The 42,970-nt window shown below is 72.3% G+C and carries 28 protein-coding genes; 14 read left to right on the forward strand and 14 right to left on the reverse strand.

Annotated features, from left to right (window positions below):
- The 3 genes from HG543_RS17170 to HG543_RS17180 all read left to right on the forward strand — a co-directional run.
- Window positions 1-2,915 (forward strand): AAA family ATPase (locus HG543_RS17170; RefSeq protein WP_169345866.1); only part of this gene is annotated, 2,915 nt, incomplete at its 5' end.
- 4 nt (window positions 2,916-2,919) lie between these two features.
- Window positions 2,920-6,312, forward strand: coding sequence for an AAA family ATPase (locus tag HG543_RS17175; protein ID WP_169345867.1), 3,393 nt, complete (start codon window positions 2,920-2,922; stop codon window positions 6,310-6,312).
- 1 nt (window position 6,313) lies between these two features.
- Window positions 6,314-8,614 carry an AAA family ATPase gene (locus tag HG543_RS17180; protein ID WP_169345868.1) on the forward strand — a complete coding sequence of 767 codons (2,301 nt, stop codon included), beginning with the start codon at window positions 6,314-6,316 and terminating at the stop codon, window positions 8,612-8,614.
- A 3-nt stretch (window positions 8,615-8,617) separates the two neighbouring features.
- On the opposite strand, the gene HG543_RS17185 is transcribed toward HG543_RS17180, so the two are convergent.
- Window positions 8,618-9,373 carry a hypothetical protein gene (locus HG543_RS17185; protein ID WP_169345869.1) on the reverse strand — a complete coding sequence of 252 codons (756 nt, stop codon included), beginning with the start codon at window positions 9,371-9,373 and terminating at the stop codon, window positions 8,618-8,620.
- A gap of 205 nt (window positions 9,374-9,578) precedes the next feature.
- Between HG543_RS17185 and HG543_RS54510 the strand changes: the two genes are divergently transcribed.
- On the forward strand, window positions 9,579-12,617 hold the full coding sequence (locus HG543_RS54510; RefSeq protein WP_246357095.1) for a tetratricopeptide repeat protein: 3,039 nt from the start codon (window positions 9,579-9,581) through the stop codon (window positions 12,615-12,617).
- Between the two features lie 24 nt (window positions 12,618-12,641).
- Here the strand turns inward: HG543_RS54510 and HG543_RS17205 are convergent, their stop codons facing one another.
- Window positions 12,642-14,171, reverse strand: a complete 1,530-nt coding sequence (locus tag HG543_RS17205) for a M28 family peptidase (RefSeq protein ID WP_171817849.1) — start codon at window positions 14,169-14,171, stop codon at window positions 12,642-12,644.
- Window positions 14,172-14,337: 166 nt separating this feature from the next.
- On the opposite strand from HG543_RS17205, the gene HG543_RS17210 reads away from it, so the two are divergent.
- Window positions 14,338-14,943, forward strand: coding sequence for a hypothetical protein (locus HG543_RS17210; protein ID WP_169345871.1), 606 nt, complete (start codon window positions 14,338-14,340; stop codon window positions 14,941-14,943).
- An 18-nt stretch (window positions 14,944-14,961) separates the two neighbouring features.
- Here the strand turns inward: HG543_RS17210 and HG543_RS17215 are convergent, their stop codons facing one another.
- A complete protein-coding gene (locus HG543_RS17215; protein ID WP_169345872.1) occupies window positions 14,962-16,014 on the reverse strand; it encodes a hypothetical protein in 1,053 nt (350 codons plus the stop codon).
- A gap of 379 nt (window positions 16,015-16,393) precedes the next feature.
- On the opposite strand from HG543_RS17215, the gene HG543_RS17220 reads away from it, so the two are divergent.
- A complete protein-coding gene (locus HG543_RS17220) occupies window positions 16,394-19,588 on the forward strand; it encodes a PAS domain-containing protein (protein ID WP_246357101.1) in 3,195 nt (1,064 codons plus the stop codon).
- A gap of 28 nt (window positions 19,589-19,616) precedes the next feature.
- Here the strand turns inward: HG543_RS17220 and HG543_RS17225 are convergent, their stop codons facing one another.
- The 3 genes from HG543_RS17225 to HG543_RS17235 are packed head-to-tail and all read right to left on the reverse strand — an operon-like array spanning window position 19,617 to window position 23,042.
- Window positions 19,617-21,920: a xanthine dehydrogenase family protein molybdopterin-binding subunit gene (locus HG543_RS17225; RefSeq protein WP_169345874.1), complete on the reverse strand. Its 2,304-nt coding sequence runs from the start codon at window positions 21,918-21,920 to the stop codon at window positions 19,617-19,619.
- A gap of 10 nt (window positions 21,921-21,930) precedes the next feature.
- Window positions 21,931-22,392, reverse strand: a complete 462-nt coding sequence (locus HG543_RS17230) for a (2Fe-2S)-binding protein (RefSeq protein ID WP_169345875.1) — start codon at window positions 22,390-22,392, stop codon at window positions 21,931-21,933.
- The gene (locus HG543_RS17235; RefSeq protein ID WP_169345876.1) at window positions 22,389-23,042 is read right to left on the reverse strand and encodes an Isoquinoline 1-oxidoreductase subunit; all 654 of its coding nucleotides are present in this window, start codon (window positions 23,040-23,042) and stop codon (window positions 22,389-22,391) included. The genes HG543_RS17230 and HG543_RS17235 overlap by 4 nt, the downstream gene beginning before the upstream one ends.
- A 126-nt stretch (window positions 23,043-23,168) precedes the next feature.
- On the opposite strand from HG543_RS17235, the gene HG543_RS17240 reads away from it, so the two are divergent.
- A complete protein-coding gene (locus tag HG543_RS17240) occupies window positions 23,169-23,819 on the forward strand; it encodes a cobalamin B12-binding domain-containing protein (protein WP_211193985.1) in 651 nt (216 codons plus the stop codon).
- On the opposite strand, the gene HG543_RS17245 is transcribed toward HG543_RS17240, so the two are convergent.
- The 3 genes from HG543_RS17245 to HG543_RS17255 all read right to left on the reverse strand — a co-directional run bounded on the left by HG543_RS17245 (window position 23,775) and on the right by HG543_RS17255 (window position 27,300).
- Window positions 23,775-25,043, reverse strand: coding sequence for a GAF domain-containing sensor histidine kinase (locus tag HG543_RS17245; protein ID WP_246357097.1), 1,269 nt, complete (start codon window positions 25,041-25,043; stop codon window positions 23,775-23,777). The genes HG543_RS17240 and HG543_RS17245 overlap by 45 nt on opposite strands.
- 217 nt (window positions 25,044-25,260) lie before the next feature.
- Window positions 25,261-25,542 (reverse strand): glutaredoxin 3, encoded by a 282-nt coding sequence (gene grxC, locus HG543_RS17250; RefSeq protein ID WP_169345878.1) that lies wholly within the window; start codon window positions 25,540-25,542, stop codon window positions 25,261-25,263.
- An 84-nt stretch (window positions 25,543-25,626) separates the two neighbouring features.
- Window positions 25,627-27,300 (reverse strand): amidase, encoded by a 1,674-nt coding sequence (locus HG543_RS17255; protein ID WP_169345879.1) that lies wholly within the window; start codon window positions 27,298-27,300, stop codon window positions 25,627-25,629.
- Window positions 27,301-27,472: 172 nt separating this feature from the next.
- Between HG543_RS17255 and HG543_RS17260 the strand changes: the two genes are divergently transcribed.
- From HG543_RS17260 to HG543_RS17270, 3 genes are all read left to right on the forward strand, one after another.
- Window positions 27,473-29,296, forward strand: a complete 1,824-nt coding sequence (locus HG543_RS17260) for an apiosidase-like domain-containing protein (protein ID WP_169345880.1) — start codon at window positions 27,473-27,475, stop codon at window positions 29,294-29,296.
- Between the two features lie 36 nt (window positions 29,297-29,332).
- The gene (locus tag HG543_RS17265) at window positions 29,333-30,061 is read left to right on the forward strand and encodes a laminin G domain-containing protein (protein WP_169345881.1); all 729 of its coding nucleotides are present in this window, start codon (window positions 29,333-29,335) and stop codon (window positions 30,059-30,061) included.
- A gap of 133 nt (window positions 30,062-30,194) precedes the next feature.
- Window positions 30,195-31,313: an aldo/keto reductase gene (locus HG543_RS17270; protein WP_169345882.1), complete on the forward strand. Its 1,119-nt coding sequence runs from the start codon at window positions 30,195-30,197 to the stop codon at window positions 31,311-31,313.
- An 8-nt stretch (window positions 31,314-31,321) separates the two neighbouring features.
- On the opposite strand, the gene HG543_RS17275 is transcribed toward HG543_RS17270, so the two are convergent.
- Window positions 31,322-32,569, reverse strand: coding sequence for a right-handed parallel beta-helix repeat-containing protein (locus tag HG543_RS17275; protein WP_169345883.1), 1,248 nt, complete (start codon window positions 32,567-32,569; stop codon window positions 31,322-31,324).
- 124 nt (window positions 32,570-32,693) lie between these two features.
- A complete protein-coding gene (locus HG543_RS17280; protein WP_169345884.1) occupies window positions 32,694-33,557 on the reverse strand; it encodes a hypothetical protein in 864 nt (287 codons plus the stop codon).
- A gap of 312 nt (window positions 33,558-33,869) precedes the next feature.
- Between HG543_RS17280 and HG543_RS17285 the strand changes: the two genes are divergently transcribed.
- Entirely contained in the window at window positions 33,870-35,750 is a 1,881-nt protein-coding gene (locus HG543_RS17285; protein WP_246357099.1) for a polysaccharide biosynthesis protein, read from the forward strand.
- Here HG543_RS17285 and HG543_RS17290 read toward each other — a convergent pair.
- On the reverse strand, window positions 35,741-36,712 hold the full coding sequence (locus HG543_RS17290; protein ID WP_169345886.1) for a GNAT family N-acetyltransferase: 972 nt from the start codon (window positions 36,710-36,712) through the stop codon (window positions 35,741-35,743). The genes HG543_RS17285 and HG543_RS17290 overlap by 10 nt on opposite strands.
- Window positions 36,713-36,918: 206 nt before the next feature.
- On the opposite strand from HG543_RS17290, the gene HG543_RS17295 reads away from it, so the two are divergent.
- From HG543_RS17295 to HG543_RS17305, 3 genes are all read left to right on the forward strand, one after another.
- Window positions 36,919-38,184 (forward strand): hypothetical protein, encoded by a 1,266-nt coding sequence (locus HG543_RS17295; protein ID WP_246357100.1) that lies wholly within the window; start codon window positions 36,919-36,921, stop codon window positions 38,182-38,184.
- Between the two features lie 99 nt (window positions 38,185-38,283).
- Window positions 38,284-39,495 carry a glycosyltransferase gene (locus HG543_RS17300; RefSeq protein ID WP_169345888.1) on the forward strand — a complete coding sequence of 404 codons (1,212 nt, stop codon included), beginning with the start codon at window positions 38,284-38,286 and terminating at the stop codon, window positions 39,493-39,495.
- A 120-nt stretch (window positions 39,496-39,615) separates the two neighbouring features.
- A complete protein-coding gene (locus HG543_RS17305) occupies window positions 39,616-40,749 on the forward strand; it encodes a DegT/DnrJ/EryC1/StrS family aminotransferase (RefSeq protein WP_169345889.1) in 1,134 nt (377 codons plus the stop codon).
- Here HG543_RS17305 and HG543_RS17310 read toward each other — a convergent pair.
- The gene (locus tag HG543_RS17310; protein ID WP_343073382.1) at window positions 40,737-41,354 is read right to left on the reverse strand and encodes a sugar transferase; all 618 of its coding nucleotides are present in this window, start codon (window positions 41,352-41,354) and stop codon (window positions 40,737-40,739) included. The genes HG543_RS17305 and HG543_RS17310 overlap by 13 nt on opposite strands.
- A gap of 216 nt (window positions 41,355-41,570) precedes the next feature.
- Entirely contained in the window at window positions 41,571-42,887 is a 1,317-nt protein-coding gene (locus tag HG543_RS17315; protein WP_169345891.1) for a lipopolysaccharide biosynthesis protein, read from the reverse strand.
- Window positions 42,888-42,970: the final 83 nt, after the last annotated feature.

Genomic DNA, 42,970 nt, shown 5'->3' on the forward strand with positions numbered 1-42,970 from the left:
GCCAGCTCTCCTCCCTCCCCCCGCGCCAGCTCCCCCTCGACATCCGCCCGCCGCCGCGTCCCCCCGACGCCCCCGCCGAGAAGGGCAACACCGGCCCGGACGATGACGACGAGGACGCGCCGGACCTCGACTCGTGGGAGCCGCGCCGCCGCCGCAACCGCCGCGATGCCGGCGCGAAGCCCGACAAGCCGCCACCCACGCCCACGCTGGACCGCGTCGCCGTGCCCTGGCACAAGCTCGCGCAGGACGACCAGCTCGACCCCGCCTACGAGCAGGACGCGCTGGTGACGCTGCTGCGCTCCCGCCTCGCCGCGAAGGACGCGGAGGCCATCGTGCTGGTGGGCCCCTCGGGCGTGGGCAAGACGGCCGTGCTCCACGCGCTCGCCCAGGCCCTGCGCGCCAAGAGCGCCACCGCCACCGAGCGTGTCCGCCCCTTCTTCTTCCTCGACGGCACCCGCCTCATCGCCGGCCAGGGCGGCTGGGGGGACTGGCAGCAGCAGGTGCTCACCTGCTTCCGCGAAGCCACCGATTCCCACGCCATCATCTGCCTCGGCCATGCCCTGGAGCTGCTCGACGCCGGCAAGAGCGCCCAGAGCGACCAGAACGTGGCCCAGCTCCTGCTCCCGCTGCTCGCCACCCGCGAGGTGTCCGTCGTCGCCGAGGCCACGCCCGAGGACTGGGCCGTGGTGGAGCGCCGCAACACCAGCTTCGCCCGCCTCTTCTCCGTGGTACGCGTGGAGGAACCCGCCCCGGACGCGCTCGCCCGCATCGTCGAGCGCGTGGCCGCCGATGAGTCGGGCGCCATGGATGTCCTTCCGGAGGCGCTGGAGGAGGTCCGCTTCCTCTGCCGCCGCTTCCTGCCCTACGGCGCCCAGGTGGGCAACGCGGTGACGTTCCTCCGCCGCCTGCTGGCCACCTGCACGCACGCCGCGCAGTCGCGCGTCACCCACCTGGACGCCATCCGCCAGTTCGCCTCCGAGTCCGGCATCCCCGAGGCCCTCCTGCGCGACGACATGCCCATGGAGGCAAGCCAGGTGCGCGCCTTCCTCTCCACGCGGGTGCTCGGGCAGGAGACCGCGGTGGAGCGCGCCGCCTCGGTGGTGTCCGTGCTCAAGGCGGGTCTGGCCGACACGCGCCGCCCGTTCGGCGTCCTCCTCTTCGTGGGCCCCACCGGCGTTGGCAAGACGGAGCTGTCCAAGGCGCTGGCGGAGCTGCTCTTCGGCGCGAAGGAGCGCATGGTGCGCCTCGACATGGGCGAGTACGCCGGCCCGGACGCGCTCCTGCGCCTGCTTGGCGACGGCGAGACGCCCGGGCACCTCTCCTCGGCCGTGCGCCGCCAGCCCTTCTGCGTGGTGCTGCTGGACGAGGTGGAGAAGGCCCACCCCGCCGTCCACGACGCGCTGCTCGGCGTCCTCGGCGAGGGCCGCCTCACCGACGCGTCCGGCCGCTTCACCGACTTCCGCAACGCCGTGCTCGTCCTCACCAGCAACCTGGGCGCGGACACCTGGCGCGCCCGCGTGGGCTTCGACTCGGCCGGCGCACTGCCCGACGCCGCCGTGCTGCGCGCCCACTACCTCGCCGAGGTGCAGCGCTTCTTCCGCCCGGAGCTGTTCAACCGGCTCGACGACGTCGTCGTCTTCTCGCCGCTCTCCGCGGACCTGCTGCGCCGGCTGGTGGTGCGCGAGGTGGAGGCCGTGTGCCGCCGGCCCGGACTGTCGCTCCATGACGCCCGGCTGGACGTCACTCCCGCCGCGCTGGACTGGCTCGCGGCCCGCGGCTTCGACCCGCGCTACGGCGCCCGTCCCCTCAAGCGCGCGCTGGAGCGCGAGCTCGTCGTGCCCGTGGCGGCGTGGCTCGCCGAGCATCCGCGGAACGGGCCGGTGAGCCTGTCCGTGGACGCCAACAGCGAGGGCCTCCAGCTGCGCGCGGAGTCGGTGGGCGGCGCCGCCGAGGGCGTGGGGCGACAGGCCATCGAGAAGGTGCTGGAGGAGGCGGCCAGCCTGCGCGCGGAGGTGCAGCGCTGGAGCCGCTCCAACCCCATGGTGGCGCTGCGGCGCGAGCTGGCCGTCTTCGACAAGGCGTCCCGCCAGCCCGCGTACTGGGAGGAGCGCGGACTGGCCGAGGAGTCCTCTCGCAAGTCGTCCGAGGCCCGCGAGCTGGAGAAGGCCTTCCGCGATGTCGCCCAGCAGGCGGAGGCCATCGAGGACCTCCTCTTCGAAGCGCACCTGTCCCGCGCGGTGGGTCAGGCCGAGTCGCTGGCACGCGAGGTGTCCGGACTGCGGCGGGCGTTCCTCCCCCTGCGCGAGCGGCTCTATGCCAGCCTCTTCCCCACCTCCCGGGGCTGCACCCTCATCCTCATCCCCGGGCGCGGCGCGTGGCCGCAGCTCGTCACCCTCGCGAAGGCCTACGAGTCCTGGGCCGCGGCGCAGTCGCTGTCCTTCCAGCGCGCCCTGCTGAAGCCCGAGGAGCCCAAGGACGGCGAGAAGAAGAAGCCGTCACGCAAGGACGCGCCGCTCTTCTGGGCCCAGGAGAAGAAGACGCCCCTGGACGAAATCAAGCCCGCGCCCGCGGGGTACGCCATCCAGGTGACGGGCCACATCCATCCCCTGCTGCTGGCGAGCGAGCACGGCGTGCACCGCTTCGTCGAGGGCAGCCAGGCCGCGGTGGTGCGCGTCCGCTTCGAGCCCTCCGCCCCGAACGTGTACTCGCTCCCCAGGATGGACGCGTTGGAGAAGCTGCTGCCGAAGCACGAGGTGCGCCGCATCCGCCCCACCGCGAACGGCCAGGGAGGCGGCTCGCTGGAGGACCTGCGCACCGGCGCGAAGCAGCGCTTCGGTCCGGAGGGTCCGAACATGGAAGCGCTCCTGGAAGCGTGGCTTCAGTGGCGCGTCTTCGGCACGCAGGAGGAGGACTGACGCCATGGACCTCAAGCTTCCCATCGTCATCTCCCCGCTCGGCGGGCGGCTCGTGGAGGCGTGGGTGCCCGCCTTCTGGCCCGCGCTCCACAAGGTGGGCCCCAGCTTCTCCGCGCTGCGCGACGAGCTGGCGCTCGCCGTCATGGAGCGCTTCGAGAAGGAGGCCGCCTCCGCCGTGGCGGCGTACCAGCTCCCGCCCCACATGGCCCTGCGCCACGTGAAGGTGAACATCGAGGAGCGCGACCGGGAGAAGAACCGGCGCGTGGTCCTCGAGGGCCGCATGGCGGTGCTGCTGGAGAAGTGGCCCCGTGACGACTTCTGGGTGGTGACGCCCACCCGGCTGCCCGAGGCCCGCTTCGCGCTCGCCCACCCGGACGCGCTGCCCCAGGCGCTCGCGCGCCGCATGGCCGCGTGGTGCCTGGAGCGGGACATCGAGACGCTCGACAAGGAGTGGACGGGCTGGGCCCAGGGCCGCGAGCGGCTGGAGCTGCTGGAGGTGGATGCGTACGCGCCCACCATCCTCCCGCGCACGCCGCCGAAGCCGCCCGCCCCGCCCCGCCGCCGCAAGTCGAGCGAGAAGAAGGAGGAGAAGGAGCCTCCCGAGACGCCCGAGCAGCGCGAGGCCCGCCGCAACCGCCGCCGCCTGTCCCTGGTGGAGCTGCGCGAGGTGGCGCGAAACCTGAGCCACGGCGCGCGCGACGACGCGCTGGAGCGCTGCTACGGCCGCGAGGCCCTGGTGCGCGAGGTGGTGGACGCGCTGGAGGGCCGCGAGGGCGCCGCGCTGGTGCTGGTGGGCCCGCCCGGCTCCGGCAAGACGGCGCTGGTGCACGAGGTGGTGCGCCGCCTCACCGCCCGGCAGGACGCCGCCGGTACCCGCCGCGACGTGTGGCGCGTGGACGGCAACCAGTTCATCGCCGGCATGATGTTCGTGGGCCAGTGGGAGGCCCGCGCGCGCGAGGTGGTGCAGGAGCTGAAGGAGGTGGGCGACCTGCTCTACGTGGACGACCTGGCCTCGCTCGTCTACGCGGGACGCACCAGCAACGAGCGCACCAACGTGGCGCAGTACATCGAGCCGCACCTGGCGCGCGGCGAGCTGACCGTGCTGGCAGAGTCCACGCCGGAGCGCTTCGAGCGCGTGCGCGAGTTGGCCCCCACCTTCGCCTCGCTCTTCCGCGTGGTGCACGTGCCCGCGCTGGACGCGCGCGGCACGCTGCCCGCGCTCCTGGGCACGCTGCGCGAGCTGGAGGCCGCGAGCGGCGCCGGCGCGGTGCGGCTGTCCCCGCTGGCGCTGGAGACGCTGCTGGACTTGCAGCAGCGCTTCGTGGCGCACGAGGCCTTTCCGGGCAAGGCCGTGCGGCTCTTGCGCCGGGTGGTGGCGCGGCCCGGCACGAAGGACGACGACGGCGTGCGCCGCTTCACGGCGGGGGACGTCACCGCCGCCATGCGCGAGCAGACGGGCCTGCCCGACTTCGTGCTGGGCAGCGCGCCCCCGAAGACGCGTGAGACGCTGGAGCGCGAGCTGGCCGCGCAGGTGGCGGGCCAGCCGGAGGCGGTGTCCTCGGTGGTGGATGCCATCCTCACGTTGCAGCGCTCGCTGCAGCCGCCGGACAAGCCGCTGGCCACGTACCTCTTCGTGGGCCCCACCGGCGTCGGGAAGACGGAGACGGCCAAGGCGCTCGCGCGCACCCTCTTCGGCAGCGAGGGCCGGCTGGTGCGCTTCGACATGTCCGAGTTCGTCTCCGCCGCCAGCATCACCCGGCTGCTCGGCCAGCCCGGCGCGCCGGACGGCGAGCTGACCACCGCGCTGCGCACCCAGCCCTTCTGCGTGGTGCTCTTCGACGAGGTGGAGAAGGCCCACCCGCGCATCTTCGACGCCCTCCTCCAGTTCCTCGGCGAGGGACGGCTGACGGACGGCGCCGGCCGCACCGTGGACGCGCGGCAGGCGGTGGTGGTGCTGACCTCCAACCTGGGTGTGCGCGAGGCCGCCGCCCGCACCGGCTTCCACCGCACGGCCGAGAGCGCGGAGGCGCACTACCTCTCCGCGGTGCGCGCCTTCTTCCGCCCTGAATTCTTCAACCGGCTGGACCGCGTGGTGCCCTTCCGCCCGCTGACGCCCGCCGCGCTGCGCGTGGTGGTGGAGCACGCGCTGGAGTCGCTGCTGTCGCGCCGGGGCATCCGCCGCGGCAACGTGCTGGTGGAGGTGGAGTCGCAGCTCTTGGACCTGCTGGTGGAGCAGGCCTACGACCCGCGCTACGGCGCTCGCCCGCTCAAGCGCGCCCTGGAGCGGCGCCTCACGGTGCCGCTGGCCCATCATCTCATCCGGCGCGGCGCCGAGGACCTCGCCCGCGTGGAGCTGTTCCGCCGCGGCGACGACATGGGCCTGTCCGTGGAGCTGATGGTGCGGGAGCCGGCCTGGGCCCCAGAGCCGGACCCGGCGGGCTGGACGCTGGGTGAGGTGTCCCGCGTGCTGGAGGCGACGGCGATACGGCTGGAAACGCTGTCGGCCCGCGAGGCGGCACGGCCGTCCGGCACGGACCTGCATCCGGAAGCCGTGGAGCTGGTGGAGCGGCTCGGGCGCCTGTCGGTGGAGGCGGTGGACATCCGGGAGAACGAGCTGGCCGAGCGGGACTTCCTGGAAAGGGAAGTGCCGGTGACCAAGGCGCTCGCGCACGGGTACGACTGGAGTCGCAATATCGGCCGCGGCGGCCTGCGGGCCCGGCCTGGCTACGCCGCCGTGCCCCTGCCGGTGTCTCCGGAGGAGCGGCTGCGCCGCTGCCGGCCCCGGGTGGTGGCCCTGCGGGACGAGGTGGAGTGGCTGGCGCACCAGCTCGCCTGCCGTGAGCGGGGGCCCGACGTATGCGCGGTGCTGATGGAAGGGCTGGGTGACGCGCCGGTCTCCGCGCTGGACGCGGTGGCGCGCGCGCTGCCCCAGGACCTCGGGCGCGCGGTGGTGCACGAGGAGCGGGTGGAGCCGGATGGCCGTGTCGCGTGGGCGCGCCTCACCTCGGAGCGTCCGGCCGGAGTCCGGGTGCGGCGCATCGTGGTGGGCCTGACGGGCTTCGGCCTCGCGGAGGTGCTCGCCCCGCTGGAGGGCTACGCGCTGGTGGAGGCCGCGCACGGAGACATCGTGCGTCCGGCGCCGGTGCGCGTGGAGCTGCTGAAGGGAGACGCGGACCTGCTGGACGACGTGCCGCGCGCGGTGGTGGCGCGGGACGCGGTGCGGCTGGCGGAGCGCGAGGCCCGGCGCGCGGGGACGGCACCGGAGCAGGGCTCCGGCCGCGTGGTGATGGAAGGCCGCGAGAGCGAGGTGGCGCACCTGGCGAGCCGGCGCCCGCCGTCGCAAGCGCTGGCGTGGGCGGGACGCGTGCTGCGGCACGCGGCCCGGGAGGAGGGCTGACATGGACAAGGACTTCCATCTCTTCGTGCGCCGCTATCCGGGCGTGGGCGTGGCGGCCCATGTGCTCACGCACCCGCACCTGGCCTCGTTCGCGACGGACGTGAATGCCGCGCGGCTGGACCTCGTGGAGGTGCTGGGCCGGCTGCTCGCGCGCGGACAACTGTGGGAAGAGGAGACGCACTGGGAGGACCTGCGTCAGCGCCGCATGCTGCTCACCGTGCGCGCCGTGCAGCACGGGCGGCTGCTGCCCGTGCCGCTGCGCCTCACGGTGCTGACGCACGGTGAGCGCGGCGCGAAGAAGCGGGCCGCTCGCAAGGGCGAGGCGGCGAAGGGGCCGGTGCGCGTGTGGGTGCCTCGCGTGGGCGTACAGGACACCCTGCATGACCCGGCGGACCTGGAGCCCTTCGTGGAGGAGCTGGTCCGCCACGAGCTGTACATGGCGCCGCTGGAGCAGCTCCAATCGCTGGCCTACGTGGGTGAGGAGTCGGTGGAGACGCTCTCCGTGCCGGCCAAGGTCCGGAACTCACCTCGCGCCCGCGCCAGCCAGGAGGAGTCGAAGAAGACGCGGCGCCCTCCCCCGCCTCCCGGCCTCGCGGAGGCGAGCCGCTGCCTCAACGAGGAGGCCCGCGCCGGGCTGCTGGAGCGCGCCTGGGAGCGCGACGCGGAGGTGGCCCGGCTGGCCGAGGCCGTCACGTCGAGCACCCGCGCCAGCGTGCTGCTGGTGGGCCCGCCCTCGGTGGGCAAGACCGCGCTGGTGCACGAGCTGGTGCAGCGCGCGGAGACCGCCGACAGTCCGCTGCACGGACTGGAGGTGTACAGCACGTCGGGCGGCCGCATCATGGCCGGCATGCGCTACCTGGGGCAGTGGCAGCAGCGCGTGCAGCGGATGGTGGAGGAGCTGCGCAGGCGCCGCGCGGTGCTGCACCTGGACAGCCTGTCGGAGCTGCTGTCGCTGGGCGGCGGCGACACGGGCCTGGACGTGGCCCGGCACCTGCTGCCGTCCCTGGAGAGCGGCGAGGTGGCGCTGGTGGTGGAGGCGACGGCCGAGGATGTGGCCCGCGCGGAGCGCACGCATGGCGCCTTCCTGCAGGCCCTGCGGCACATGGCGGTTCCTCCGCTGCCACCGGTGGCCGCGCGCGCCGCCGTGCAGCAGGCGTCGCAGCGGGTGGCCCGCGCGCGCAAGGTGCGCTTCACGCCGGACGCGCTGGACCGGGCCGCGGAGCTGACGGAGCGCTTCGGCGACGGCCCCCCGCCCGGTGGCGCGGTGGCCCTGCTGCGCGCGGCCAGCACCCAGCCCTCCGACGCGGGCGAGGTGGACGCGGGCGGTGTCACGCGGGCCTTCTGCACGCGCACCGGCTACCCGCGCGAGCTGGTGGACCCGGCGGTGCGCCTGGACCCGGAGGCGCTGCTCGAGCGCTTCCGCGAGCGCATCGTCGGCCAGGACGAGGCGACGCTGTTGCTGCGCAACCTCATCGTCACGCTGAAGACGGGGCTGGCGGACCCGTCCCGCCCGCTCGGAGCGTTCCTGCTGCTGGGGCCCACGGGCGTGGGAAAGACGGAGTCGGCGCTCGCGCTGGCGGAGTACCTCTTCGGCGACACGGCCCGGCTGGCGCGCTTCGACATGGCCGAGTACGCGGCGCCGGGCAGCGCGGCGCGGCTGGTGGGCGAGGTGGGTGGTCAGCAGGGCGGCCTTGCCCGGCGCGTGCGTGAACAGCCCTTCGGCGTGGTGCTGCTGGACGAGGTGGAGAAGGCCGACGCCGGTGTGCACGACCTGCTCCTCCAGGTGCTGGGCGAGGGGCGCCTCACGGATGGCACGGGCCGCACCGTCAGCTTCCGCAACACCGTGGTGCTGCTCACCAGCAATCTGGGCGCGGACAGCGCGGGCCGCTCGATGGGGTTCGGCGGCGGGAGCGTGAGGGACCTGGAGGCGCACTACCTGGGGGCCGCCACGGCCTTCTTCCGGCCGGAGCTGCTCAACCGGCTGGACCAGGTGGTGCCCTATCGCGCGCTCACGCCGGAGGTCATCCGGGCGCTCGCCCGCCGTACGCTGGAAGCGGCCCTGTCGCGCGAGGGCCTCACCCGCCGTGGCGTGAAGGTGTCCTTCGGCGACGACGTGGTGGAGCACCTGGCGCGCACCGGCTTCGACGCGCGCTACGGAGCGCGCCCGCTCAAGCGCGCGGTGGAGCAGCACGTGGTGGCGGTGCTCGCGCAGTGGCTGGCCGCCCACGCGAGCGCCCCACCCGGCCAGGTGATGCTGCGGGTGGGCGCGGAGGGAAAGGTGGAGCTGGCCGCGAACGGGTGAGCCCTACTTCGAGCCGCCTCCGCTCCAGGTCAGCAGGGCGCTCACCCCCAGGTGGTTCTCCCCACCGCGCTCCAGCCACCAGGGCACGGAGACGCCCACCTCCACCGACTCCGCGGGCCGCACGTACAGGCCCGGCGCGAGGATGCCCGCATCGGTTCCCTCCTCGTTGCGCCACGCCGCCTCCAGCTTGGGCCGGAGCATACCGCTGCCCACCACCACCCCGAGGCCCAGGTCCGGCTGCACGGTGGCATCGCGCCCGCCACTGGAGGGCAGCACGTCGAGTTCCGCGCTGGCGTTGACCCCCACCGGGCCGAAGTCCTTGTACGCCAGCAGGAAGGGCGCCACGCCCGGCCGCAGCGACGCGTCGGGCGCGTCCCGCAGCGCGAGGACCTGCACACCCGTCGACACCGCCAGGCCCCGCTGCCCGTCGTTCACCAGCCCCCAGCTCGCCCCGATGCGCCCCTCCTCGAAGACGTCGCTCTCCCCCTCCGGAGAGAGCTCCGCCTCACCCTGGACCTGGAGCCGGTCGGTCAGGCCGTACTCGACATGCACCGGCATCTGGAACCGGGATTCTCCCGAGTCCTCCTCCCAGTCGAGCCCGCTGCCGGCCTCCAACTCATGGGCCTGATTCAGCGGAGCCTCCTCACCCAGGAAGAGCTCCTGGGCACGCCCCTCCACGCCTTCTTCTTGCGCCAGCGCGGGCGTGGCGAGCGCGAGCAACACAACGAGCGACTGCGGCTTGAACCGTCGGTTCGTCATGTCCTCAAGATGGAGACGGGCGAGCAGCGGCCGCAGGGCCCTCCGCCCGGTCTCGGCCAGCGCACGCCACCCTGGAGGCTCTCCGGACGGGTGAGCACCCACCCGGGTGGGGTTCCCTGTCGCGAAAGCCGGGGCGGCACGCGCGGTCCAGCGCGAGAGGAGTGTATCGTCCGCCTGCGTCCTCCCCGAGCCGTACCGTCCCCGCATGACGCCCAGGAAGGTGGACGTCCTCATGCGCTGCATCGACGAGCCCCTCTTCATGAAGCTGCTGCTGGGCGAGCTGTCGCCCGAGCAGACCTCGGAGGTGGACGCCCACCTCGACACCTGCGCCAACTGCCGCCAGTTGGTGGCCCAGGGCCTGCGCGCGCAGAACCCGGAGGAGCCCGGCTCGGACCGGGAGCGGGACTCCCTGGCCGACCGCGCGGCGCCCACGCGGGACATGCCCCTGGAGAAGGGCACCGAAGTGGGGCGCTACCTCGTCCTGGAGCCCCTGGGCGCCGGCGGCATGGGCGTCGTCTACAGCGCGTATGACCCGGAGCTGGACCGGCGCGTGGCCCTCAAGCTCTTGCGCGCGGGGGCGCTGGGGCTGGAGATGGAGCAGGGCCGCGCCCACCTCCTGCGCGAGGCCCAGGCCATGGCGCGCGTCTCGCACCCGCACGTGGTGCCCGTGTACGACGTGGGCACCTTCGGTCAGCAGGTCTTCCTCGCCATGGAGCTGGTGGAGGCGCAGACCCTGGGCGCGTGGCTGAAGGTGGCGCCGCGCCCGTGGCGGCAGGTGCTGGCGCTCTTCCTGGACGCGGGCCGGGGGCTCTCGGCGGCGCACGCGGCGGGCGTCGTGCATGGCGACTTCAAGCCGGAGAACCTCCTCGTCGGCCGCGACGGCCGCGTGCGCGTCACCGACTTCGGCCTCGCGCACCTCGGCGCGCCCGCCACGGACCTCCGCCCGGCTCCGGGCACGAGCCCGTCCACCTCCTCGGAGGACCTGACGACCCGCTCCGTCCTGGGCGGCACGCCGGCCTACATGGCGCCGGAGCAGCTCTGCGACGGCGTGCGCGCGGGCCCGAGCGGAGACCAGTTCGCGTTCTGCGTGGCGCTCCACGAGGCGCTGTATGGCGAGCGCCCCTTCGAGGGCCTCTCGCTGGACACCCTCAAGGCCGAGCTGCGCGCGGGGCGCGTGCGCCCTCCTCCCCCCGGCACGCGCGTGCCGCCCTGGCTGCGGCGCGTGCTGCTGCGCGGCCTGTCCGTGCGTCCCGAGGAGCGCCACCCGTCGATGGACGCCCTGCTGGCCGAGCTCCAGCGCGACCCGGCCGTGCGCTGGCGCCGGGGGCTGTCGGTGGCCGGCGGGCTGACGCTGCTGGCCGCCGCGGTGGGCCTCACCCATACGGTGCACACGCGCCGCGCGCAGGCCTGCGACGCCACGGCGGAGCTCGCCCCCGTCTGGGGCCCGGAGCGGCAGCAGGCCGTGGCGACCGCCTTCCTCGCCACCGGCCGCCCCTACGCGGACGCGACATGGCAGCGGGTGCGGCGCGAGCTGGACGCGTACACCGCCGCCTGGGCCACCACGCGCACCACCGCCTGCGAGGCCACGCGCGTGCGCGGCGGCCAGTCCGAGGAGGTGCTGGCGTGGCGCATGCGCTGCCTCGACAGCCGGCTCGCGGACGTGTCGGCCCTGTCCCGGCTGCTGTCGCGCGCGGACGCGAGCATGGTGGACGAGGCGCACCGCGCCGTGAAGGCACTGCCACCGCTGTCGTCCTGCTCGGAGGCCCTGGCCCCCGGCGGAGCGCCCGCGCCGGAGGACCCGGCCACCCGCGAGCGCCACCAGGAGCTCCGCGAGACGCTGGCGCAGGGCCGCGCGCTGAAGACCACCGGCCGTTACAAAGAGGGCGTGGCGCTGGTGGAGCCGGTGGCGAAGGCGGCGCGCGAGGCGGGAGACCGGCGCGAGGGCGCGGAGGCGTTCCTCCTCCTCGGTGAGCTGCGCGAGGGGGCCGGGGACTGGAAGGGCGCGGAGGAGGCGCTCTTCGAGGCGCTGGACGCGGCGGAGGCCACGCGCCAGGACGCGGTGGCCGCCCGGGCCTGGACGCTGCTGGTGCGCGTCTCCACCGTGGGGCTGGACGAGTACGCGCAGGCCTCGCGCTGGAGGAAGCGCGCCGCCGCCGCCATCGACCGGCTCGGCGGCGGCAACGAGCTCTTGCGCGTCAACCTCCTGACGTACGCGGGAACGCTGCTGCGCAAGCAGGGCCACTTCGACGAGGCCCTGGCCCAGCAGCGGCAGGCGCTGACGCTGGTCGAGCAGTCCTTCGGGCCGGACAGCCTGGAGGCCGCGGACGTGTACCAGGAGCTGGGCGCCACCCGGCTGGACCAGGGCGAGCTCGTGGAAGCGCGCGCGCACGTGGAGCGCGCGGTGGCCCTGACGCGGCAGGCCCTGGGCCCCGAGCACCCGGAGGTCGCCCGGGTGCGGCTCGCGCTGGTGCTCGTGCTCCGCTCGCAGAACGAGAACGGGCTGGCCGAGGCCCTGTGCCGCGAGGCCCTGGCCATCTTCGAGCGGACGCTGGGGCCCGACCATCCCCGCGTCTACGACGCGCTCAATGACCTGGGCTCCACGCTCGTCGTCCAGGGACGGATGGCCGAGGCCCTGCCCGTCTACGAGCGCTCTCTGGAGGTCGCCCGGAAATCGGACGGGCCCGAGAGCATGGGCGTCGCCATCATCTACAGCAACGTGGGGTTCCTGTTCTTCCAGCTGGAGGACTGGGACAAGTCCCAGGAGTACTTCCACCAATCCCTCGCCATCCGCCAGAAGCGGTTCGGCGCGTACGACGTGGGCCTGGTGCCGCCGCTGCGCCTCATCAGCCGCGCGCAGCTCCGGCAGCAGCGCTTCGATGATGCGGTGCGGAGCATCCAGCGCGCCGTCGACATCATGCTCATGCAGCAGGATGACTCGCGGGGGCTGTGGACCCTCCTGCTCAATGACCTGGGCTCCGCCCTCATCAAGGCGGGGCGGCCCCTGGAAGCCGTGGCGCCCCTGGAGCGCGCGCTGGCCGGGTGGGAGCGCGCCCAGCCCCAGACGGGCCAGCGCTCCGACACCCTCTTCCTGCTGGCGCGCGCGCTGTGGGAGTCGGGCAAGGACCGCGAGCGGGCCCTGCGGCTGGCCCGGGAAGCGAGGGCGAAGCTGACCGGAGACGACCCGTCCCGCTCCTTGTCCGTGGAGCGCGTCGACGCGTGGCTGGCCGAGCGGGGCGCGCGCTGAGCCGCACCCCGCCCGGGCGGCACGTCAGCGCGCGCCGGGCGTCGCCTGGCGCTCGGGCGAGCGGCCCCGGGTGCCATTGGTCCACTCGTCCCAGACGTCGAAGGCCTTCATCTGCTGGGCCAGGTCGGTGGAGTTGACGAGGGACTCAATCTCGGCGCGGCTCTGGCGGGGCAGCTTCTCGTCCATGGTGGCGAAGCCCCAGGCGAGCGAGCCCACCACGGCCGCGTTGGTGCGCAGCGTGCGCGCGTCGCACTGCTCGAACTCGTCCGAGCGCGCGTGGTAGTTGGGCCCGTAGGTGGCCGCCTCCTGGTTGGCGATGAGGTTGGCCACGCCGTTCAGCATGAAGTCGTAGTTGTCGGTGCCCACCACCGGCACGTCCACCTGCGTGAAGGGCCCCAGGCCCTCCACCGGCTTCAGCGCCTTGTCCACCAGCGGCACCAGCGGCGGACGGCCGTTGGTGTAGAAGCCGGTGATGCGGCCGCAGCCGATGTCCACCGACAGCGCCATGGCGTGCCCGTCCAGCTCCGCCGCGTGCGTGCGCGTGTAGCCCGCCGAGCCGTGCATCCCCTGCTCCTCGCCGTTCCACAGCGCGAAGCGCAGGGTGCGCGCGGGCTTCAGGCCCAGCCGCTGCATCTGCCGCGCGAGGTCGATGAGCATCGCCACGTTGGCGCCGTTGTCGAGCGCGCCGCCGCCCAGGTCCCAGCTGTCCAGGTGCGCGCCCAGGACGACGACCTCGTCCGGCCGCGTGGTGCCGCGAATCTCGCCGATGACGTTCTTCGTCTCGTACGGGCCGCCCGTCTGCAAATCCAACGCCGCGTTGAGCGTCAGGGCCTTGCCCGCGCGCAGCAGCCGCAGCGCGCGCTTCGCGCCGTCGCGCTCCATCACCAGCATCGGGCGGGTGTTCTTCTCCCCCACGGAGACGCTGTGCCGGTAGAGGTGGTTGCCGGGCCGGCTGCCCATGTAGACGACGCCGGCCGCGCCCGCGGCGAACGCGCGGGACTCGATGCCCACCGCCTCGTTGTACTCGCGGAACAGCCCGTCCACGTCCCGCAGCTCGTCCGTCTCCACCAGCAGGAAGGCGCCGCGCGCCCTGGCGCCCAGGCGCTTGTAGTCGGCCTCGGTGCCGCGCCCCGCGTCCACCAGCGGCGCGGACTGGCCGCCCTTCGGCGTGGCGGTGGAGAAGGGCATCGCGGCCACGCGCGGGGCGAAGCGCACGCCCTGCCCCTGCACGGTGGCGGAGGCGCTCCGCTCCAGCCACAGCATGGGCATGCGGAAGGCCTCCGCGCGCGCCGTCACGCCGGCCGCGCGGAAGCGCTCCAGCGCCCACTCCACGGAGCGGCGGTTGGCCTCGGAGCCGGTGGCGCGTCCACCCACCTCGTCCACCAGCGAGCGCAGGTCGTCCAACATGGGCGTCCCCCCGAGCACGCTCCCGACGAGCAGCGCGGCCTCGCGCTCACGCGCGGACGGGGCGGCCTCCTCGGCTCCGGCGGCCATCGGGAGGGACACGGCGAGCGACAGCGCGGCGAGGCCGCGCGACAGACGGGAGCGGGACATGCGGGGAAGACCTCGGGGGTGTGGGAGGAGCGGCGCCAGCATTTCCGCCCCGGCCCTTCCCTTCAAGCCCCGCTGGGACGCAGCGGGGAACATTTCCGGCGGGCGCCGTTGATAGGACGGATGGCGCGATGACGCGCCTCCCACACCCGCCACACGGAGGTCCCCCATGTCCCGTCGTTCCCTGTTCGCCCTCGGTCTGCTGCCCTTCGCGCTCGTCGCCTGTGGTCCCGCGGAGGACATCGCCGTCCCCGAGGAGGCCACCGGCACCGAGTCCCAGGCCGCGTGCGCCCCGGTGACGACCGTCACCTTCGGCACCGCCGACAACTTCGGCGGCGGACCGGATCCGCTCCCGTACGCCCCCACCGCGCTGCCGGAGTTCGTCAGCTACCTCAACTCCCAGGGCATTCCCACCGCGCGGCTCAAGACGCTGGATGACAGCACGGCCAACCGCCACACCGTGGCCACGCTGCGCCACGGCCTGCGCGGCTGCTTCGCACCCAGCTGCTCGCTGACGCTGTGCTTCCGCGCCCGCGCGCACCTGGACACGCCGCAGGACGACCGGGTGACCGTCTACAACACCGACTTCGGCACCTATGGCTTCCCGCAGGTCACCAGCCTGCCGGTGGTCCCCGCCCTGCGCGCCACCTGGAACCCGGGCGAGGCCGGCACCCTCTGCATGCCGCTCGACATGAGCCAGGTGGGCGACATGCTCCAGTTCCAGATGCAGGACGACTCCGCCGTCGACGTCATCTGGATGACCCTGAGCTGCTGACCCGCGGCATGGGGCCGCTCAGTCCCCGCAGAGCGCCAGGGTGGTCCGCATCACCTGGACCGCCTCGTCCCGGGAGCGCCGCCCCAGCCCGCAGGCGGCGGCCACGTCCACCCGCCGCCCCAGCGCGCGCTCCACGTGCTGGAGCACCGGCCGGGTCTCCGCCTCCGTCCAGCGCTCGTGCACGAGGCCGGCGACGAAGCGCGTCCGCTCGGGCAGCACCACGCGCGCGAGCGGCGCATAGAAGCGCGCGTCCGTGGGCGCCGTGCTCTCGCCCGCGGCGAATGGCACGTGGACATATTCCAGGGGCCGGTTCCCGGGCCACGCGCGCGTCAGGGCATTCACCAGCTCGGCGATGGGGCGCGCGTCCCCGAGCCGCCCGAGCGACGCATGGTTCAGGTCTCCAAGACACAGGTGCACCCCGAACCGGGCGCCCTCGGGTGCCTCCCGCGCGAAGCCCGCGAGCCGGGACGCGAAGTAGGACGCGAGGGGCGACTGGAGCAGCCCCGGTGCCTTGGACACCGTTACCAGCTCCACCGGCGCCTCGAGCTGGAAGACGATGTCGGCCCCCCCCAGCGCGTGCAGCTGTCGCAGCTCGCGCAGGAGGGCCCCGCGGAAGGCGGCGCCCCACCGCAGGGCACCCACGGGCCCCAGGGTGAACAGGGCCAGGTCGAGGTCGCCGGGCAGTCCCGCCTGGAAGCGAAGGTCCGGCATTCCGGCCTGCGCGCGCAGCCGCCGGAACACCTCGTAGCTCTCCGCGTAGGCGGCGACGTACCCCAGGTCGAGCGACGCCTCCGTCAGCCGGTGGCCCCGGCGCACACCGAAGGAGGGCACCTCCTTGTAGGAGCTCCAGTCCCCATTCCGGCGCAGCTCCAGGTCGGGGTGCTTCCGGAACGAGTCGATGATGTGGGCAATCCAGTTCCGCCGCGTCCCGGCCTCGCCATCCGGGAGGAAGCGCAGGCGCTTCCCGAGCAGCTCCAGCGCGAGCCGCATCGCCTCCGCCGTCTCCGCGGCGGGGATGCTGCCCACCAGGTGCGCGGCACGGAGCGGCGCCACCTCCCGACCCTGTTCCACTCCAGCCTCCGCTGTCTCCTGCCGCATGTGCTTGCTCCTCGCGCGGGGCGCCTCCTCGGCCCCCCTGTGTCGGCGGGGTCACCGCCGGTGTCCCGCACCGCGCCATGCAGAGTAGCCCACGGGTTGGCGGGGAGGCTCCGGCGGCCTCGCGAACCCGGGGGCCCGTCCCGCGCCGCTCGCCCCCTGGTCCGACCTGAAGTCCCGGGCGGCCGGAGGGACGAGGCACCGCCGTCCCGGATGACGTGGCTGGCACGACCGCGGGAGCAGGCGCCGGCTCCCGCGAATCCCGGCGCTCCGCTCCCGGTCGACTCCCGGAATGCGCAACCTCTGGAAGTGGTGTCGGGGAGGGACACGCGTGTTGGGAGAGAGCGCAAGCTTGATGGACAGGGAAGCCATCGAGGGCATCACCGCCGAGCAGTCGCGAGGGTTCCTGGAGACCATGGTGGCCTGCGCGCCGGTGGGACTGGGCTTCGTGGACCTGGACCTCCGGTTCATCCACATCAACGATGCCCTCGCCTCCATGAATGGCCTGCCGCGCGAGGCCCACCTGGGCCGCAAGGTGCGGGACGTCGTCCCGGAGTTATGGCCCTTCATCGAGCCCCACTACCGCCAGGTCCTGGAGACCGGACAGCCCATCCTCGGCCTGGAGGTGACGGGCCCCACGGCCCGGGAGCCCGGCGTCGAGCGCGACTTCCAGGTGAACTACTACCCCGTCCGCGACGGGAACGGCCGCCTGCAGGGCGTGGGATTGACGGTGGTGGAGACGACGGAGCAGCGGCGGGCCCACCGGGCGCTGCGGATGAGCGAGCGGCGTTACCGCTCGCTGGTGGAGTCCATGGCCCAGACGGTGTGGACCACCAACGGCCGCGGCGAGCTGGTGGAGCCGGCCCCGCGCTGGCTGGCCTTCACCGGGCAGTCCCACGGCGCCCACCTGGGGCTGGGCTGGTTCGACGCCATCCATCCGAGCGACCGCACGCGCTTCGTGTCGGAGTGGACGACCTCGCTGGAGACACGGGCCCCGTACCAGGGCGAGCTGCGCCTGCGCTCGCAGGATGGCGGGTACCGCGAAGTCGTCGTCCGCAGCGTCCCCGTCTTCGACGACCGGGGCGCCGTGCGCGAGTGGATTTCCACCGCCGAGGACATCACCGAGCGCAAGCGCGCGGAGGCCGGGCTGCGGCGCACCACGCGGGCGCTCCAGGAGAGCGACGAGCGCTACCGCACCTTCGTGTCCCAGAGCACGGAAGGCATCTGGCGGCTGGAGGTAGAGCCGCCCATCGACACGCACCTGCCCGAGGACGAGCAGGTTCGGGCCCTCCTGAGCCGGAGCCGCGTCGCCGAGGCCAATGACGTCATGGCGCGCATGACGGGCTTCGCGTCCCCGTCCGAGATGCAGGGCACGACGCTGTGGCGGATGATTTCGATGCTCACCCACGGGAAGGCCGCCGTCGAGGACGCGGTCCGGCCCTTCATCCACGAAGGCTACCGCCTCGTGGACGTGGAGACGCGCCAGCCCGGCCCCGACGGCACGGAGCGGGTGCGCCTGGCCAACCTCGTCGGCGTGGTGGAGCAGGGCCGGCTGGTCCGCGTCTGGGGCACGCAGCGGGACGTGACGGATCGGATGCGCACGCGGGAAGCCCTGGAGCACAGCCGCGAGCTCATCCGGGTGCGGGAGCACCAGCTGCGCGCCATCACCGACGCGCTTCCCGCCCTGGTGGCCTACGTCGACCGCGACGAGCGCTACCTCTTCTGCAACCGGGCCTTCGAGACGTGGTTCGGTCAGGACCCCGAGGCGCTGGTGGGCCAGTGCATCCGGGGGCTGTCGGGCGAGATGGGGTACGCCCACATGAAGGACTGGATGCGCAAGGCGCTCGCCGGGGAGACCGTCAACTACGAGAGCGCGTTGACGCTCCAGGACGGGCGCACGCTGCATGTCCAGTCCACGTACGTCCCCACGCGGGACGCGCGGGGCAACGTGAAGGGCTTCGTCGCCCTGGTGCACGACATCACCGACCGCAAGCGGGCCGAGGCCGAGGTGGAGGCCCAGCGCTCACGGCTCTACGACGTGCTGATGAGCATTCCGGCTTCCATCGGCCTGTTCAGCGGCCCGGACCTCGTCTTCACCCTGGTCAATCCCATCTACCAGCGGCTCGCGGCCGGGGTGGACCTGACCGGTCAGTCCCTGGTGGCGCTCGCGAAGCGCAACCGGAACATCGAGTTCTATTGCCAGGCCGCCCGGGACGTGTACGCGTCCGGCAAGCCCCTCTTCCTGCGGGAGCAGCCCATCCGGATGGACTACCAGGGCCGCGGCATCTCCGAGGAGCGGGCCTTCGACCTCGCCTTCGTGCCGCTGCGCGACGCCGGGGGCCGGGTGGACTCCGTCATGACCTTCGCCATCGACGTGACGTCACAGGTCCGTGACCGCCAGAAGGTGGAGGAGCTGGCCGCGCACCTGACCAACCAGCAGCAGTGGCTGGAGTCGGTGCTCAACCTCCTTCCCGTCGCGTTCCTGCTCATCGAGCCCGGCACCGGGCGCATCTTCTTCGCGAACCAGGCCGCCTACCGGATGGGAGGGGGCCACGTCCCGTTGAACGTTCCCTTGGAGGGCTACCTCGACGCGTACCTCCTCACGGACGAGGAGGACGTTCCCCTCACCCCGGACCGGATTCCCGCCCTCCGCGCCTCGCGCGGAGAGCGACTGCACCGCGCCCCCGTCGTGTGGCACACCGCCACCGGGCGGTATGACCTCCTCACGGACTCGGAGGCGCTGCCCGCCATGCACGGCCACCCGGCCACCGTCGTGCTCGCCCTGCAGGACGTGACGCGGCTGAAGCAGACGGAGGCCCGGCTCCAGGAGGCGGTGCGGCTGCGCGACGAGTTCCTCACCGTCGCCTCCCACGAATTGAAGACGCCGCTCACCCCGCTGCAGATAAAGCTCCAGGCGCTCGCCCGCGAGGCCCAGGTCTTCAGCGACGGGGAGCGGCTCCGGTGCACCGTGCTGCGCACGGCGGAGAGCGCGTCGGTCCAGATTCGCAAGCTCACCGCCCTCATCAATGACCTGCTGGACGGCACGCAGCTCACCGGCGAGACGCTGCCCCTGCGCCGCGAGGAGGTGGACCTGTCCGCCATCGCCCGCGAGGCGGCGGAGCAGTTCCGGACCCAGGCCGCCCAGGCCGCGTGTGAGCTCGTCGTCGAGGCCCCCGCGCCCGTGGTGGGCTGGTGGGATGGGCACCGGCTGCAGCAGGTCGTCCGTGGCCTGTTGTCCAACGCCATCAAGTACGGCCCGGGCCGGCCCGTGGTGCTCCAGGTGGAGCGGCGCGGCGAGCGGGCCCGCCTCACCGTGAGCGACGAGGGCATCGGCATCGCGCCGGAGGACCTCACGCGCATCTTCGAGAAGTTCGGCCGCGCCGTGTCCGCCCGCAACTACGGAGGGCTGGGGCTGGGCCTGTTCATCTCCCGCCGCATCGTGGAGGCGCACCAGGGCACCATCCGCGCCCGGAGCCAGCCGGGCCAGGGCGCCACCTTCACGGTGGAGCTGCCCATGATGCGGCGGCCCCCCGAGGCCACGGTGCACTGAGGGCCTCGGGGAGCGGTCCGTCCGGGCGTCAGACCTGGAGCGCCTGGAAGGTGCGGGACAGGGGCAGCTCGCGCACGCGCGTGCCGGTGAGCGCGAAGACGGCGTTGGCGATGGCCGGCGCGATGGGCGGCACGCCGGGCTCGCCGATGCCGCCCGGGCGGCCATCGCCCTCCAGGATGTCGACGTGGATCTTCCGCGGCGCCTCGCCGATGCGCACCAGCTTGTAGTCGCGGAAGTTGGACTGCTCCACCGCGCCGCCCTTCATGGTGATTTCGCTGTGCAGGGCGATGCTCATCCCGAAGATGACCGAGCCCTCCATCTGCGAGCGCACGCGGTCCGGGTTGATGACCGTCCCCGCGTCCACCACCACCCAGGCCTCGTCCACGCGCAGCTTGCCCTCCGGGTCCTTCACCACCGACACGACGGCGGCCACGTAGGTGAGGAAGCTGCGGTGCGCGGCGAGCCCCAGCGCCCGGCCGTCCTTCTTGCGCTCGTCCCAGCGCGACAGCGTGGTGACGCGCTCGATGACGCGCCGCATGCGCCCGGTGTCGATGGGGTGGTCCTCCAGGGACCAGCCGTAGTTCTCCAGCTTGGGAACGCCCAGCTCCTGGAGCGACACGTGGCGCGGCGGCCCCAGCACCTCCAGGAACATCTCGCGCGTGTCCACGCCGCGCGCCTGCGCCAGCTCGTCCACGAACGAGTTGACCGCGAACGCGTGGAAGATGTTGTAGACGGAGCGCAGCCAGCCGATGCGGACGTGGGCGTTGGCCTCGCACGCCTCGGCGCGGACGTTGGGGACGTTCAGCGCCAGGTCCGTCACGCCCTGCTGCAAGTCCCGCTGGGCCGGCCGGTTGGCGCCGGTGAAGGTGAAGCCAATGGGCGGAAACGCCGTGCGGTGCCGCCACGCGATGACCTTGCCCGCCTCGTCGAGCCCGGCGCTGAGCCGCTGCGTGCTGACCGAGTGGTAGTAGTCATTGCGGAGGTCGTCCTCGCGCGTCCACTGCACCCGCACCGGGACGCCCGCCTCGCGCGCCAGCCACACCACCTCGGCGACGAAGTCCGCCTTCGACTTGCGCCCGAAGCCGCCGCCCAGGAACGTCACGTGGACCTGGACCTTGTCCTCGGGCACCTGGAGCACGCCCGCCGCCACCGAGCGCGCCGCCTGCGGGTGCTGCGAGGGCGCCCACACCTCGCACGTGTCGCCCTCCACCCGGGCCAGCGCCACGAGCGGCTCCATGGGCGCGTGCGCGAGGTGGGGGACGTGGTACTCCGCCTCCACGACGCGCGCGGCCTTCGCGAGCGCCGCGTCCACGTCACCCACGTTGCGCACCGTCGTGCCCGGCGCGCGGACGGACGCGACCAGCTCGTCGCGGTACTTGCGCGAGTCGTACGAGACGTTCGGCCCGTCGTCCCAGGTGATGTCCAGCGCCGCGCGGCCCTTCATCGCCGCCCAGGTGTTTTCCGCCAGCACGGCGATGCCGCCCCAGGTCTGGAAGGTGTACGGGGGCTTGGGCTCCGGCAGCTGGATGACGCGCTTGACGCCCGGCACGGCGAGCGCGCGAGTGGCGTCGTACTTCACCACCCGGCCGCCCATGACGGCGGGACGGGCCACCATCGCGATGAGCATGCCCGGCAGCTTGATGTCCGCGCCGAACACCGCGGTGCCGTTGACGTAGGCCGGGCCGTCCAGGAGCGGCAACTCCCTGCCCACGCGGCGCAGCTCCGACTTCGGCCGCAGCTTCACGTCCGCGGGCTTCGGCACGGCCCGCTTCGCCGCCTCGCCCGCCAGCTCGCCGAAGCCCAGCGTCCGCTGGCTGCCCCGGTGGAACACGGCGTGCTCGCGCGCCTCGCAGTCCTCGGGCTTCACCTTCCAGCGCCGGGCCGCGGCGGCCACCAGCATGGTGCGCGCGGTGGCGCCCGCGCGGCGCATCTCCTCGTAGATGCCGCGCACGCTGTTGGAGCCGTCGGTGTTCTGGTCGCCGTACTTCGGGTGGCCGTCCGCCTGGACGATGCGCACGCGCGCCATGTCCGCGCCCAGCTCGTCCGCGATGAGCACCGGCAGCGAGCTGCGGATGCCCTGCCCCATCTCCGAGCGGTGGCAGACGATGGTGACGGTGCCGTCCGGGGCCACGTGGACGAAGGCGTTCGGGTTGAGCCCGGGCGCGCTCCGTTCCTCCGCCTCGGAGGACGTCTTCGGCTTGGGGCCCATGCGTCCGGAGGGCTCGTTCGCGAGCGCGTCGGCGGAGAAGAGGCCGAGCGTGAGTCCGCCCACCGCGAGGTTCATTCCCTCGAGGAAGGAGCGCCGGGAAATCAACTGGAGCCGCTGTTTCATGGCGTCCTCCCTATTCCTCGGACACGCCCGCCGCCTTCTTCACGGCGGCGCGGATGCGGTTGTACGTGCCGCACCGGCACAGGTTGCCGGCCAGCGACTGGTCGATGTCGGCGTCCGTCGGCTTCGGCTTCTTCGCCAGGAGCGCCGCCGCGGTCATGATCTGCCCCGCCTGACAGAAGCCGCACTGGGGCACGCCCAGGTCCACCCAGGCCTTCTGCAAGGGGTGGCTGCCGTCCGGCGACAGCCCTTCGATGGTGGTGACGGCGCGTCCCGCCGCGCGGCTCACCGGCGTCACGCACGCGCGGACCACCTGACCGTCCAGATGCACGGTGCACGCGCCGCACAGCGCCTGGCCGCAGCCGAACTTCGTGCCGGTGAGGCCGAGCACGTCGCGCAGCGCCCAGAGCAGCGGCATCTCCGGGTCGACCTCCAGCTCCTTCTCCACTCCGTTGACACGCACGCGGATGCTCATGGCCGGTCCTCCTCGCTGGGGCACCGCGCGCCCGTCTCCACCCACGCGGCGACGATGGCGCCGAACTGCTCCTGGGTGCCCGGCGCCGGCTCACGCCCGTGGCCCGGTTCCCAGCCCCAGCCCACCAGCTCGTCGTGGGCGTTGTGCTCGACAATCTGCGCCAACGTCTTGCCTCCGTTCCGCTTCGGGTCCTTGAGCTGCTCGCAGATGTAGGCCGGGCTCTTGCCCACCCACGCCATTTCAATGGGCGCCAGGTGCCAGTTGGGCGCCCCGGGCACGCGCGCGTGCGCCAGGTTCCGGTCCTGGTGGCAGCTCGTGCATTCCATGCCGACGACACCCTTGTCACCGGGGCCTCGCACCACCGGGGGGTCGTGCGGCTGCCCGTTCATGCCATGGAGCGGCACGTCCCCGCTGGGGTGACAGTTGGCGCACCGGGGGTGGAGGAGCACGCGGCTGGCCTCGAGGAAGAGCGCCTTCGAGCGCTCCCCCGTGTCTTCGATGACCGCGAAGTCCTTTGGGGCGCGGAGCGCGTTGTCTGCGACCTGGGGCAGCGCCTGCTTCCGCGCCGTGCCCGCCTCGGGCTCACGCCGGCATCCTCCCACCACCAGGAGGACGACGAGCGAAGCCATGACCTGGAGAGATGGCTGCATCCCGGCAAGGCTCCAGCAACTGCCCCCCCGGCGACAAGCCGAATGTTCCGGGGCCCCCCCTTTGCAAGGGACGCCATCAGTACGAACGTTTCATTGATGTCATCGTGCCCCAAGGAGGTCGGCGTCGTGTCCACCCAGTGGCTTCCTCCCCCCAATGCCATCGCGGACGCACTGCTCGTCGGCAGTCGCGGCACGGTGCTGGACGCGGTGTACCGGTACATGGAGCACGGCGGAGCCCCGTTCCTCGTGGACGCGCTGGCCCGGCCCGTGATGGAGGCGGTGGGCAACCGCTGGTGTGACGGGAGCGCCACGGTGGCGGAGGAGCACGCGGCCACGGAGCTGCTGCGCGAGCTGCTCGCCCACCTCCTGCCGGGGCTGGCCTGGCATCAGGGAGGTCCCCGGGCCGTCGTCGCCTGCGTGCCCGGCGAGCGCCACGTGCTCGGCGCCCGGCTCGTCTCGCAGGTGCTGGCGCTCGACGGCTGGCATGTGCGCTTCCTCGGCGCGGACACGCCCGCCGGTGACCTGGCGTCGTTCGTCGCCCGCGAGCAGCCCCTCTTCGTCGGGCTGTCGGTGTCCATGCCCGACAATGTCCTCGGCGCGAGGCGCACGCTGGAGCAGGTGCACGCCGCGGCGCCCCACATTCCACTCGTGGTGGGCGGGCGCGTGGCCTCGTCGCTGACGCCCGAGGTTCCGGGCGCCTGGAAGGTGCTGCGCTCCACCACGGAGATGCTGTCACTGACGCGAGGCGAGGTCGGCGGAGCCCTCCACCCCGGGTGAGCCGGTGGCCGCCACCCGGTGTGTGGGAAGGACCACGGTGAAGGTCGAGCCCTTCCCCGGCTGGCTCCGCACGACGATGGTCCCCCCGTGGGCCTCGACAATCTGCTTCGCCACGTACAGGCCCAGTCCCATGCCGCCGTAGCGCCGGGCGGACACCGCGCGCTCGAAGCGCTCGAAGATGCGGCTGGCGTCCTCGCTCGCGAGGCCGATGCCCTGGTCCCTCACGCACAGGCGCGCCAGCTCGCCATCCCCTTCCACGCTCACCGCGATGGGACGCCCCGCGCCGTACTTGATGGCGTTCGACAGGAGGCTCGACAGGACCTGCTCGATGCGGAGCTGGTCCCACACGCCCCGCACCGTGTCCTGGATGTGGGTCTCCAGGCGGCACCCCGCCGCCTCGGCCTCCTCCCGGAAGCGGTCCGTCACGTCGGCGGCCAGGCGGGACAGGTCCACGTCCTCCAGCAGCAGGCCCAGCCGCCCCGTGGCCACGCGCGACACGTCCAGCAGGCGCTCCACCAGTTGGGTCAGCCGCTGCACCTGGGCGCCAGAGCGCTCCAGGTGGTGCAGCAGCTTGGGGTCCTCGATGCCGGCGGCCCGCACGCCGCGGCGCAGCGTCTCCAATTGCAGCTTCAGGGGCGTCAGGGGCGTGCGCAGCTCGTGCGCGGCGATGGAGATGAACTCGTCCCGCGCGCGCACGCCCTCGCGCACCTTCAAGAGCTCCGCCTGGGCGGCCCGCTCCAGCGCGCGCACCACCCGCAGCTCCACTTCCGTCATCACGCAGGTCGCCAGCTCCTGGAGGATGTCCACCTCGGTGGCCGTCCAGCGGCGCGGTACGGTGTCGAGGACGCAGAAGGCCCCCAGCGACTGGCCCAGGCGGGTGAGGGGAATGCCCAGGTAGGCCACCGCGCCCAGCGCCTCCACGTTCAGACAGTCCCGGAGCAGTGGGTCCCCGCGGGTGTCTGGTACTGCGAGGGGTCTGCCCGCGGTCAGGGTGTACTTGCAGAACGAGTGCGAGAGCGGAATCTCGCGCCGGCTCTTCCACGGCTCCGGCAGGCCGATACAGCTCTTGCAGAAGTGACGGCGCTCATCGATGAGACTCACCAGTCCCATGGGCGTGCGCAGGATGCGGCAGGCCAGGCGGGTGAGGCGGTCGAACCCCTCCTCGGCCTCGGTGTCCATGAGCGCCGTGAGGCGCAGGGCGTCCAGGCGCTCGGGGGAGCGCAAGATGTTCTGAAGGTCTCCAGGCGCGGCCATGGTCCCCCCGCGACGCACTCCTCCCGTGCTGGCGCCAACGGACGCCAGCCTTCACGTAGAGATGGGTCGGCTCCCGGGAGTGGACCAGCGGCGAGCAGCCGCGGGTTCCTTCCGCCTGCCGGGTTCCCTCGGGCGGGGGGGGCGCACGAGGTGCCGCGCCATGAGCGAGGCGTACTCTCGAAGGTCATCAGGCGGGGCTCGGGGAGGCGCCGTCCTCCCTCCCGAGCAGCACGTCCAGTTCACCACGCGCGTCCAGGGCGTTCAGGTCGTCCGCGCCGCCCACGAGACGGCCGCCGATGAACACCTGCGGCACCGTCTCCCCGCCCGAGCGCTCGACCATCTCCGCGAAGCGGCCCTCGTCCTCCGTCACGTCGATGTCCTCGAAGGCCACCCCTTTGGAGCGCATCAACTCGCGGGCCCGCTTCGAGTAGGGGCAGTACGTCTTCGTGTACATCGTGACCTGGGCCATGTGGGCGTTCTCCGGACGGCGGTGAAGGTGCCCAACCAAGCTAGGCACGCGGTGCCAGCCCCGCGCGTCCGCCTGCCTGCCCCCCTACCGCAGGGCGCTCACGTGGATGGGCGGCCTGCGGTGTTCGGTGGCGCGCTCCACCACGCGCCCCAGGCGCAGCAGCAGGTGCTCCTCGAATGGCCGCCCGGTGAGCTGGACGCCCACGGGCAGGCCCGCGCGATCGTACCCGGCGGGCACGGACAGCGCGGGGAAGCCCGTCAGGTTCGCCACGCGCACGAAGCGCATCAGCGCGTCCACCACCTGGAGGTTGGACTCGCCGTCGGGCAGCGCCGCCTCGGGAATCACCGGCGCGGTGGTGGCCGTCGTCGGCGTGACGAGGACATCCACGTCCTTCATGAGCGACAGCAGCTCGCGCGTCAGCCGGTGCCGGTGCCGCAGCGCATGCACCAGGTCCGTGGCGCGGAAGTGCCGGCCGATGGCGAGGTTGGTGCGCGAGTCGAGCCCGAAGTCCGACGCGCGCGTCTTCACGTGCGTCAGCATCGCCTCCGCCATCTCGCTGAGGATGATGCAGCTGTGCGTCCACAGCACGGTGTTCAGGTCGGGCGCGGGAATCTCCACCACCGTGGCGCCCGCCTCGGTGAGCGCCCGCACGGCGTCCCTGCAGCGCGCGACCACGTCGGCGTCGGCATCCTCGAAGTAGGGCCAGCAGATGCCGAGCCGCACGCCGGTGAGGTCCGCGTTCTCGTAGCCGGACAGGTGATGCGCCGGCTGCGTCTCCGCGACGATGTCGTGTCCATCCGGCCCGGACACGAGCGCGTACATGGCGGCCACGTCGTCCACGGTGAGGCCCATGGGGCCGACGTGGGCCACGTTCCAGCACAGGGGCGGCACGCCCGTCTCGGGGATGCGGCCCCACGTCGCCTTGAGGCCGACGATGCCGCACAGCGCGGCGGGGATGCGGATGGAGCCGCCGCCGTCCGCGCCGATGCTCAGCGGGCACAACCCCGCGGCCACGGCGGCGCCCGAGCCGCTGGAGCTGCCGCCGGTGATGCGGCCCCGGTTCCACGGGTTGCGCGCGGCGCCGTGGTGCGGGTTCAGCCCGATGGGGTTGATGCCAATCTCGTTCATGTTGGCCTTGCCGAGGATGATGGCGCCAGCGGCCTTGAGGCGCGCGGCCACCGTGGAGTCCACGGCGGCGAGCTGGTCGCGGAACTTCGTCCCCAGCGTGGTGGGGAAGCCGGCCAGGTCCACCTCGTCCTTCAGGACGACGGGGACGCCGTCGAGCACGCTCAGCGGCCGGCCCGCGCGCAGCCGCTCCGCCGACGCCTCCGCGGCCCGGAGCACCTCGTCGGGCTTGCGCGAGACGAAGAGGCCCAGGCGGTCCCTCCCGCTGTCGAGGTGGTCGATGGACTCGTGGAGCCGCCGCATCACCGTGACGGGGTCCACCCCGCCCTCGCGGTAGGCGCGCACGTAGGCGGCCACCGTCGCGCGCTCACCCGGAGGAGGCGCCGCGGCGATGGCGCGCGCGGCCTGCTCCATGGGCGCCTGGGGCTCCGCGCCGGGCGCGCCGGGCGGAAGCGGGAACTGGAGCGGCGGCGCGTCTCCCGCGGACAGCTCGCGCCAGCGCTCGATGCCGCTGTCGCGCACCAGCTTCTCCAGCACCACCGAGCCGACTCCGCTCTCCAGCGCGTTCACGAACGCCTTGAGCGCCATCCCCGACACGCGGGGCGCCTTCACCGGACTCCGTTGGTAGGTCATGGCTCCGCAGCCTAACGCCCTGGCTTGCTCCAGAAAGCGAATAGGTATTTCCTGCATTTCCCTGCAAGGAACAGCTCTCTTGATTTCACCTCCTGGACGCTGGCAACCGCGGCTCTTCGCCCTGGGACTCCTCACCCTGGCGGCGTGTGGTCCTGAAGGACTCGAGCCAGAAGTGGACACTTCGGAGGCCGCCGTCGCGGCCCATGCCCTCACGCTGGCGGACTACCCCATCCGCGCGAGCACGAATCAGCGCCACCTCGTCACGGCCACGGGCGCGCCGTTCACGTACCTCGCGGACACGCCGTGGGGCCTGGCCTCGCGGCTGAGCCAGGCGGACGTGCTCGAGTACCTCGACGACCGCCAGGCGAAGGGCTTCAACACCCTTCAAATGATGTTGCTGCCCATGCCGAGCGAGTGGGGGACGAAGAACTTCTACGGCGACTCGCCCTTCAACAACATGAACCCCGCGTCACCGGCCATCACCTCGGTGGCGACGACGAACCCCGCGGACGCGAGCGGCTACGACTACTGGGACCACGTCGAGTGGGTCATCGACCAGGCTGGCCAGCGCGGCATCCAGGTGGCGGCGGCGGTGTCCTGGTACGGCTACGGCGGCCGGGACTGGCGCCCGTACATGACGACGAGCGCGGCCACGGCGTACGGCACGTTCCTGGGCAAGCGCTTCGGTGGCAAGCCCCACCTCTTCTGGATTCTGGGCGGGGACAACGACCCGGTGGGCGACGTCGCCAGCGTTCCGGCGGGCATGGACACGAGCGACCGCGTCGAGGCGACCAACGCCATGGCGAACGCCATCCTCGCCAACGAGTCCATCCGGCACCTGATGTCGTACCACGCGAAGCGGAGGAACTCGTCCGCGAGGTTCTTCGAGAGCCAGACGTGGCACACCGTGCACTTCGCGTACTCGCCGGAGACGACGTACAGCTACGTGCTCACGGACTACAACCGCGCGACGGTGCGCCCGGTGGTGATGCCCGAGTCGTACTACGACGCGCGCACGGGCTCGCCCATCCTCGACCGCCGGCGCCTGCGCGCGCAGGCGTGGTGGAGTTTCCTCAGCGGCGGCGTGGGCTTCGCCTATGGCCATGAGAATGTCTGGGACCTCGACTCGGCGTGGAAGACGACGGGCCTGCCGGCGGTGTCGGCCACGGACATCCAGCGGCTGGGAACGTTCCTGGCGGGCTCCCCGACGCACCTGCTGCGGCCGGACCACCGCGCGGGGAACACCGCGAAGCTGCTGACGAGCGGCTACGGCTCGACGACCACCAACGGCGGGCTCGACTACGCGGTCTCCGCCACGGCGAGCGACGCCAGCTTCGCCCTGGCGTACTTCCCGACGACGCGCTCGGACATCGTGGTCAACCTCGCGGCGCTGGGCGGCGCCAGCGTGAAGCTCTCGTGGTGGAACCCGGGCGTGGGCGGCGCGAAGACGCTCATCGGCACGTACGCGGGGAGTGGGACGCGGGCGCTGACGTGGCCCTCGGGCTCCTCGGACGCGGTGCTGGTGGCGGAGCGCGCGAGCACCACGCCGTCGGGCACACCCTTCCGGCTCGTCAACCTGGGCGGGCCGGCGCTCACCATCGACGGGCGGAGCTGGGAGGCGAGCAGCGGCGCGCCCAACCTCACCCTGTCGGGCACGCGCTTCGAGGACCAGACGATTCCGCTGGTGCCGGCGACGGACGCCGCCCGCGCGCAGATGATTCGCTCGTGCATCTACGGCACGACGGCGGCGGTGACGATTGGCGCGGTGCCCTCGGGCTCCTACGACGTGTACCTCTACGTGTGGGAGGACAACGCGACGAAGACGTTCGACGTGCGGGTGGAGGGCGTGCTCGTCCAGGATGACTACGTGAGCGGCAACCCCGGCCAGTGGAAGCGGCTGGGGCCGTGGACGGTGTCCGTCATGGACGGCGCGCTGAACCTCGCCACGTCCGGCGGCACCGCCAACCTGTCCGGCATCGAGGTCTACCACCGCTGAGTCATGGAGGATTCAATGGATACGAGGAGAGAGACGATGAGAGCACGTAGGACACAGGCGGTGACGAGCGCGGCGATGGCGATGCTCCTGTTCGGCCCGACGGTCGCGGGCGCGGTGAGCCAGCGGCTGCGGTACCGGTTCGACACGGCGACCAGCCCGGTGACGACCGTGGTGGACGACAGCGGCAAGGGCCACACGGGCACGGTGCACTCGGCCAACGGGGGCACGGTGTCGACCGTTCCGGGCTACGAGGGGCTGGGCGTGCGGTTCCCCGCGGTGTGTTCGGGAACGGGCTGCCCTCACGCCGACATCACCACCCCGGACGCCGCCGACCTGAACCCGGGGACCGCCCCATTCACCTTCGGCGCCAGGGTCCGCCTCACGCTCGCGGACCTGAGCGCGGACCACGGCTCCAACATCGTGCAGAAGGGGCTCTACAACACGCCGCAGTGGAAGCTGCAGCTCGATGACGCCGTCACGGGCAGGCCAAGCTGCGTGCTGCGCACCACGGGCGGCGCCGACGCCATCGTCGTCAAGGCGTCGGTGGGCGTGGCGGATGGCGCCTGGCACAAGGTCTCCTGCCAGCGCACCAGCTCCACGGTAACCATCTTCATCGACAACATCGCCCGGGGCAGCGCGCTCATCTCCGCCACCTACGACATCAGCCCCGTCGGGCAGCCCGTCAGCATCGGCGCCAAGGGCACGGGCACCAACAACGACCAGTTCCACGGCGCCATCGACGACGTGTACTTCAACCTCGATTGATTCGGCCGCCGCGCGCCGGGCCCTCGCAAGAATCCGGAGCAAGAACCGGGCTGCTCTCGCGAGGGCCCTCCCCTATCCGTAGCGACGCGATGGGCGCGCTTCAGCGCCCATCACCACGGATGGGAGAACCGGCATGACGACGCAGCTGATTGAGTCCCTGGCGAAGTACCACCTGCTCGGCCAGACGGGCCTGCGGGTGAGCCCGCTGGCGCTGGGCACCATGACCTTCGGCCCCGACTGGGGCTGGGGCAACACCGAGGAGGACAGCCACCGCCTCCTGGCGCGCTACCTGGAGGCAGGCGGCAACTTCATCGACACGGCGGACGCGTACACGTCCGGCTCCAGCGAGCGCATCATCGGCGACTTCTTCGCGAAGCACGGCGGCAGGGACCGCGCCGTCATCGCCACCAAGTTCTCCGCCAACACCTCTCCCGGAGACCCCAACGCGGGCGGCAACGGGCGCAAGAACATCCTCCGCGCGCTCGAAGGCTCGCTGCGCCGCCTGAAGACGGACTACGTGGACGTGTACTGGCTCCATGTCTGGGACGGCCTGACGCCCGTGGAGGAGGTGATGCAGACGCTCACCGGCCTCGTGCGCGAGGGCAAGGTCCGGTACCTCGGCCTGTCCGACGTGCCAGCGTGGTACTTCGCCCGCGCCCAGACACTGGCGGAGCGCCACGGCTGGGAGCGGATCGCCGCGCTGCAATTGGAATACTCGCTCGCGGAGCGCAACATCGAGCGCGAGCACCTCCCCGCCGCGCTCGCGCTGGGCGCCGCGATGACCCCGTGGAGCCCGCTGGCCGGTGGGCTCCTCACCGGGAAGTACACCCGCGAGGGCGCCAGGCCCAAGGGAGACGGGCGCGCCCACGCGCTCCTGGCGAGCGGCAACCCCGTGGCGGACAAGTTCCTCCAGGAGCGGCCCTGGGCCATCCTCCAGGAGCTGCTCGCGGTGGCGAAGGAGGTGGAGCGCTCGCCCGCGCAGGTGGCGCTCAACTGGGTGGCCACGCGCCCGGGCGTGGTCTCCACCATCATCGGCGCCAGCCGCCTGGCGCAGCTCGAGGACAACCTGCGCGCGCTCGACTTCACCCTGCCCCCCGCGCTCGCCGCGAGGCTGGAGGCGGCGAGCCGCCCCGAGCGGGTGCACCCGTACGTCTTCTTCGAGGACCCCTTCTTCACGCGGGGGATGCTCGCGGGCGGCACGACGGTGCGCGCGGAGCCGGCTGGCTTCCGCGGGCCGCTCCAAGCGCCCTGAGGCGCGGCCTACCGGGCGCTCTCGACGGGGACCCACCCTCCGTTGGGGATGAACGGCACCGGGGCCTCGGTCTCCGGCCCGGCCAAGAGGTGCGGGCCGGCCGAGGCCGCGCAGATGACGCCGAGGCAGTCACCCGCACCGTTACTCCGCGCGACGTTGCCGCCCCCGTCAATGACGCCCGGCGCGTTGATGCCCCAGCCCTGGTTGCCCAGGGCCATGTTGCCGGCCACGGTGAGGGTGCCGGGGTACGTCACGAGGAGGCCGTCGCCCCGGTTGCGCAGGAAGCGGTTGTCGCGGACCTCTCCGGTGAGCGAGGGCGGGTAGTAATCCGAGGGCTCGGCCACCCACAGCCCGCTCCCGTTGTCCCACCATTGGGTGCGCCGCACGTCCAGCGTCCTCACCCGGGCCTCCAGGCCCGTGCCGTTGCCGACGACCCACGAGTCGCGAATCACGAGGTTGAGCGGCTCCCAGGCCCGCCTTGTCTCGGGAGCGAGGGCGCCGTTGTCCGCGATGACCGTGTCGAAGAACCGCGCCTCGGAGCAGGCGCCGTAGCCGAACTCCCCGAGCGGAACCTCGCCCACGACGCCGTTGCGCCACAGCAGGCTCGACCGGAAGGTGACGTTGCCGTAGGGGCACCAGAACACGAGCGCGTTGGATTGGAAGGTGGAACGCTCCACCTCGATGTCGTGCCAGTTCGCGCTCATCACGACCTGATTGCCGGAGAAGAGCGACGTGCGCACGACGAACGTGCCGTTGCTGGCGTCCTGCTCGCTGGTCAGCCCCACGCGGTTGCGGAGCACGCGGCAGTCCGTGAGCGTGAGGGTCGTGAAGCTGCCATAGCGGTTGTACACGGCGATCCCGTTGTCGACGAACGTGAGCCGGGTCAGCCGCACGTCCTGGCCCGAGTCGACGATGTACCCCCAGGAGAACCCGCGGATGGTGCCATTGCGCACCGTGCTGTCGGCCTCGACGAGGATGCCCTCGGACAAGCCGGTGTCCGGACCGGACCTGCGCACGGTGTGGCCTCCCAGGTCGAGCACGACGCCCGCCCCGGTGACGCGCAGCGCGGGGCCGTTGGTGCCCGGACACGCGAGGTCATGGGTGAGCCGCGTGCTCCGGGTGATGGTGTCTCCGCACCGGACCCGGAGCGCCGCGCTCCCTCCCGCGTCCGCCCACGCGGCGGATGACACCGTCAGCAGCACCGCAAGGCCCGTGGCCCTGGCGACGACCTCGCGCCCACCGCACATAGGACTCATCCTCCCGGGGCGTTTCCCGCCCATGCCAGAGAGGCTAGCCACGCGCCGCCTCTCTGCTTACCTCCCCGCGAGTGCCGGCCGCTGACCACGCGCCAACACTTCGCGGGGATGCGAGGGGAGGACGTCAGGCCTGACCGGTGAGCCGGTAGTACGCGTGGGGACGGCGCCAGCGGATGAAGGCCCGCGCGAGCGCGTGCATGTTCCACCGGCTCGGGATGCGGTCCACGACGAACCCCATGTCGTCCTTGAACTGGCTCAGCTGCGGCGACTCGGGAGCGTGGAGCCCTCCCACGAGCGTCCGCACCCTCCCGCTCCTACGGCAGAGCTGCGCGAACTCGAAGATGAGCCCGGTCGAGATGTTCGTCGGCAGCGCCCAGGTGGCGTAGTACGCGTTGAGCCCATACGCGACGCCGTCCACGGCGTATCCCGTGAGGAACCCTCCCAGCCTGCCGTCCACCAGGCCCGCGAGCATGCACCCGTAGCCCCCCTCCAGGTACCGCCTCACCTCCGTGACGAACTCCTCCTTCGAGGGCGGCCTGCGGTGGCCCGTCCGTGCGAGCGCCTCGAGCACGAGCTCATGGCCCTGCTCCACCAGGAGCTCGGAGCTGGTGAGCTGCTCGATTCGCACGAGCCGCCAGCACTTGCGCAGCTTGTTCCTGCGGTTCGGAGACAGGCTGCCGATGTCATAGCTCGCGAGGTCCTTCAGCCGCACGATGGGGACGGAGCCATTCGCGGCGCCCGCATCCTGGGGCGCCAGGGCCGCACGGTAGCCCCAGCTCAGCGGCGTCGGCCGGGTGGCCTCTTCCGGCGTCAGCGGCGCCAGCAGGTTCACCGGCTGGAAGAACCCGGGCGCCCCCACCTCCTCCCAGTAGTGCCCGGCGTGCTGGATGACGCGCGCGCCATCCTCCCTTCGATACCTCGCGAGTTCTTCTTCCGTGATGACCGGGAGGACCGCGTCAGCGACCTCCTGCAACTGAGTATTGGACATGCACCCCTCGACCTTCTCGACCACCGCTCCCAGGTGGGTCGCGAGAGGCCTTGGGGCGACTGGACGCCAAGGGCAGGAGAGTGTCCGCCCGCGAGTGCCGCCAAGTGTCCGTCGGCGAGTGCCGCCTCGTCCCCCGAACGGAGGCGCTCCAGGGCAGCTTGGAGCCGGCGTCCGCACGCTCCACCTTCCGCGGCAATCGTTGGAAGCGCCCCCTGGCGCCTCCCGGCCGTGGGGGCCGGGGGCCGGGGGCCGGGCTCCGCGAAGAAGAAGGAAGGGAGGATGTCACCAGGAATGGTTGAAAGCACTCCTGTCATGGCCGGACACGCTCCGGTGCAACGGGTCGGCGGTCCGGGACGCTCGCTCTGGTTCCGTCCGCTACTCGTACTCCTGCTGGACGCGGTCATCACGACCGGTGCGCTCTTCTGCGCGATGCTGCTGCGCTTCGATGGGCGGATGCCAACGCGGTGGCAGTGGGCGTTCCTGAACGGACTTCCCTTGCTGCTCCTGCTGCGCCTGGGCGCCCTGGTGGTGTTCCGGCTGCACCGCTGGTCGTTCAAGACCTCCGGCCTCAGCGAGGCGGGCCGGCTCATCTGCGCCAACGCGCTCGCCACGCTCGGCTTCGAGGTGCTCCAGTCCAGCGTCCTGCATACCCGGGCGCCGCTCTCGGTGGTCGGCATCGAGTTCTTCCTCACCACCGCGGTGATGGGGGTCCACCGCTATGCCCCGCGGATGGCGAGGCTGTGGTACCTCGACCGGCAGCGCGCCCGCAGGTTCGGCACCCAGCGCGCCATCATCGTCGGGGCGGGCGGCGCCGGAGACCTCCTCCTGAGAGACCTGCGCGGTGTGCCCGGCAGCCCGTGGCACGTCGTCGGGCTGGTGGACGATGACCCGGCCAAGCATGGCACCCTCCTCGGGGGAAGGCGGGTGTTCGGCCCCATCGACATGCTGCCGGAGTTGGTGAAGAAGCACCAGGTAAGCCAGGTGCTCATCGCCATCGTCAACCTGCCCTCGCAGCGCATCCAGCACATCCTCAACCTGTGCAGGAACCTGAACGTCGGGTTCAAGATCGTCCCCGCCTCGTTCATCTACCTGGACAAGAAGATCACCTCCGCGATGCTGCACGACCTCAGTCCGGAGCACCTGCTGCCCCGGAACGCCGTCTCGTTCGACCGCGAGGAGGTACACCGGCTCGTCACCGGCCGCCGCATCCTCGTCACGGGAGGCGCGGGCTCCATCGGCAGCGAAATCGCGCGCCAGGTCGCCGAGCACGAGCCCGAGTCGCTCGTGCTGGTGGACATCAACGAGAACGAGCTGTACCTGCTGGTGCGCGAGCTGCAGGAGCGCCACCCGAAGCTGCCGGTGTCGGCCGTGGTGGCGGACATCCGGGACATGGCCCGGATGATGCGCGTGGGCCGCAAGCATGCGCCGCAGTACGTGTTCCACGCCGCCGCGCACAAGCACGTGCCGCTGATGGAGGACGCGCCGGAGGAGGCCATCAAGAACAACGTCTTCGGCACCCTCAACGTCGCGCGCATGGCGCACGCCTGCGGCGCCGAGCGCTTCGTGCTCATCTCCACGGACAAGGCCGTCCACCCCTCCTCCATCATGGGCGCCTCCAAGCGGCTGGCGGAGATGGTCGTCAGGGACCTCGCGGGCCACTCCCGCACCGCCTTCACCGCCGTGCGCTTCGGCAACGTGCTCGGCTCGGCGGGCAGCGTGGTGCCCATCTTCAAGCGACAGATTCAGCGCGGCGGGCCCGTGACGGTGACGCACCCGGACTGCACCCGGTACTTCATGACCATTCCGGAGGCGGTGGGCCTCGTGGTGCTCGCGGGCCTGGGCGGCTACGGGGAGCTGTGCATCCTGGACATGGGAGCGCCCGTGCGCATCGCCGAGCTCGCCGCCAACACCATCTCCCTGGCGGGCCTGGTGCCGGACAAGGACATCTCCATCGTCTACACCGGGCTGCGCCCGGGCGAGAAGCTCGCGGAGACGCTGCTGAGCGAGGAGGAGGAGCGCACCCAGCAGATCCGCAACCGCATCAAGGTGGCGCAGAGCCCCGCGCCTCCCGCGGACTTCCACATCCGGCTGCAGCGGCTGTGGCGGGCGGCGCGCGCCGGTGACACGCCCGCCGTGACGAACACCCTGCGCACCCTCATCCCGACGTACACCCCCTCGAAGTCTCAGGGCTGAGCGTCGGTGAGCGCCTGGGCGGGCGCCGCGCGGTAGGCGGGGAAGTAACCGCTGTCCGCGCGGCCGCCCGTCAGCTGCATGTAGACCTCCGGCTGGCAGACGATTTCGTGGGTGTACAGGCGGGAGCTCGAGTTCGCGAGGCCCCGCTTGAAGGCCTCGAGCCCGTCGCCCGGCTGCATCCCGCCCCCCAGGTGCAGCGGCAGTCCCAGCTTCGTGCACAGCTCCGCCATGGCCACGAAGAGGTTCTTGGCAGGCGAGCGGGCGCGATACGCGTCCGCCGTCCCGCCGAGGTAGTAGTGGAAGACCTCGTCGCTGATGACGCACACCGCCGCCGCGGCCACCTGCCCGTCGGGGGCCCGCGTCGTCAGCAGCCACGCGGCGGGTGAGGAGAACAGCTCCTCGAAGTAGGCGTCCGAGAAGAAGTACCGCGCGTGTGCCTGGTCGCGGACCATGGTCTGCCGGTACGCCTGCTTGAAGCCCTCGCGCGCCTCGGCCGAGGCCTCGCGCGCCAACTCATACGCGCTGACGAAGCCCTCCCGCGCGTTGCGTCGCGCGTGCCGCTGGTGCATCTCGCGGAACTCGATGGGCAGGCGAGGGTCGATGAAGAACACCTCGTTGCGCTCGGTTGCCCCCGCGAAGCAGCGCGGCCCGCGCACGCGGTCCCTCACGAAAATGCTGACGAGTCCGGTGGCCGCCCAGTCCACCGCCTCCTTCGGCACCTCGCTCAGTCCCCACAGCAACCCGCCTGGATACCCATACGGAGAGACCGCGTCGCCGTGCGGCGTCCCCTCGATGGGCCGCACGATGAGCGGCAACCGCACCGACCCGCGCCCACCGCCGTCGATGACGAGCGTGTGCGTGACGCCCTCGGCGCGCAGGTGGTGCGGCGAGCGGAAGTAGTCAGCCGACCCCGCCGCCTCTCCTCCGTCCGGCATCAGCACCGCACGCAGCGTCTTCGTCATGGGCTCGCACCACCTCCGGGCGGGCAGCCCGTGCCTCGCGGTACGGGCCTCCGCCGGAATTTGGTTTGTCATCACACGTTCCATTCGCCAACGAACGCACTCCGGCGTTCCCATTGCAGAGTAGTCATCCGCGCGAGCGGAGGACTACTCCCCCAAGGACACAATTGATGTTGGACTTCTGTCGTCGAAGCACCCGTGGCCTTGCCATGTCCTCGTTCCTGGCTCTCGCTGTCACCTTCGCGATGGCGTGCGACCCCAACGCCGAGCTGGTCGACCCTGACTCCGGTCGGGTCGTCACGCCCGACGGTGATGAGGTCGCCGCCGTTGTCGATGTGAATTCGGGCGCGCCCACCGAGGACGCCGCCGGGCCGACTGGCTCGCTGGCCGACCAGGTGCCTCCCTCTGAATCCACCACCGAAGAGTCGCGGACCCTGACGGCCCAGGCGACCGCTCCGCTGCGCACCGTGGCCGCCTGGGAGCAGCTCTTCCTCGGCCGCTGGAACGCGGAGCACACCGCGGACTACCTGCCGCGCAGCAACTCGCTGGACAGCTGGCAGTTCTACAACCTGGGCTACGCCATCGACGGCAACACCGCGATGTACCGCGCCACGGGCAAGACGCAGTACATGGACCGCGCGCTCCTCTACGTCAACAACATGGTCAAGAACGCGAAGGTGTCGTCTTCGCTGCCCAAGAGCTCCTTCAAGGACTCGTACCTGGGCTGGGCCTCGGCGCGCTCCGACACCGTCGGCCAGGAAGTGCCTCTCTTCGAGAGCTACTGCTGGCGCTACGTGACGCGCATGCTGCGCGTCATCCGCGAGACGCCCGCGCTGTATGACAATCCCACCTACCGCGCGCAGTACGACAAGCTGCTGGCCTTCACGGAGAAGAACATCTTCGAGAAGTGGCACAAGCGCGGCGCCAATTCGCATATCTACCGCAACCGCACGCACATGGCGGCGCACTGGGCGTTCATCGCGATGGACCTGTCGCGCATGACCACGGACTCCACGAAGAAGGCCCAGTACCTGCAGGTCTTCAACAACGTCAACCGCGACCTGCCGAACTCCACGTCGTCGCTGCGCCAGCAGCTCAAGCCGGGCCTCACGTCCTCTGCGGCGTACTACTGGAGCGCCATCTGGGGTTCCACTGCCCGCCCGGGCCAGGATGTGTCTCATGCGAACGGTGTGATGGCCTACATCGTCGAGGCGCATGACGCCGGCATGGAGTGGACGGCCGACGACATCAGCAAGTTCACCGCCACGCTGAACACCGTCATCTGGCCCTCGGCCACGAAGTACGCCGAGTACGTGGACGGCTCCGGCGCGGGCAACGGCTGGTTCAACGACGGCCTGATGAAGCTCGGCCGCTACGACGCCAACCTCCAGCGCCGCCTGGAGGCGCACAAGGTGGGCAACAACAGCACGTTCTACGGCAACGGCGCGCTCAACGCGAAGCTGCTGGGTCAGTAGTCACGAAGCGGAGCGGCGCCGGGAACTGGTAGGCACAGGACCCGGCGCTGCCCCGCGGTGCGCTTGGCGGTTCGGCGTGGCCGCTGTGGACTGCGCGCCATGCCGAACCGCCTGCTCATCTTCAGCCCGTCCGCGTTCCAGCCCTCGGGCCACCAGCAGTCCTATCTCACCGGGTTGGGTGAGGCGCTCTCGCGGCTCGACGTGGAGGTCCACGTCCTCGGGCTGCGCGGAAGCGTGACCTATCCCCCGCCCCTCGTCCCCCACGCCGTCGGCGGGGACGCGGCGCTCGCCTCGCGCTCGGCGTACCGCGAGCGCCTGGGACGCCTGGGGGATGTCGCGTGGGGCACCCACCGGCTCCAGCGCCAGGCGAACCTGCTGAGCGAGCTGCGGCGCGTGCACCAGCACCTGGGCTCGCCGCCGCTGCTGTTCGAGACCTTCGAGTACATCTCGCTGGCGGCGCACCTGGCGCGAGCGCGCCGCCGCCACCGGCAGGTGTGCATCTTCCACGACACCAACTTCAACCTGAAGCACGCGTCGCCCGTCGCCGCCACCTACAAGCTGCTGGCGCGCCCCTTCGCGCGGCACATCCTGCGCAGCGTGGACCGGGCCTTCGTCCACGCGCCCGGCATGCGGGAGAACCTGGTGGCGAACGTGGACCCCGAGCGACGCTACATGCACAAGGTCGAGGTGCTCCCCTACGGCGCCCCCCATCCGGACCAGGTGCCGCGCATGAAGCGGGCCCAGGCCCGCGCCGCGCTGGGCCTGGACACGCGGCGCAAGGTGGCGCTCGCCTTCGGCACCCTGCGGGCGGACAAGTGCTTCCGCCTCGTCTTCGAGGCCCTGGCGCGCAGCCCGGCGTGGGAGCTGCTCGTCGCTGGCCCGGAAGGGGACGTCTCCTACCGTCAGCTCGAGGCGCTGCGCGAGCAGACGGGCCTCCAGGAGCGCGTCCGGATGGTGCCCGGCTTCATCCCCGTGGGCGAGCACGCGCGGTACTTCGGCGCCGCGGACGCGGTGCTCAACCTCTACGACGAGCACATCCGCCACGAGAGCGGCACCGCGCAGCTCGCCCGCGCCTTCCTCCGCCCCGTCATCGCGGGCGGGCCGCCCGACCTGCTCGACTACGTGCGCGAGACGGGCGCCGGCTGGGCGGTGAGTCCCCTGACGGTGGACCGGCTCGCCGAGGTGCTGGACGACGCGGCCCGGCAGGACGAGGCCGGCCGCTCCGACATGGAGCGACGCATCCACGCCGCGGCGGTGGCGCGCTCGTGGGACGCGGTGGCCAGCCGCGTCTTCCGCGCGCTGGGCGGGTGAGCGGCGCCGCGGAACTGGACAGTTGCCCCTCCTCGCCGGCCCAGGGCAGGCGAGCGCCACGGTGTGCAGGCTCCTGGACGAACCGACGGGGCCGCCGAGCCCCTTGCAGGAGGGACCCCCATGCCCCAGCGCATCTACCTGTCCTCGCCGCACCTGGGAGGGCTCGAGCGCGGCTACGTCGACGAGGCCTTCGCGAGCAACTGGATTGCCCCGCTGGGGCCCCATGTCGACGCCTTCCAGGAGGAGTTCGCCCGCTGCGTCGGAGCGCCGTACGCGCTCGCGCTGAGCTCGGGCACGGCCGCGCTCCACCTCGCGCTACAGTTGGTGGGCGTGGGCCCGGGCGATGACGTGCTGGTGAGCACCCTCACCTTCTCCGCGTCGGTGAATCCCATCCGCTACCTGGGAGCGACGCCCGTCTTCATCGACAGCGAGCGCGCCTCGTGGAACATGGACCCCGCCCTGCTGTGCGAGGAGCTGGAGGCGCGCGCCCGGGCCGGGCGGCTGCCGCGCGCGGTGGTCGTGGTCCACCTCTACGGGCAGAGCGCGGACCTGGACCCCATCCTCGCGGCCTGCGGGCGCCACGGCGTGCCCGTCGTCGAGGACGCGGCCGAGGCCCTGGGGAGCACGTACAAGGGCCGCCACCCGGGCACGCTGGGCCGCGCGGGCATCTTCTCCTTCAACGGGAACAAGATCATCACCACGTCGGGCGGAGGGATGCTCGTCTCCTCCGACGAGACGCTCATCCGCCACGCGCTCAAGCTGTCCACCCAGGCGAGAGACCCGGCGCCGCACTACGAGCACTCCGAGGTGGGCTACAACTACCGGCTCAGCAACGTGCTGGCCGCCATCGGCCGCGCGCAGCTCCGGGTGCTGGAGGAGCGCGTCGCCGCGCGGCGGGCGAACCACGCGTACTACGTGAGCGCGCTCTCCAGCCTGCCGGGAGTCACCTTCATGCCCGAGGCGCCGTGGGGACGGCACACGCGCTGGCTGACGACGGTGACCCTCGACCCGGCGCGCTTCGGCGCGGACCGCGAGGCGGTGCGGCTCGCGCTGGAGCGGGAGAACATCGAGGCGCGGCCGGTGTGGAAGCCCATGCACCTGCAGCCGGTGTTCTCCGCCTTCCCCTGCCGTGGCGGCCAGGTGGCGGAGGACCTGTTCGAGCACGGCCTGTGTCTGCCCTCCGGCTCCAACCTCACCCGGGAGGAGCTGGCCCGGGTGGTGGAGGTCGTGAGGGCGGTGCATCAGGGCCGCTGAGCCTCCTCGGGCCGCGTGCCGTTGCCCATGAACGGGTACATCAGCGCGCGGCCCTTGGGGGAGATGCCCTGGCGCTGCAGGACGCGCAGGACGGTCATCCCGAGAATCTTCGCGTCCAGCCACAGGCTCCAATTGTCCACGTACCAGACGTCGAGCTTGAAGCGCTCCGGCCAGTCCAGCGCGTTGCGCCCGTTCACCTGCGCCCAGCCGGTGATGCCCGGCAGCACGTCGTGGCGCCGCGCCTGCTCGGGGGAGTAGCGCGACAGGTACTCGATGAGCAGCGGGCGCGGCCCCACCAGGCTCATGTCGCCGCGCAGCACGTTCCACAGCTGTGGCAGCTCATCCAGGCTCGCCGAGCGCAGGAACTTCCCGGTCCGCGTCAGGCGCTGCGCGTCCGGCAGGGGCCGGCCGTCCTTGTCCCGCGCGTCGAGCATGGTGCGGAACTTCACGAGCTGGAACGTCCGTCCCCCCAGGCCCGGGCGCTGCTGGCGGAAGAAGACGGGGCGGCCCATGGACACGCGGACCGCCAGCGCCGTCACGGCCATCACCGGCGCGAGGACCAGCAGCCCCGTGGCGGCGGCCACCCGGTCCACGCACTTCTTCACCAGGAGCGCCCTCCCCGCCTGTCGCGGCTTCCGTCCGGCCAACGTCCGCGGGTTCGCGTGAGGGAGTGTCGTCCCAACCGGTCGCAACATGGTCTTTCCTCCAATGGCAGGTTCGCTTCGTGACAACGTGGCCTCCCCCTCGTCTCCCCACCACCCGTCCGCGAGACGTGGCGTGGTGTCGCGGCCCAACACCGCCCGGGACACGCGCACGGCCGCTCAGGCCACCGAGTCCGCGCCGGGCGACACCGGCGCACCGGGCACCGGGGCGCTCTCCCCACGTCCCAGCCGCCGCCAGGAGCGCAGCGCGAGCCACCCGCTGAAGCCCAGCTCCGCGAGCCAGCCCACCGACAGGGCCCAGGCCGCCCCCAGGGGGCCCGCGGAGGGCACCCACCACAGGCCCGCCAGCGCCACCACCCCGACGGAGACGACGAGCATCAGCATCTGCCCCTTCAGCTCCCGCGCCGCGGTGAGCGCGGCCTGGAGGCTCACGCCGACGTACTCCAGCGCGGCGGCCACCATGAGCCAGGTGAACAAATCGAGATTGCGCGCATACGGGGCCCCATAGAAGAGCGTCAGCACCGGGCGCCCGAGCAGCGCCGCCCCGGCGATGGCGCACACGCCCACGAGCGCCGCGCCTCCCACGAAGCCCAGCAGCGCGCGGCCATACCGGCCCGCGTCTCCCGCCGCGTGGTAGCGCCCCAGCCGGGGGCTCAGCACCTGCCCCAGGGATTGGACGACCCGGCCGCCCAGCGCCGAGAAGTACGCGAGCGCGGCGTACACCCCCAGCTCCGCCGGGCCGGCGTGGGACTCCAGCAGGTAGCGCGGGATGTTGGGCCGCAGCGAGCCCAGCAGCGCGACGATTCCCAGCACGTACGCGAGCCCCAGCAGGCTCCGCAGGCGCGTGCCGTGCTCCCGCCAGGGGTCCTGCCACAACCGGCGCCAGGGCCGCGCGCCGCCGAACTCCCTGCGGTACGCGGGCACGTCGAAGAGGAAGAGGACCAGCGCCCAGGACAGCCCCAGCGCCGCCGCCGCCACCTCCGAGCTGCCCGTGGCCCACAGCGCGAGCGCCACGAGCGCCACGGACAGCACGCTCTTGGCGATGAGGGAGCGGGCGATGAGGACCATCCGCTCCGCGCGCTGCAGGGCGCCGTAGAAGACGTCGCTGAGGCACTCGAAGCCCTTGGCCACCGCCAGCAGGGTGATGACGACGCCGGCCCGTGCGGAGTACCCCGCCACCAGCGCGATGCCGGCGCACAGCACCACGCCCCCCAGGGCGTTGAGCGCCATCAGCCCGAGGTAGTGCTCGAAGCCGTACGCCTCGCGCGCGTCGGTGGCCTGGAGCGCGCGCAACTGCATCCGCGCCATCAGCATCACCGGCGCGGAGATGGCGAGCCCGAGCGCGAACTCGCCGACGCGCTCCACCGTGCCAAGCCGCGCGAAGAGGACGAGCACGCCCCACTGGGCGAGCGCGTACACCAGCCCCGCCGAGAGCGTCCACGCGAAGTTCCTCCCCGCCGACCGGCGCCGCGTCATGCCGTGCCCACCGTGCGCTGGAGCACCTCGGCGAGCCGGATGGCCGCCGCGTCCGCGGAGAAGCGCTCCCGGCCCAGCCGCCC

Source organism: Pyxidicoccus fallax, from assembly GCF_012933655.1.
Taxonomy (GTDB): Bacteria; Myxococcota; Myxococcia; order Myxococcales; family Myxococcaceae; genus Myxococcus; species Myxococcus fallax.

Bases quoted from the DNA above. Each gene is read 5' to 3' on its own strand.
- HG543_RS17175 (WP_169345867.1), top strand. From the start codon at position 2,920: ATGGACCTCAAGCTTCCCATCGTCATCTCCCCGCTCGGCGGGCGGCTC.
- HG543_RS17180 (WP_169345868.1), top strand. From the start codon at position 6,314: ATGGACAAGGACTTCCATCTCTTCGTGCGCCGCTATCCGGGCGTGGGC.
- HG543_RS17185 (WP_169345869.1), bottom strand. From the start codon at position 9,373: ATGACGAACCGACGGTTCAAGCCGCAGTCGCTCGTTGTGTTGCTCGCG.
- HG543_RS54510 (WP_246357095.1), top strand. From the start codon at position 9,579: ATGACGCCCAGGAAGGTGGACGTCCTCATGCGCTGCATCGACGAGCCC.
- HG543_RS17205 (WP_171817849.1), bottom strand. From the start codon at position 14,171: ATGTCCCGCTCCCGTCTGTCGCGCGGCCTCGCCGCGCTGTCGCTCGCC.
- HG543_RS17210 (WP_169345871.1), top strand. From the start codon at position 14,338: ATGTCCCGTCGTTCCCTGTTCGCCCTCGGTCTGCTGCCCTTCGCGCTC.
- HG543_RS17220 (WP_246357101.1), top strand. From the start codon at position 16,394: ATGGACAGGGAAGCCATCGAGGGCATCACCGCCGAGCAGTCGCGAGGG.
- HG543_RS17225 (WP_169345874.1), bottom strand. From the start codon at position 21,920: ATGAAACAGCGGCTCCAGTTGATTTCCCGGCGCTCCTTCCTCGAGGGA.
- HG543_RS17230 (WP_169345875.1), bottom strand. From the start codon at position 22,392: ATGAGCATCCGCGTGCGTGTCAACGGAGTGGAGAAGGAGCTGGAGGTC.
- HG543_RS17235 (WP_169345876.1), bottom strand. From the start codon at position 23,042: ATGCAGCCATCTCTCCAGGTCATGGCTTCGCTCGTCGTCCTCCTGGTG.
- grxC (WP_169345878.1), bottom strand. From the start codon at position 25,542: ATGGCCCAGGTCACGATGTACACGAAGACGTACTGCCCCTACTCGAAG.
- HG543_RS17255 (WP_169345879.1), bottom strand. From the start codon at position 27,300: ATGACCTACCAACGGAGTCCGGTGAAGGCGCCCCGCGTGTCGGGGATG.
- HG543_RS17265 (WP_169345881.1), top strand. From the start codon at position 29,333: ATGAGAGCACGTAGGACACAGGCGGTGACGAGCGCGGCGATGGCGATG.
- HG543_RS17270 (WP_169345882.1), top strand. From the start codon at position 30,195: ATGACGACGCAGCTGATTGAGTCCCTGGCGAAGTACCACCTGCTCGGC.
- HG543_RS17275 (WP_169345883.1), bottom strand. From the start codon at position 32,569: ATGAGTCCTATGTGCGGTGGGCGCGAGGTCGTCGCCAGGGCCACGGGC.
- HG543_RS17280 (WP_169345884.1), bottom strand. From the start codon at position 33,557: ATGTCCAATACTCAGTTGCAGGAGGTCGCTGACGCGGTCCTCCCGGTC.
- HG543_RS17285 (WP_246357099.1), top strand. From the start codon at position 33,870: ATGGCCGGACACGCTCCGGTGCAACGGGTCGGCGGTCCGGGACGCTCG.
- HG543_RS17290 (WP_169345886.1), bottom strand. From the start codon at position 36,712: ATGACGAAGACGCTGCGTGCGGTGCTGATGCCGGACGGAGGAGAGGCG.
- HG543_RS17295 (WP_246357100.1), top strand. From the start codon at position 36,919: ATGTCCTCGTTCCTGGCTCTCGCTGTCACCTTCGCGATGGCGTGCGAC.
- HG543_RS17300 (WP_169345888.1), top strand. From the start codon at position 38,284: ATGCCGAACCGCCTGCTCATCTTCAGCCCGTCCGCGTTCCAGCCCTCG.
- HG543_RS17305 (WP_169345889.1), top strand. From the start codon at position 39,616: ATGCCCCAGCGCATCTACCTGTCCTCGCCGCACCTGGGAGGGCTCGAG.
- HG543_RS17315 (WP_169345891.1), bottom strand. From the start codon at position 42,887: ATGACGCGGCGCCGGTCGGCGGGGAGGAACTTCGCGTGGACGCTCTCG.